Consider the following 56,881-nt stretch of genomic DNA (forward strand, 5'->3'; position numbering starts at 1 on the left):
TGAAGCCGGGTGAACGCCCAAGCCGGCGGGGCCACCAGCTCCGACCTGCGGATTCCGGTGCCTTGATCCCCTACACCACCTGGCGGGACGCCACCGCCCGAGACCGGGGTCGGCATAGCGGACGGCGTTGCTGAGCACTGGCCGAACACGCTGCTCGGCGGCGAAGCCGACGGTACGGGCCGCCAGCCGAAGGGATCCGGGACCGGTGCCCTCCCGACCGTGCCAGACGGCTTCCAGCCGCAGGGCGTCACCGTAGATCTCCCGCCAGGGAGCGAGCAGCTTCGCGGCCCGGTCCGGACGCCCCGCAACAAGAGCCCGACCCACGTCGGAGGCGGGACCGAGCAGGACAGTCAAGCCGTCGGCGTGGTTGTCGGGCCAGGACAGAAGAGGAAGGGCTTCGGCCGTGTGGGCCGCGGTGACCAGCCGGCACAGATCACCCCACCCCCGAGCTCCGTCACGGGCCAGAAAGGTGACACGCGGTGTCGACTCATCGATGAAGGAACCCCCACGCACCGGAGTACGCCGCCGATCCCGCCGTACGGGATCACCCTCCCGCACCTGCCGGCGACTCCACCGCCAGCTCGGCACCGAACAACGGCCGCACCCCCACCCTCGCGCAGGCCTTGGCGAAACGCACCGCCCCCGCCAGAGTGTCGCGATCGGTGAGAGCGAGAGCGTCCATCCCCCGCTCGGAGGCGCGCTCGGCCAGCGACTCCGGATGCGAGGCCCCGTACCGAAGCGAGAACCCGGAAACGGTGTGCAGATGAGTGAAGCCGGCCATCCGCACACACCTCCCACGCACTCTCGAATCACCTCCACCATAACCAAAAACCGAACTAGTGTGCGACAACCGTTCGACCCTCCCCTACCTGCGGAAATGCGCTGTGACCGTCACCCGCCCGCGGCGAGAAGCCGGGACGGCCGGGTGCAGCCGCGTACGGCGGGAAGGGGCCGGGGCGGGGGGTGTCCGCCCGCAGCGGCGGGCGTCCATCACCGCGCACCCCCCTCAAACAGCAGCACCGCCCGACCGAGGACGGACACCCCCCGCCCCGGCCCCGACCCACCACAAACCGCAGGCGCTACGCGCACCCCCACCCACCCCGCACAGGCGCCGCAGGCATACGAAAGTCCCGCCCCCCACACACGGGGCGGGACTCCGCGCAACCTCAAGCGTGAACCGTCAGCCGATCTCGGTCCCCGTGGCCGACAGCGCCTCCGTCACCGGCTGGAAGAACGTCTCCCCACCGGAGGTGCAGTCCCCGCTACCACCGGACGTCAGCCCGATCGCCGCGTCACCGTCGAACAGCGAACCCCCGCTGTCACCGGGCTCGGCGCAGACGTCGGTCTGGATGAGCCCACTGACCGTGCCCTCGGAGTAGTTCACGGTGGCGTTCAGACCGGTGACCGTCCCGGTGTGCACCTGCGTGGTCGAGCCACTCCGTGTCACCTTCTCGCCCACCGTGGCCTCGGCGGCATGCGTGATGGCCTGCGTGGACCCGTCGTAGAGGTCGACCGCACTCGGATGGTCCACCCCGGCGGTGTACTTCACCAGCCCGAAGTCATTGCCCGGGAACTGCGAGTCGGCATTGGTGCCGATCTCCTCGCCGCTGGAGTCCGACCACGTCGAGATCGCATCGGTGCAGTGCCCGGCGGTGAGGAAGTACGGCTCACCACCCTTGGTCACGTTGAACCCGAGCGAGCACCGCCCACCGGACCCGGAAATGGCGTCACCACCAGCGATGAAGGGCTTGAACTCCCCCTTCGAACGCCGGAGTTCAGCCGTCGAGCCCAGCCCGTCCACGACCTTGCCCAACGTGGCCCACTCGGCCGCCGAAACCGTCTTGTCGGCGGTGACGACCACCTTGTTGCTCACCGGATCCGTCGACCACGACGTACCGGGAATGGTGGCATCCTTCGCCAGCGTCGTCCGGGCACCGTCGAGTTCGGCCAGCGAGTTCGAGACGACTCTGGCCTTGGCCCCGGCCGCTTCGACAGCCTTGGCCGCGGCACCGTCAAGGACGTTCACGACAAGGCTCTTGGCCTTCGCGTCGTAATACGTTCCCGCCGTCGCGGTGCCGAGGTCCTCGCCGAGCGCAGAGGCAAGCTTTCCGGCCGCCGCGACGGACAACGTCCGCGGCGCCGAACTCTTCGCAGGCTCACTGGCGTTCGCAGTCTGGAAGGTGACTCCAGCCGCCACGAGCGCGGCGACACCCGCACCCGCCAGGGCCGCACGCCGCTTGGGTATGCGTCGATGCTTCAACTCAGGTCCTCCTGTGGGGGGTCGGTCCGGAAGAGGTTGTGGGGACCTCGCCGGTCCGGAAGGCGTTGAACGGCGCCCACTATTCCGAGCCCAACAGGAAGCACACAAGGGCGTGTTCCGGACGCGCGTAGAACGCGCTTCGCACGCCCCCATCTCTTTGACAGTCCACGGTCACCTCGCATCTTCGCAGTGCAAACACTACGAGCGAGTAGCCTGTGCGCAGCCTGTGAGGTCTAGTCCTGTCTTGAACTCGACCCTTCCGGGTCCGGATCCATCCGAGGCCCAGCAGCAGGAAGTTGCTGCTGCATCGGTTGCTGCGGAGCCGTCGGCACCGCCTGCTGCGCCCTCTCCAGGAACCGCAACAACTCCACCGGGAACGGCAGAACAAGCGTGGAGTTCTTCTCGGCGGCGACCGCCGTCACCGTCTGCAGCAGCCGCAGCTGCAACGCGGCAGGCGTGTCCGCCATCTGCTGCGCCGCCTCGGCAAGCTTCTTCGACGCCTGCAACTCCGCGTCGGCGTTGATGACCCGCGCCCGCCGCTCCCGATCGGCCTCGGCCTGCCGGGCCATGGACCGCTTCATGGTCTCGGGCAACGAGACGTCCTTGATCTCCACCCGATCGATCGTGACGCCCCACTCCACCGCGGGACTGTCGATCATCAACTCCAGCCCCTGGTTGAGCTTCTCCCGATTGGACAGCAGATCATCGAGCTCGCTCTTCCCGATGATGGACCGCAACGACGTCTGAGCCATCTGCGCGACGGCGAACCGATAGTCCTCGACCCGCACAACAGCCTCGGCCGGCCCGGTCACCTTGAAGTACACGACGGCGTCCACCCGCACCGTGACGTTGTCCCGCGTGATCCCCTCCTGCGCGGGCACGGGCATCGTCACGACCTGCATGTTGACCTTCTGAAGCTTGTCCACGAACGGCACGATCATCGTGAACCCGGGCTCCCGCACCTCGGGCCTGAGCCGCCCGAGCCGGAACACCACACCCCGTTCGTACTGCTTGACGACCCGTGCGGCCGCCATCGCGTACACCACACCGGCGGACGCGAGGGTCACTCCCGCCGCCACCAGCTCCTCGACCATGCCGGCCCCCCAGGGGACTGAGCCACTGAGCCCTGCTTGCCCTTCGACGGTAACCCCGTTGCCCGGACAAGAGGGAGCCCCCGCACGCCACTTGCATGCGGGGGCCACCAACACAGAGCGTCAGCCGAAGCTCACACCGTACGAACCGTCAGCCGACGCTCACACCGTAGTAGCTCAGCGCCTCGGTGACCGGCTGGAAGAACGTCGTACCGCCGGAGGTGCAGTCGCCGCTGCCACCGGACGTGAGCCCGTACGCCACACTGCCGCCGTACAGCGGACCACCGCTGTCGCCGCCCTCGGCGCAGACCGTGGTCTGGATCATGCCGTAGACGACATCGCCACTGCCGTAGTTGACGGTGGCGTTCAGCGCGGTGACCCGGCCGCTGTGCGTGCCGGTGGTGGAGCCGCGGCGGTAGACCGTCGTACCGACACTCGGCGTGGCCGCGCTGGAGATGGTCTGGCTGCCGACCGTGCTCGGGTGCGCGATCGAGGAGTTGGTGTAGCGCACCAGCGCGAAGTCGTTGGTCGGGAAGCTGTAGCCCACGTTGGTACCCAGCGTCGTGGAGTGGCTGGAGTTGGAGTACCAGGTCGAGGCGACCTCACCGCAGTGGCCGGCGGTCAGGAAGTAGTAGGTGCTTCCGCTGTGCACGTTGAAGCCGAGCGAGCAGCGGTAGGAGCCGCCGTAGATCGCGTCGCCGCCGCTGATCAGCGGCTTGAACCGGCCGGCCGTGTGCTTGATGGTGAGGGCACCGGAGTTGGTGCCGGCCTGCCGCTTGATCTTCGCGATCTCGGCCTTGGAGACCGTGCTGTCGACGGTGACGACCACACGGTTGGTCTTGCTGTCGACGGCCCAGGCGGTGCCCGGGACGTTCGCCTTGAGCACGGAAGCGTTGGCGCTCTTCAGCTGGGCCGTGCTGAAGGGTGTGGCGGTGGACGCGTTCGCGCTGGGGACCGCGATCGCTGCGGCGGCCACGAGACCGGTGGTGACGGCGATCAGCCGGGTCCGTCTCGAAATACCGCTGCGGGGGGTGGTGCGCTTGATCCTCACGTTCGTTCCTCCCAAGGGGAAGTCGGTGGGCCCGCGTGGGGTCGGGGCCCGTGAGGCGCAGCCAGAGGCCTGATCGTCCGGATTCCGGACACGCCGTGCCCCTGACAAGCGCTTGCGGGGAGTATTCGGCCGAACGACCGGTAGACGCAAGGGCGCCTTTCGGCCGTCGGCCTGTGAACGAACCATGCGTTCTGGCCAACTGCGCCACCTGCGCCCTGTGGTCGGCGAAGGCGCAGGGCGGCGGTTGGGCGCGGTCGAAGTCCACGGTCGTACGCCCCTCGGCGTCCGGGGCAGCCGGACACAGGAACCGGAAGCGATAACTGAGCGGCGCCGGATCGAAGTCCCGTACGTCCCCCACGCCTTCACGCACCAGCACGACCAGCCGCTTGCTCGCCGTACGCCACCCCGGGCCGCGTCCACCCACGGCGGTCGGCGCCATGCCGTCGCTCTCGGACGCCCGGATCCCCGGGATGTCCGGAAGCCACCCGTCCGGATAGTCCTCGAACCTGGGGGGCGCCCCCAGGCCGTTCAGGCCCTGGGGAAGGGTGCCGGTCAGCGCGAGCGGCCCGTAGGGCGCGGAGACGGACTCCACGCGCTGCTCGTGCCACTGCTGTGATCAACCCTTCTCCACCGGGTCGGGCAACCCGAGGTGTGAGCGCAGAGTGGTGCCCTGGTACTCCGTGCGGAACGCGCCGCGCTCCTGCAACAGCGGCACCACCCGGTCCACGAACTCGTCGAGCCCGCGCGGGGTGATCACCGGCTGGAGGATGAACCCGTCGACGGCGTCCTTCCGCACGAACTCCTCGAGCTCGGTGGCCACGGCCTCCGGTGTCCCGATGAAGGACTGCCTGCCGCTCGCCTCGATCACCGTCTGCCGGATGGACAGTCCCTTCTCCTTCGACAGGGCCCGCCACTTCTCGGCGATCACGAGGGTGTCGCGGCGCCGGGTGCGCCCCTGGGCGATCCCGGACTCGGCCACCGGGTCGATCTCGGGAAGCGGCCCGTCGGGGTCGCACGACGACAGGTCGACGCCCCAGATCCGCTCCAGGACGAGGATCGCGTTCTGCGGGGAGACCTGCTGCCGGCGGATCTCGGCGGCCTTCTCCTGCGCTTCCGCCGCCGTGTCGCCGAGGACGACGGTGACGCCCGACAGGATCTTCAAGTCGCCTGGTTCACGGCCGTACTTGGCGAGCCTGCGCTTCACGTCGGCGTAGAAGGAGCGCCCCGCCTCCAGCGAGCCATGCCGAGTGAAGGCGACGTCGGCCGCGGCGGCGGCGAAATCGCGGCCCTGGTCCGAGTCGTCGGCCTGGATGACGACCGGGTGCCCCTGGGGTGAGCGCGGCACGGTGAACTCGCCCGCGATGTCGAAGTGCCGGCCGCGGTGGGCGAAGGGCCGGGAGATGCCGTCGGGGGTCCAGGAGTCCCACAACTTCCGTGCCACCTCGACGAATTCGGCGGCCCGCGGGTACCGGTCGGCCCGGTCGAGGTAGCCGCCGCGGCGGAAGTTCTCACCGGTGAAGGCGTCGGAGGAGGTCACCACGTTCCAGGCCGCCCGGCCGCCGCTGAGATGGTCCAACGTGGCCAGTCTGCGGGCGAGTTCGTAGGGCTCGTTGAAGGTGGCGTTGACGGTGGCGGCGAGGCCGAGGTGCTCGGTGACGCCTGCGAGGGCGCCCAGCACGGTGAGCGACTCCGGCCGCCCCACCACGTCCAAGTCGTGGATACGGCCCTTGTGTTCGCGCAGCCGCAGCTCCTCGGCGAGGAAGAAGAAGTCGAAGAGGCCGCGCTCGGCGGTGCGGGCGAGGTGCTCGAAGGACGAGAACTCGATCTGCGACCGGGAGCGCGGGTCGGCCCATACGGTGGTGTTGTCGACGCCGGGGAAGTGCGCGGCCAGGTGGCAGTGCTTTGTGAGCGGCTCCTGGCCGCGGGGCTTGCGCGCGGTCCGTCGTACGGTCATGACGCTCCCCCTGTCACAGCCGGCACGGCGTACTGGTTGGCGGGCCTGGCGAGGCCCAGATGCTCCCGGAGCGTGCTGCCCGGGTAGAAGGTGCGGAACAGACCGCGGTGCTGGAGCAGCGCGACCGTGCCGTTGACGAGCCGCTCCAGGTCCCGGCGCGGTTCGACGGGCGTGAGGTGGAAGCCGTCGACGATGCCGTCGGCGTGCCAGGAGGCGATGAGTTCGGCGAGGTCCACCGGGCCGCCCCGGTACAACGGGCCCTGTGCGGTCTGCCGGGGGCCACCCCCGCCGTGGCCCGGTTCGGCCGCGTGCTCGCCGTCACCGAGGTCGACGAGGAGGCCAGCGAGGACCCGCAGGGTGTCCGGGGCACGGCCGAACTTCGCTGCACCGGCCCGGAGTTGGTCGCGCACCGCGGCCGCCTGCGCGGGGCTCACCGCCCGCACCAGGGCCACGTCGGCGTGCCGGGCGGCGGTGCGCCGGGCATGTCCGTCGGTGGCGTCGACCACACGGACCGGGTGGCCCTGCGGTGGGCGGGGCACGATCGAGGGGCCCTTCACCGAGAAGCCGGTGCCCTCGAAGTCGACGTGGTGCAGCTTGTCCCGGTCGACGAAGCGGCCGGTGGCCACGTCCCGTATCTCGGCGTCGTCCTCCCAGCTGTCCCACAACCGCGCGGCGGCGTCGGCGACTTCACCGGCCTCCTGCCACAGGTCGTCGGCGGGCGCCGCGTGCCGGCGGCCGAAGAGGCGGGCCTCGCCCTCGCTGGTCGACACGTCGATCCGCCAGCCGGCCCGGCCGCGGCTGGCCCAGTCGAGGGTGGCGACGGCGGCCTGCACATGGAAGGGCTCGGTGTGTGTGGTGGTGACGGTGGGCACCAGGCCGATACGGCTGGTGGCGGGCGCGACACGGGACACCACGGCGAGCGCGTCGAGGCCGGGGCGGGCGAAGGTGTCGCCGAGGGTCACGAAGTCGAGTCCGCCGCGCTCGGCGAGCCGCGCCAGCTCGACGTAGGAGCCGGCGTCGTAGACGGCCTCCTGATCGATGGCGGCGGCCAGGTGCAGCAGCCCCCGGCCGGGGGATGAGGTCATGTGGGGGAACCCTTTCTTTCCACTGGTCAGAGGACTTGGGAGAGAAACGCCCGGGTGCGCTCCTGCTGCGGCCGGTCCAGTACGTCCGCCGGTGTGCCCTGCTCGACGATCCGTCCGTCGGCCATGAAGACGACCCGGTCGGCGACCTCGCGGGCGAAGCGGGGTCCAGGAGGTCGGGTTCATGCGGCCGGGATGTCATGCGGCGCCCGGGAGGCGAGTTCGGCCAGGAACCGCAGCACGGCCCGCGCCGCCGCGTCGTTCTGCCGGAACGCGGGACCGCCGGTGCGCGGCCGGGTGAAGGCGCCGGGCGTACGCCCGTCGGTGAACGGGCCGAGCGCGAAGCGCCGGGGATGCGGCCGTCCGGCCCGGTCGAGGACCCGCCCGTCACCCGGCTCCACCCGCAGCAGCCCTTCCGGTGTCTCGGTGGCGCCGTCGGCACGCAGCTCCCGGAGCAGCCCGTCCCGCGCCCGCTCGACCGTCGGCTCGGGCAACCGCGCCTCCACCAGCGCCCGCGCCTCGACGAAGGCACCCGGCACGGTCGCGCTCGACGCCCGGAACACCCCGTCCTCGGCGGTGACGGCCACGTCGGCACCCAGGAACTTCAGCACCCCGGCCCGGGACAAGGCGAGCATCTGCCGCAGCCGGGGCCCTGGCGGCCCGGACGCCAGATAGCTGAAGAACCCGTGCCACCAGGGCCCGATGTCCCCGAGCCTGATGAGCTGCCCGTACACGGAGAGCAACCCGAGGAAGACCGCCAGGTCCGGGCTGTACTCGGGATCATGACGTCGGCTCAGGTCCTGCTCGACATACGTGCGCAACCCGTCCTGGAACTCGTCGAACGACCCGTACCGCACCCCGTCCAGGGGATGGTCGAGCGCGACGAGGTCCAGCCGGTCGGCCGGGTCGGGCACGGCGGACGCCACGAGCGCCCGGATCTCGGCCGCGCTCCCGGCGGCGTACTTCTCCTCGAAGTCGCCCCAGGACATGCTCGTCCGCTCCGGATGCACGGTGAACAGCCGGTGGTAGTGGGCGAACCCCAACTCCTTCTCCACCAGCGGCCACACGTCCCGCCGGAACTCGAACCCTCCCTCCCGACCGAGCAGTTCGTCGATCTGGGTCGGCCCGAAGAACCGTGGCAGCGGCGGCCGTTCACCGCTCCAGTCGTATCCGATCTTCGAGTGGTACGGCACTCCGCGCCGCGACCCCACGTACAGCACCGGCTCCCGCCCGGACGGCACATAGGTGTCGCCCTCGTACCGTCCGCCACGCCCCTCGGTGAGCAGCACCATCAGGTCGACGAAGGCGAGCCCGAACCCCCGCACCAGAACCGGCTCACCGGCCGTCAGCGCGGACAGGTCGCTGTCGGCGGTGAAGTCGGGCGGCAGATAGACGAGCCCATGGGCCTCGGCATACGCCGCCAACTCCCCCTGCCGCTCGTCGGGTTCGGCGTCGAGATGACCGATCGCGAGCACGACGAGGTCGGCGAGCAGCGGCTGTGGCCGACCCTCGAGCCACACCTGCTGCCGCCCCTCGCGCGGCCCGCTGACCCGCAGGGCGCGACGAGGATGGTGATGAACGGTGACGGACGGGGGAAGTGCCGCCACGGCCTCCTCGTGCACCCATCTCAGATACGCGCCCTGCAGCTGCCGGTCCGCGAAGACACGGCCGTCGATGCCGGCCCATTCGTGCAGGGTGGGCCCCTCTCGCACCGGGCCCTCCATGACCACCGTCTCGTCGGTGAACATGGTGGCGTCCTCGGCGTGGGTGTTCATCCACAGCAGCGGCGACTGCGCGGCGCGCCAGATCCGCCCGGCGCCCGGTTGGTACGGGTCGACGAGATGGATGTCGAGGCCCGAACCGTCGTACAGCTCAGGGGCGTTGGCGGCGATCCGTTCGATGAGACCGGTCCCCCGCGGCCCGGCCCCGACGATCACCAGGGATGCTCTCGACGCGCTCATCGCGCACGCTCCGAACCGCGCGCGTAGTACTTCTGCACGTAGTACTGCCCGACACCGAGCACCGAGGTCACGACGGTGTACCAGACGGTCGCCACCATCAGCAGTGGAATCACCCGGTAGGTCCGGTGGTGGATCAGCTGCACCGAGAAGAGCAGGTCGCTGACCGCGATGACGCTGACGATGGAGGTGCCCTTGAGGGCGCCGATCAGGATGTTCCCGGCGGGCGGCACGATGGAGCGCATGGCCTGCGGCAGCACGATCCGCCGCCGGCGCCGCCACCGGCTCAGCCCGAGGGCCTGCGCGGCCTCGATCTGTCCCCGGGCGGCGGCGAGGACCGTCCCGAGGGCAAAACCGAGCACCATCACCACAGTGGTCAGCCACAGGGTGAGCCACAGCCCCCGCACCACGGAGTCGGAGGTGAAGTAGTCGGTGACCGCGCCCCACTGGAACGCCCGGTTGCGCAGAACGGAGTTGACGGCGAGCCCCAGAAGCGCAAACACGATCACGGCGGCGGTCCACTGGCCGTACCGCCGCAGCGGCACGATCCGCAGGGCATCGGCCTGCTCGGGTATGTCCGGGGCGGCCGGGACTTCGGCAAGGGTGTTGGAAGACATGCGAAGGCTCCGTGACGTTCAGTTCGAACACGGGTGGGTGCCTTCACACGGGCGCGCCGCGCGGCGCGATACGGCCGAGCCCCTCAGCAGGGCCGCCCGTCGACTGTACGGCGCCGTTTCCCCTCACTGTCAAGGCTGTCCATCATGTGAGCCGCACGTCTCAGGTCAGTTGACGCGGAACCGGATGCCTGTTCCACTTGGCCCATGCATCCACAGCAGTGGCTGGTCACGCGCTCCCACATCGACTTCGGTCGAGTGTGGTCCTGTTCCTGTTGAGCCGACTCCACTGCGCGCCCGCGCTCTGACCCCTTGATCCCGCGGGGCGCTTTCCGCGTTCTCCTTGCCCCACGCCTTCACACGCGCACCCCTCCCCTCGCGCTCCTTCACGCCTCCTGCTGTCAGGAGACCGCACGCCATGCGTCGTACGTCCACGCGTACGGCACCCCGCCCGGCACCACCTACCTGGACGACGGCAGGACCTGACCGGCCAGGACGTCGACTTCGCGGACGCGGTGGCCAAGGTGCTGGGCATCAAGCTCAACACCCGGGAGGCCGGCTTCGAGGCGATCCTCCCGGCCCTCGACAGCGGCAAATACGACGTGGGCGCGAGCAACTTCGGCGTCACCGACGAACGCCGCCGGCCGAGGTGCTGACCGCCAGGGTCAGAGCGGTGATGGTCTGCACGGACGCCGGCAAGAAGGCGTACAAGGTGCAGACCACGGCGAGCAGGGCGCCATCTGGTCCTCGCTCCAACAGGGCCGCAGCGACGTGGTGATGTCCACCATCAACGGCCTCCGCTACGCCGTGGCCCAACGCACCCGCTACCGCACCATGGCCACCCGCTTCTTGGGCGCAGCCCGAACCCCGATCACCCGATCCATCAAGGCCCCCAACACATCCCTCACAGACGCCCGCTCCCGAGCATCACACTCCAGCACAGGCACATCCGCACTCAACCCCAAGGCCTCCCGCACCTCCTCCAGCTCGAACCGCTCGGCGCCATCGAAGCGGTTCACAGCCAGAACGAACGGCGCACCCTGAGACTCGAAGTAGTCGACGGCAGGAAAACACTCCTCGATCCGCCGCGTGTCCGCGAGGACCACCGTCCCCAACGCCCCTTCCACCAGGTCGTCCCACAGGAACGAGAACCGATCCTGCCCGGGCGTCCCGAACAGATACAGCGCGATGGCCGGATCAAGCGTGATACGCCCGAAATCCAACGCCACCGTGGTCGTCGTCTTCGACTCGATCCCGTCCAACGAGTCGACCCCCACGGAAACCTGCGTGATCGCGGCCTCCGTGTCCAACGGCTCGATCTCCGAGATCGCCCCGATGAACGTGGTCTTGCCGACCCCCAGCCCCCCGCTCACCACGATCTTCACGGCGAGCGGCACGATCCTGTCAGAGCGCCCGGACATGATCCCTGATCCTTTCGAGCATCTGGAGCGGCAGCTCCGCGGGTTGCCGGCAGTCCAGCCGGCCGGCCACGACGAGGTCGGAGACCAGCACCTTGGCGACTCCGAGCGGCACACCGACCCGTGACGCCACCTCGGCCACCGTCATCGGCTCCTCGCACACCGCGACAATGTGCCGCCGTTCGAACGTCAGCGTCTCGTCGGCCGCACCGACGGCGACGACCAGCGTCTCCAGCCGCAGATCCGCCTGGAGCGGCTCGGCCCGGCCGCCGGTGATGATGAACGGCCGGACGAACGTCGCGTCCTCAACCGGTTCTACGTTCCTGGGCTGTTCGCCGTTCACCGCGGCAACGCCTGCCGCAGATCGGCGATGAGCGTGGGCGTGAGCAGATCACCCGCCCGCTCGGCGAGCACGGCCATCTCGTAGCCGACGAGCCCCAGCTCACCGCTGCTGTCGGCGAGCACCCCGAGACAACTGCCGTCCCGGATCGCGGAGACGAGCAGAAAACCCCGTCCCATCTCGATCATGATGAGCTTGACCCCGTCGAAGCCGTACCGCTTGGACGCACTGCGCGCCAGGCTGGACAGCCCGGACACGATCGCGGCGAGATGGTCGGCCTCGGTTCGCCCGAGCCCGTCCGACACGGCGATCAGCAGCCCGTCGGAGGAGACGGCGACCGCGTCCCGTACCCCGTCGGTGCTCCGGACGAAGTTGGCGAGCAGCCAGTTGAAGGTCTGCGAGTCGTTGTGGGCGTCGACGGCGGTCACCGGGCGTCACTCCCGTTCTTGTCGTCGGCCTTGTGCTGCTTCTCCTTCTCCACGCTGATCGCACCTCGCATATGCGCACTGCGAAGGGTGGAGAGCATCCCGGAGACCTCTTCGGGGCTGCGGTCGGGCGTGCGCTCGACGGGAGCGGAACGCTCCTGCCGGTCGGTCTCGCTCATGGCGTCCGAAATGGCGCTGCGCTGCGGCCGTTTGACGAGCCCGTTGCGGGTACGGGCGGCTGATGTGCCTTTCCCACCGGCACTCTTGCTGTCGCTCACCTTGGTGCTCCCCTTCGCCTCGGCCGCGACCGCGACGAGTTCCTCGGCGGGCGCCGCCTCCTCCTTGCGCGGCGCGGGAAGCACCGGCTTGCCGTCGGCCTTGTTCCCGCCCTCGCCCACACTCTTCTGCTGCAGAGCCTCCGTCAGCAGCGACACGGGAATCAGCACACGTGCCACCACCCCGGCCGCCGGCGCCTCCCCGAGCCGTACCTCGATGCCGCACTTGCGGGCGAGGGCGCCGACCACGAAGTGGCCGAGGAACCGGGTGGGTTCGGCCATGAAGCCGGCCGTGCCGGACAGTCGTACGTTGGCCTCGGCGAGTGCCTGGGTGTCCATGCCGAGCCCGTGGTCGACGATCGCGACCAGATACCCGGCGCTGGTCCGCCGCCCCTCGATCTCCACGTCGGAGTCCGGCGGTGAGAAGCTCAGCGCGTTCTCGATCAACTCGGCGAGCAGATGGGCGATTTCCGCGACGACCGACCCGCTGATGTGCGCGGGCTCGATCCGCCGCAGGTTGACCCGGCGGTACTCCTCGACCTCGGACAGCGCGGCGCGCAGTACGTCGGTGAGGGCCAGCGGGGTGGCCCAGGGCCGTGGGCTGGACTCACCGGCGAGCACCAGCAGGCTCTCGGCGTTGCGGCGCATACGCGTGGCGAGGTGGTCCAGTTCGAAGAGGTTGGCGAGGGTGGCCGGGTCGGCGTCCTCGTGCTCCAGCTTGTTGATGAAGCTGATCTGACGGCGTACCAGGTTCTGGTTGCGGCGGCCGAGGCTGACCAGCGAGTCGGTGGCGTTGCGGCGCAGCACCGCCTGCTCGGTGGCGAGGTCGAAGGCGGCCCGCTGCACGCGGTCGAACGCCTCGGCGACGTCCCGCACTTCGGCGCCCGCCCTGCTCGACAGGACGAGCGGAGCGGGCGCCTCGGGGCTCGCGCCGGAGTCCGCGTCCTGCACGGCGGCCACGGCACGCGGCAGCCGCTCCCCGGCCACCTCGCGGGCCTGCTGGGCGAGTGCGGCAAGCGGAGTGGAGACGGACCGCACACAGTCGAGGGCGAGGGCGCCGAGCGCGCCGACCGTCACAAGGGCGAGCAGCAGGAAAAGGAGCAGGTCACGCTGGGCGTTGCTCTCCAGCGCGGCGGCCCGGTTCTCGACATCGGCGCCGAGCTGGATCTGCACGTCCCGCAGCCCGTTGATGGTCGAGGTCGTCGCGTCCCACCAGGCCATCGGCCCGATGGCCCGCGAGCTCAGCTTCCCGCCGCCGTGCACCGCGACGCCCTCGTACGCGAGCATGCGCTCCGCGTCCGGCATGGTCATGGCCGCGTTCAGACGGCGTTCCTGGACGCCGGTGGCCGAGCGCGGGAAGGCGGCGAGCGCGGCCTGGCGGGAGGCCCTGATCTGCAGGAAACGGCTGTAGTCGTCGCCGCGGAAGTGCCCGCCGGAGGCCCGCACCGAGCCGAGCACGATGGCCCGCTCCTCGCCGGTGAACTCCTTCGCGTTGCCCAGGATCTGCAGGGCCTGGTAGGCGCCTCGCAGAGTGCCGTCGTGCACCTCGTCGAGGCCGAGGTCGAGCCGGTCGAGGACGGTGATGGTGGTGGTGAAGTAGTCGAAGGTGTCCTTCACGACGCCGGTGTGGTCGTCGGCGTGCCGGCGGATGCCGTCGAGCCCGTCCAGCCGTCCGAGCGACTCGCGCACGGAGCCGGCTGCGCTGTCGTCGCGGCCCCGGAGCGCCGTGTCGAGCGCGGTCCGCGCGGCGTCGGTGGCCTTGCGCTGCGCGGGCAGCTTGGTCCTGAACTGCCAGACGCCGCCCACGTATCCGGTGGTGAGCCCGCGTTCCTTCTGCAGCTCGTGGACGAGTCTCTGGAGGGTGATCTCCAGTCGTGCGTTGTCCTCGGTGTCGGCGGCGTTGCGATACGCGGAGATCTGCTCGGCGGCCGCGAGACCGAGCAGGGCCAGCAGGACCGCCAGGGCGAGGATCAGGATCCTCAGCAGCCTGGCGCGGATACTGGTGGTCGCTTTTGCTGTGTCGTCCACTGAAGTGCCTTATATGAGGGGCGATTTGGGACAGAGTCAGAAATGGTTCTGCTGCCCGGCCAACGACCTTCACGAGGCACCGGTCACCGGATCATGTTTTTGTTTTGCATTACGGAAACAGGATCTCCGCGAATCACCAGGTGGCCGCGGCACCCGGCATCTGCCGCGCGTACTCCGTATACGACACCCTCAGTAACAGCCACCGCGGCGGACGCCCCAGCCGACGCGGCGTCAGCTCCCCTGCGCATCACGGCCCTCGATTCACCCGTACGTCCCACACGTCACCCATACGCCGCGAAGAATCATATTTCACTCACAGTCAGCAGCCGTGTACGGCAGGACCCTTGGGGCACCCGGCCTCTCGACGTATTCGCTGTGCACCAGTACCGTCACAAACCCCCCGCGCGGCGTCTATCCACTTGGCGCGCCGTCCGCATCATGGATGACCATAGGGATGCGTAAGCAAGAAAGACCGCTGTGAGAGGAGGCGTCCATGGGATCGGTACGCAAGGCGAGCGCCTGGCTTGGCCTCGTTGACGACAACGATGACGAGCGTTACTACGACGACGACTACTCCGAAGGGACCGAGCAGCCCGGGGATGCCTGGGTCACCGACCCCAGGGTCAAGGTGGCCTCGGACGTCGCCGAGGAGAAAGGCCGCCGCATCGGTACGGTGACGCCGGACAGCTTCCGGGACGCGCGCGCCATCGGCGAGCTGTTCCGCGAGGGCGTTCCGGTCATCGTGAACCTCACGGCCATGGAGGCGTCGGACGCCAAGCGCGTCATCGACTTCGCGGCCGGCCTGACCTTCGGCCTGCGCGGCACCATCGAGCGGGTCGCGAACCGTGTCTTCGTGCTGACCCCGGCCAACACCGAGATCGTCAGCGGCGAGCCGGCCGCGCGCCGGGAGGACGGTTTCTTCAACCAGAGCTGAGGCAGGGCCGCTCACCGGCCCTGCCCCCGCGCAGGGTTGACCGGCTGCATCAGGACCGGCTTCTACCGGAACGCGTCGAGTCCGGTGAGCGCCTTGCCGAGCACCAGCTGGTGCATCTCGACGGTGCCTTCGTACGTCAGCACCGATTCGAGGTTGGTCGCGTGCCGCATGACGGGGTATTCGAGGGAGATCCCGTTGGCACCGAGGATCGTGCGTGCCGTACGGCAGATCTCGATGGCCTCTCGCACGTTGTTGAGCTTGCCGAAGCTGACCTGCTCGGGACGCAGGCGGCCGGCGTCCATACGGCGCCCCAGGTGATGGGCGAGCAGAATCCCCTTGTGCAGTTCGACCGCCATGTCGGCGAGTTTGGCCTGGGTGAGCTGGAAGCCCCCGATGGGCCGCCCGAACTGCTCCCGCGTCTTCGCGTACTCGACCGCGACCTCGAAACAGCTGCGCGCCGCCCCCATCGCACCCCACACGATCCCGTAACGGGCATGGGAGAGACAGCTCAGCGGCCCCTTGAGCCCGACGACCTCCGGCAGCACGGCATCCGCGGGCAACCGCACGTCATCGAGCACGAGCTCACTCGTGACACTCGCCCGCAGTGACCACTTGTGCTTGATCTCGGGAGCGGCGAACCCGGAACTGTCCGTCGGCACCACAAACCCGCGAATCCCGTCATCGGTCTGCGCCCACACCACCGCGACCCCGGCGACGGACCCGTTGGTGATCCACATCTTGCGCCCGTTGAGCACCCAGTCGCCACCGTCACGCTTGGCGTACGTCCTCATGGCTCCGGGGTCGGACCCATGATCGGGCTCGGTCAGACCGAAGCACCCGATGACCTCACCGCTCGCCATCCGGGGCAGCCATGCCTGCTTCTGCTCCTCGCTCCCGAACCGGTGGACGGCGTACATGGCGAGGGAGCCCTGCACGGACACGAGCGACCGAATCCCGGAGTCGGCGGCCTCCAGCTCCAGACAGGCGAGCCCGTACTGCACGGCACTGGCCCCCGCACACCCGTATCCCTCAAGGGACATCCCGAGCGCCCCGATCCCCCCGAGCTCACGCGCGAGCTCCCGGATCCCGGGCAACTCCCCCTTCTCGTACCACTCACCGACATACGGCACCACCCGCTTCGCGGCCCAGTTCCGCACGGTGTCCCTGATGGCCAGGTCCTCCGGCTCAAGGAGATCGTCGATGCCGAGAGGGTCGGCGGGGTCGAACGGGGGCAGTTTCGAAGACGCAGCCATACCCTAAAACTAGCACCGCTAGTTACAACTGAGAACCCAACGCCCCCGTCGGCAGCCGCCCTCGCCCCGCCTTCTTTCCGCCGCGACGGCGCTCACCCCGACGGCGCATCCCAGCGGCGCATCCCGGCGGTGCCGAACCCACCGCACCGCACGAAACACCATCACCCACCGCACCGCACGAAACACCATCACCCACCGCACCCAGCGACACACCGCCCCCACCCGCACCCCGCGACACCCTCCACCACAAGCCGCCGACAGCGGGCACCCCCACAGGAGACGCCCACGCACCGGCCGACCCGCACGGATGGGCGGGTGGGCGGAGGTCAGGCGGAGACGCGGGACTCGGCGACTTCCCGAGGCGCGGGCAACTCCACCGGCCCGACAACCTCGCCGCACTGCATGACCCGCGGCAACCGCAACGCCATCACGGCCCCCAGCACCAGCAACCCCGCACTCACCAGCAACGTCACATGCAGCCCGTGCACGAAGGAGTCCCGGGCGGCTCGACGCAGGGCCACCCCGACGGGCCCGCCCAGACGCCCGGCAACGTCATACGCCTCCCCGAGCGAATGCCCCGCCGCGGCCGACGCCGACGCGGGTACACCGGGAACGGACGACAGACCCGGCGCGTACGCCGCGTTCATCACGCTCCCCAGGAGCGCGATCCCGATCCCCGCCCCCAGCTGGTACGACGTCTCCCCGATCGCCGCCGCCCCACCCGCCTGCGCCGGCGGAGCCTCGCTCAGCATCGACTCGTACGCCCCGAAGAGCGTCGTCTCCAGCCCGAACCCGAGCAGCAGGAACCCGAACACCAACAGCGCCGGGTTGTCCGTCCCGCCCATCGCGGTCAGCATCAGCACCGCTCCGGCCGTCAGACAGAACCCGAAGCACACCATCAGACGCGGCCCGAAACGCCGCAGCATGCGCGCCCCGGCCAACCCCGCGGCCATCGCGGCGAACGTCAGCGGCAGCAGCCGTAGACCCGTCTCCAGCGGCGACAGCTCCAGCACCAGCTGCAGATACTGCGCCGCGATCAGCTCCAGGCCCACCAGCGCGAGCATCGCCAGCACGATGCAGCCCACCGACGTGCTGAACGCCGGTCGCGCGAACATCCCCAGGTCCACCAGCGGATGCGCCCGCCGTCGTTGACGCCGTACGAAGAGAACCATCAGCACCACGCCCACCACCAGCGGTGCCAGCGTGAACACACCGGCCGGCGGCTCCCCGCCACCGAGCCGCTTCACGCCCAGGACGACACCGAACAGCCCGGCGGCCGCCATCAACGCGCCCACGACATCCCAGGGACCGTCGGCCGCGCCCTTCGACTCGGGCAGCAGCAGCCGCCCCACCGGCAGGCTCACCAGCATCAGCGGGATGTTGACCAGGAAGACCGAACCCCACCAGAAGTGCTCCAGCAGGAAGCCGCCCAGCAGCGGTCCGACCGCCGCGCCGACCGCGGCCACCGCGCTCCACACACCGATCGCGAGCGCCCGCTCACGCCGGTCGGGAAAGACCTGGCGGAGGATCGACAGCGTGGCCGGCATGATCATCGCGCCGCCGACGCCGAGCAGCGCCCGCGCGAGGATCAGGACCTGGGGGTCGTGGGCGAGCGCCGCGACTCCGGAGGCGACGCCGAAGAGGCCGTAGCCGAGCAACAGAATCCGTCTGCGGCCGACCCGGTCGCCCAGCGTGCCGAAGAGGATCAGCAGCGAGGCGCAGACCAGCGGATAGACATCGACGATCCAGAGCAGCTCTATCGCGCCGGGCTTCAGGTCCTCGGTGACCGCGGGGACCGCGACGTGCAGCACGGTCGCGTCGACCGCGACCAGCAGCAGGCTCACACAGAGGACGACGAGGACGACCCAGCGGTTGGCACCGGCCCCGGCCGCCCGACGGCGCAGCGCAGCGGCGGCCGTGGTCGTCCCGGACATGTACGTACCTCCCAGATGCTTCCTCGCGTTCGGCGGGCACATGGGGTGGGGACTCCCCATGATCTCGGCCGGAGAGGAGCGGTGGTCTCCGGCCCGCGCAGCGAAGGCGAGTGACACGTCAGCGTACGCGAGTTCGCGCCACGGTCACGTGGCGGACCTCTCAGACTCCGTACGGAACTCGTGTGGCGTACGCCACTCCCCCTCACCTGGGACCACGCACCGCCCGGCCACCCGGTTCCGCCGCCGGTCGATAATCGAGCCCGTGACCGATCTTGCGACGCGCGTCGATCCACCCCGCGCTCCCGCCCCGCGCCGCGCGGCCCCGGCCCTCCTCGGGTACGCGGCCGTGCGCGCCCTGGGGCTGGTCGTGCTGGCCGTGTGGAGCGCCGCGCGCGACAAGAGCGCGTACACACTGCTGACGGCCCGCTGGGACTCCCTGTGGTACACGAGGGTCGCGGACCTGGGATACGGCTACGAGGTGCGGCTCCCGAACGGCGACGTGCACTCGAATCTCGCCTTCTTCCCGCTCCTCCCCTGGCTGGAACGCCTGCTGCACGCGATCACGCCCCTCTCCTACGCCGACTCCGGCTTCGTCGTCAGCCTGCTCTTCTCGCTCGCGGCGGCCTGGGGGATCTTCGCGGTCGCGGAGCATGTGTACGGCCGCAGAGCCGGGGTGTGCGCGGTGCTGCTGTGGGCCGTGCTGCCCGTCGCGATCGTGCAGTCGATGGCGTACAGCGAGTCGCTGTTCACCGCGCTCGCCGCCTGGGCGCTGTACGCGGTGCTGACCGGCCGCTGGCTGACGGCGGGCGCGCTGGCCGCGTCGGCGGGGCTTACCCGGCCGGTCGGGCTCGCCGTCGTCGCCGCCGTGTGGACGGCCGGCATCGTCTCTTTCGTGCGGGACCGAGGTGCGGCGGACGCGCACGGCGCCCACACGCGCGTGCACGCCCCCGTGGCGTCCACAGAGGGCCCTGTGAGGCGCGTTCCGGCATCCGACGGCGCACCGGCCACCTCACGCGCCCCCGGCGCCGTACGACGCGCCCTGGCCCTCCTCCTCGCCCCGCTGGGCGCCGCCGGCTACGTCCTCTGGGTCGGCCACCGCACCGGCAAGGGCCCCCTCGGCTATCTCGACGTCCAGGCAGGTTGGCGCAACGGCTTCGACGGCGGCGCCGCCTTCGTCCGCTTCGTCGCCGGCAAGTTCACGTCGGTCCCGGGCGCCCTGGCCGGTATCGGGATCGTCGTCGGGGTCGGACTGGTGATCTGGCTGTACGTCGTCTGTGTACGGCAGCGCCAGCCGCTTCCGCTGCTGGTGTACGCGGGTGTGGTCACCGCCCTCGCGCTGTGCGCGTCGAGCTACTTCGGCTCGAAACCGCGCCTCCTGCTGCCCGCGTTCCCGCTGCTGCTGCCGCTCGCCCTGGCGCTGGCCCGGCTGCGCACGTCCAGGTCGACGCTGGTGGTGGGCGGTGTCGCGGCGCTGTCGGCCGTGTACGGGGCGTTCTGGCTGAACGGCTCCGGGCCACCGTGATCGACTTGCGGAACGCATGAGCGTCCGGAGAAATCCGCCCCAGCATTCGGTGAACGAATTCAAAAGTCCAACAAAACTGAATCGGGGAATGATCAAAGGAATTGAAGGAGGCGGCCGCCCGACATTGCGGATTCCTTGGAAATAAAGCCCCTCCTGAGAGCAATCCCACATCACATCGTCATCACAAAGCCGCTGTATCGACGGAGAACTGAGCTCACTCGCTGTAACGTCGATTGGGTGCGTACCGAACGAAAGCTCACCCGTCTGGACCGGGTGTTCGCCAGACTCGACAGGGAGCCGGAACGAGCGGCCCACATCGATGTGCCGAAGATGAGCAGGCACCGGGTGGCGCTGCTGGTCGGCACCCTGGCGTTCTATCTGGCGATCGTGTGGGCCGTGGTCACGACCTCCTGGCTGGTCCGCCTGGACTGGCAGGTCATGTTCTTCCGGCCGTACCAGCAGTGGGCGGGCATCCACTGGTTCGTCGACTACTACGTGGTCCTCGGCCAGCGCGGCCCGACCGCGGTGATGGTCGCCGCCTGGCTGGGCTGGCGCTCCTGGCGGCAGCACACGCTGCGCCCGCTGCTGACCCTCGGCGCCTCGCTGCTGCTGCTGAACATCACCGTGGGCGCCGCCAAGTACGGCATGGGCCGTCTCGGCCCGCACTACGCGACCGCCATCGGCTCGAACGAGATGGGTATGGGCGGCGATATATTCCCCAGCGGCCACACCGCCAACGCCGTGGTGACCTGGGGCATCCTGGCCTACCTCGCCTCCACCCCGAGAGCCCGCCGCTGGCTGTCGGCCCTGTCCGCGGTGACCGCGCTGGGCGTCGGCATGGCCACCGTCTACCTCGGTACGCACTGGCTGAGCGACGTGCTGCTCGGCTGGGCCGCCGGTCTGCTGGTCCTGCTCGCCCTGCCCTGGTGCGAGCCGCTGATCGCCCGCGCCGAGGTCGGGCTCTTCGACCTGCGCGACCGCTGGCGCGCCCGTGGCGGCGCCACCGCGCCCGCGCCCGCACGTTCTCCCGCCGGTGCGACGCCGGTGCTGCTCAAGCCCCGCGCCGGCGCCCAGGACGAGACGCACGAGCCGGCCGCCCGCTCGCCCAGAGCGGCGCCCGCCTATCTCGCCCCGGGCCCCCACATGGCCCGCTCCGAGCGCACGCCGGTCACCCCGGTCGGCAGCCGTCGCCCTCCGCACGCGGACCGCGTCCCGCGCGGCACCCCGACCCCGGCCCGCCCCCTGACGGGCGGCTGACTGGCCACGGACAAGCGGGGTCCGGTACGCACAACCAAGCCCCGCACGGCGAAGGCCCGGTTCCCCTCACAGGAACCGGGCCTTCGTCGCGTATCAGCCCTTCCAGGCCCGCTGCACTCGGCCGTCCTTCACCTCGAAGTTCAGCCGACCGCTCCGGTACTCCATGGTGATGATCGCCCCCGGCGGCAGCGAGCGCACGGTCGACCATCCCCGCTCGCGCGCACGCCGCTCGGCGCTCGCGGCATCGAGGCCGACGTACCCGTCCGGACTGTCCTGGGGCTCCGCTGCGGGAGTGGGAATCGGTGCCATGCCGCCACGCTAGGCCCTGCCCGGCGAGCAGGGAAGCCGGGCCCGTCCCAGGGGCCACGCATCCCTCTCCGGTCACACTTCTGTCACAGGATCACGACATGCGTTTCGACCTCGGTGCGTCACACGTACGAGCGGTTCCGTACGCCTTACGCAGGCAATCGGCCGTAATTCCCGCGTGTCGTGATGGCTTGTCGAATACCCCGTCGGAAAGTGCCGTGAGAACTGCCGCCGGACGCCCCCGGATTCGAATCCGGCCCGATTCCGAGCCCGGGTCACGGGGGCTGACACCGCATAGGAAATGCACGGATCCAGCACAGAACCCCCGCACGCCCCCTGTCGGAACGCGTGACGGCGCGAGCATCATGACGTGAGCTCGCGGGCACGCGCGCGTGGGCTCGGGCGGACCCGGTACGCGACGAGCGAAGGGGCGAGCGAGCGATGGGGACCCAGACCGTGCAGGCGGCGACGCGACCCGTACGGGGCAAGGAACAAGGCCGGGTGATCGTCGACTGGCTGACCACCACCGACCACAAGAAGATCGGGCATCTCTACCTCATCACCTCGTTCGCCTTCTTCCTGATCGGCGGGGTGATGGCGCTGCTGATGCGGGCCGAACTCGCCCGTCCCGGACTCCAGATCATGGACAACAACCAGTTCAACCAGCTGTTCACGATGCACGGCACGATCATGCTGCTGCTGTTCGCGACCCCGATGTTCGCGGGCTTCGCCAACGAGCTGATGCCCCTGCAGATCGGCTCCCCCGACGTCGCCTTCCCCCGCCTGAACATGCTGTCGTACTGGTTCTTCCTGCTCGGCGGTCTGATCGTGCTGGGCTCGCTGATCGTGCCCGGCGGTCCGGCGGCCTTCGGCTGGTTCGCCTACGCGCCGCTCAACAGCGCGGTGCGCTCGCCCGGGGTCGGACCCGACCTGTGGATCATGGGGCTGGCGCTGGCCGGCTTCGGGACGATCCTCGGCGCGGTCAACTTCATCACCACCATCATCGGGATGCGCTGCCCCGGCATGACGATGTTCCGGATGCCGATCTTCACCTGGAACACGCTGTTCACGTCGATCCTGATCCTGATGGCGTTCCCGGTGCTCGCGGCCGCGCTGCTGTGTCTGGAGGCGGACCGGCGGTTCGGCGCGCAGGTCTTCGACTCGGCCAACGGCGGGGCACTGCTGTGGCAGCACCTGTTCTGGTTCTTCGGCCATCCCGAGGTGTACATCATCGCGCTGCCGTTCTTCGGCATCATCACGGAGATCCTCCCGGTCTTCAGCCGCAAGCCGCTCTTCGGCTATCTGACGCTGATCGGCGCGACGATGGCGATCACCGGTCTGTCGGTGGTGGTGTGGGCGCACCACATGTTCGTCACCGGTTCGGTGCTGCTGCCGTTCTTCTCCTTCATGACCTTCCTCATCGCCGTGCCGACCGGCGTGAAGTTCTTCAACTGGATCGGCACGATGATCAAGGGCTCGCTGTCTTTCGAGACGCCGATGCTGTGGGCGTGCGGCTTCCTGGTGACGTTCCTGTTCGGCGGTTTGACCGGGGTGATCCTGGCGTCGCCGCCGTTGGACTTCCACGTCTCGGACAGCTACTTCGTCGTGGCGCACTTCCACTACGTCGTGTTCGGCACGGTCGTGTTCGCGATCTTCGGCGGCTTCTACTTCTGGTGGCCGAAGTTCACCGGCAAGATGCTCGACGAGCGGCTGGGAAAGATCCAGTTCTGGACGCTCTTCGTCGGCTTCCACACCACGTTCCTGGTGCAGCACTGGCTGGGCGCCGAGGGCATGCCCCGCCGGTATGCCGACTACCTGGCCGCGGACGGCTTCACGGCCCTCAACACGGTCTCGACGATCGGCGCGTTCCTGCTCGGCATGTCGACGCTGCCGTTCCTCTACAACGTCTGGAAGACGGCCAAGTACGGCAAGAAGGTCGAGGTCGACGACCCCTGGGGCTACGGACGCTCCCTGGAGTGGGCCACCTCCTGTCCGCCCCCGCGGCACAACTTCAGGACCCTGCCCCGGATCCGTTCCGAGTCCCCGGCGTTCGACCTGCACCATCCCGAGTTCGCGGCGGCACCGGCGGAGCCTCTCGGAGAAGGGCCCGCGACAGCCGGTCCCGAGCCGTCCTGATCGCCTCGGTCAGCTCGACGGGCTCCAGCACCTCGAACTCGAAGTCCATCAGCATCACGTGGATCACCATCACGTCGAGGCCGTTGGCCCCGGCACGCATGACGCAGGCGTCGGGCCCGTCCGGCTCCAGCTGCCCCGCACTCGGTGAGATCCGCCCGGCGGCCTGCTCGGGCCGACGGCCACGGCGACCGCCTCGTCGTCGTCCAGGAGCAGCGGGGGCAGCTCGGCTCCCGCGCCCAGCTGGTAACCGCCGCCGGGGCCGGCGTTGACGGGGTAGCCCAGCTCACGCAGCCGGTCCACGTCCCGGCGCACGGTGCGCGGGGTGACGCCGAGGCGTTCGGCGAAGCGAGAGCAGGCGCAGGAGTCGTGCCGAGGTCTCCCACATGATGCCGCGTCTGCCAGCCGTTGCGGACAGTTGCTGTCCGCAACTGTCGCTGCGCCGACACCGGAGCTCAGGGCTCGTAGGACAGCTGCGGTACGTCGAAGCAGTTGCCGTTCATGTCTCCCTGCGAGACCCAGCCCTTGCCGTCCTGCCAACGGGCCACCGACAGACACGTCCTGCGGGTCTTCGGCGGATCGGCCAGGCGCTCGAAGGAGACGGGAACCAGGAGGCCGTCGGCGGTGTAGTTCTCGCTGCGGTTCATGAAGGCGTCCACGCACGCGCGCGTGATGCCCGTGCTCGCACAGGACCTGGCGGCGTCCGTGAACCACATGGCGGCCGCCCAGCCCTCCAACTGCCACTGGGAATGGGTCCTCAGGCCCTTGGTGGCGTCCCGGAACTCCCGTACGGCCGCGTTGCCCGTGTCCGCGTAGTTGCGGCTGGAGCCGGTCGCCCAGAGGGCGTTGCGGCAGCGTGGGGAGTCCTTGTAGTCGTCCGGGACGGTGGACGTCCAGTTCTGTACGTTCGTCACCTTGGCGATGACCTTCGCGCCGACCTCGTCCATCGCCTTGCACAGCTGGGCGTTGCCGTGCGTGTCGAGGGCGTCGAAGACGAGGTCGGCGCCCTGCTCCTTCAGATCGGCGGCGGCGGCGCGGAAGTTGGGCAGCGCGAAGTCGACCTGCTCGGTGACCACCTTGTATCCCTCGGCCTCCAGTCCCCGCTGCACGAGCCGGGCGTAGGCGGCGGAGGCGGCCTGGTTGTACGAGACGACGGCGGCCGTGCGGGCGCCCTTCTCGCGCTTGAAGTACCGGTAGACCTCCGTGCCGCCGTACAGCTTGCCGTCCCAGCCCGCGGTGCCGTTCCTGGGCGCGAGGCTGCCGTAGATGCCGTAGAGGTGCGGCCAGGTGTCGTAGGCGGCGCCGATGGGCTGGCCGCCGATGTCGGGCACGCGCGCGTGCGAGACACGGGAGGCGCCCGCGTACTCCAGCGCGGTCGTGGCCACCAGGGCCACGACCCCGTCCTCGTCGACCAGCTTGTGCACGCACGCGTTGTCGCCGACGCCGCTGCCGCCGTCGTCGCACTCGTGCACCTCGACGGGCTGGCCGTCGATGCCGCCGCGCGCGTCGAGGCGGTCGAAGTACGCCTTGGCGCCGTCACGCGGGCCGGTGAAGGTGTTGCCGCCGACCGGGCTGGTGGCGCTGGTGATGATGCCGACGGGGATGGGCGTGCCGCTGCTCCGCACGGGCGCGGGTGAGCGCGTGTCGTGCTCGAAGTCGCTCTCCGGCAGCCGGCTGCCGCAGGCCGTGCCCAGCGCGAGCAGCAGCACCGCGGCAACGGCCTCAGCAGCCCGGTGCCGGCGAACCCGACGCATCGCCGCTCAGCTGGACCAGCGCGCACAGCGTGTTGACGGACACCTTCCAGGTGCCGCCCTGTTCGACGGAGGTCCCGGAGGCGTTCGGCAGGGCGGTGGCGCCGTTCAGGGTCAGCGCGTACGTCACGGTCGCCTGGGTCGGCGAGGTGAACTCGATCTTCTGGACCTGCGCCTGCACCTGGCCACCCCGCTTGTCGCCGCTGAAGGCCTTCAGGACCGGCGTCATCTTCTCGCCGTTCTCCAGGACCTTCTGCTTCTCGGCCAGGGAGGTCTTCGGGTCGAAGAACTTCTGCCAGTTCTTGGTGACCTCCTGCTTGGCCGCCGCCGGGTCGGCGGGCGCGGTGGCCGGCGCGCTGGTCGTCGTCTTCGCCACCGACGGGGTGGGAGGCGCGCTCTCACTCCCGCCACCGCTCTTGTCACTGCACGCCGCGAGGACCGGGGCGATGATGAGGACGAGAGCGGCGAGCGCCGCCGTACCCCGTCCCGCAGCCCTCGGGCCGCGCCCCCTTCGTGCCTTCCCCCGCCTGAGGTCGCTCCCGAGAACCATCTGGCTCACCACCGGGTGTCGGTCCGGGCAAGGTGCGCCCGGTGCTTTCAGGGTCAGCTTCCAGAAGGCATAGTGCAAGTCCATCGGCGGACTTGGAAGACAGCCAGACACACGACGTGTGTGAACGGACGAGGAGCCAAGGATGCGGACAGCACGACTGCGGACCGTCCACCCCGTGCTGTGGGCGGGCTGGGCCGCGCTCGCCGCGGGCGCGGTGCTCTGCGTCATCGGCTGGTACGGCATCTCGGGCGAGCGCTACGCCGAGCGCCAGCTGCCCTATCTGGCCTCCTGCACGATCCCCGGCGCGGCGCTGATCATCGCCGGCGCGGTGCTGCTCACCCACGGACGCAACGCGCTCGCCGCCGCGCGCGTCGAGGAGCTCTACGGCCTCCTGGTCGCCGCCGGGCCCGCCGACGCCGAGGAGTCCGCGCAGGCGGCCACCGTGCCCCTCGCGGTCAGCGGGGACCTGCTCATGGTGCCGGGCGGCACGCTGTGGCACCGCGCGGACTGTCCGCTGGTCTCCGGGAAGGTGGAGGCGGTCCCGGTGGACGCCAAGCTCCTGACGAGCGGCGAGCTGGGCCCCTGCCCCATCTGTGAGCCGTCCGAAGAAACCGACTGATGTCGTCGCTGACGTACGACCTCACCCTCGCCGGTCTCTCGGTCGGCAGCGCGGCCGCGCTCACCGGAATCGGCCTGATCGTGACGTACCGCGCGACCGGCGTGCTGAACTTCGCGCACGGGGCGATCGCGATGGTGTGCGCGTACGTGCTGCGGCAGTGCGTGGTGGAGTGGGGCTGGCCGCTGTGGCTCGGCGCCACGGTCACCCTCCTCTTCCTCGCTCCGGCGATCGGGGTGGTGCTGGAACGGTTCGTCTTCCGCCCCCTCGCCGTCCTGGGCAGCGACCCGGCACAGACGCTCGTGGCCTCCATCGGGGTGTTCGTGCTGCTGGTCGGCGGGGCGGCGCTGCTGTGGGGGCAGGGAGCTCGGGACGACGCGCCGGAGCTGGTGTCGGAGGACCCGTGGGGCCAGCTGGCCGTTGTCCTGGTCCTCACCGTCGGGGTCGTTGCGGTCATCCGCTGGACACGGCTCGGACGTGAGCTGCGGGCGGTGGTGGACGACCGGCAACTCGCCGTACTCGGCGGGATCGACGCGGACCGGGTGGCGGCGGCGGGCTGGGCGTTCGGGGCGTTCACGGCGGGGCTGACGGGCGCGCTGCTGGCGCCGTACGTACGCCTGGACCCGTACGGCCTGCCGCTGCTGGTCATGGAGGTCGTGGCGGTGGCGGTGGCGGCACGGATGCGGAGCCTGCCGGTGGCCGTGCTGGTGGCACTGGGCATCGGCGTGGCACAGAGCCAACTGACGAGACTGCACCCGACCGGCTGGGGCGAGCCCCTGTTGCAGGCGGTCGGCGCGAACCTGTTCGTCGTGGCCCTGCTGGTCGCGGCCCTCGTCCTCCCCCGCATCGGCACCCGTGACGCCCTCCCGCGCACGGCCACCGCGCGCGTGCCGACACCGCCGGGCGCGTGGATCGTGGCGGTGGTCCTGTTTCTGCTCCCCCTGGGCTTCGCGGGCTCGGACCTGCACACATCGGTCCAGGTACCGGCGCTGGGAGTGGTCCTGCTCTCCCTGGTGGTGGTGACGGGCCGAGGCGGCCAGATCTCCCTCGGCCAGTCGGCGTACGCGGGCCTGGGCGCCCTCTTCACGGCCCTGCTGGCATCGGGCCGCTTCCCCGGTCTCCCCCGCCTCCCCGAACTGGCCGCACTGGCCGTGTCGGTGGCCCTGGTGGCCCCCCTGGGCCTCCTGACGGGCTGGCCGGCGATCACCCGCCGGGGCCTGGCACTGGCGCTGGCGACGTTCGCGGTGGGCGTCGGAGTGAGCCGCTTCGTCTTCGCCCAGCCGTACGCCACCTCGGGCCTCACCCTGGACCGCCCCTCCGGCTTCGACGGCGACCGCGCGTACTACGTCCTGGAACTGGCCCTTCTGTTCGCCGCCCTTCTGCTGACCCGCGCCCTGCGCAGAGGCCGCACGGGCCGCGCCCTGGCCGCCATGCGGGACCACGAGGCGGGGGCGTCGGCGGCAGGCGTCCAGGTCCCGTCCCTGAAACTCCTGGCCTTCGTCGCGGGCGCCGCCCTGGCCTCCCTCGGCGGCGGCATGCTCGGCATGGGCGTACGGGGCTTCGACCCCACGGCCTACGACCCCGTGCGGGGCCTGCTCTGGTTCGCCGCCGTCGTGGTCCTGGGCGCCGACAGCACCCTGGGCGCACTGGCCGCGGCGGCCCTGCTGGTGGGCTTGGACGCGGGCGCACGGGGCGGGGTGGCGGCGGCACTGATCGGGGTCCTGGCAGTGCTGGTGGGGCGGTTCCCCGGGGGCCCGTACGAGGCGCTGCGAACGGCGGCGGGACGACTGCGACTGCGGCGGCGGGCGCGACTCACACCGCTGGGCGAGCAGGTGCGGGCACGACTGCGGCAAGGACTGTCACCCCCGCCCCACCACAGGCCCGCACAACCCGCGGCCGCCGACGGCGCTCAGCCCCCACAAGGGCCACCCGCACGCGACGACGAGAGCCGCACCGGTGGTGCGGGTGGGAAACAGATCGCGCACCCCCACCCACCCGCACCCGCACCCGTCCTCAAGGCCCACCACCTCCACGCCCGCTACGGCAACTTCACCGCCCTGGACGGAGTCGACCTCACCGTCCTCCCCGGTCGTATCACCGCAGTCGTCGGCCCCAACGGCGCGGGCAAGAGCACCCTGTTCCACTGCCTCGCCGGGACCCTCCGCCCCACACACGGCCACATCCACCTCGGCACACGAGACATCACGCACCTGCCCGCCCACACCCGCACCCGCCTCGGCATCGCCCGCACCTTCCAGCAGCTGGCCGTCTTCCCCACTCTGACCGTGGCCGAAAACGTCCAAGTCGGCGCCGAACAGGGCCACATCAAAGACCCCGCCGCAGTGGAACGAGCCCTCGGACTCCTGGCTCTGCACGGCCCGCTCCCCGCCGCAGCCCTCCCCACCGGCACCCTCCGCCGCGTGGAACTGGCCCGAGCCCTCGCCGGCACCCCTCGCGTCCTGCTCCTCGACGAACCCGCGGCCGGCCTCGACAGCACCGAGGTCGACGCCATGGCCCGCGTCCTGAAGGCCCTGGCAGCCGACGGCACCGCCCTCCTCGTCGTCGAGCACGACCTCGACCTGGTCGCCGACCTCGCGGACGTCGTGCACGTCATGGCGGCCGGCCGCATCATCGCCTCCGGACCACCGGCCCACGTATTGGACGAGGTCGCCACATGAGCGGCATCTCCCTCCGCCACGCCCGCGTGCGCTACGGCCCGTTGGAGGCCCTGCACGGCATCACGCTCGCCGCCCCCTCCCCCGCCCTCACCGTCCTCCTCGGCCGCAACGGCTCCGGCCGTACGACCGCCCTGCGCGCCCTGGCCGGAACGGTCCCCCTGTCGGGCGGAGCGGTCGTCTGGGACGGCACGGACGTGACCCGGATGCCGGCGTACGAGCGTGCCCGCCACGGCCTCTGCCTGGTCCCCGAGCGGCAGGCCGTCTTCGGCTCCCTGACCGTCCACGAGAACCTCGAACTGACGGCAGAGGACTACGACTTCGCCCTCACCGCATACCCCCAGCTGCGGCCCCTCCTCGCCCGCCGCGCCGGCACCCTCTCGGGCGGCGAACAGCGCATGCTCGCCCTCTCCCGCGCCCTGCTGGCACGCGCGCGCGTGGTGCTTGTCGACGAACCCGCGCAGGGCATGTCACCGAAGGTCGCGGCCCGCACGTACGACCTGCTGAGCGCCCTCGACGCCTGCGTCGTCGTAGCCGAACAGCGCCTGCCCCCCGGCCTGCGCGACCGCCCCGACGTCCTCGTCCACGAACTGCGCCGCGGCACCGTCGTGTTCAGCGGACAGGCCGGGGAACTCGCACGCCGGGGGCCGAGCCCTTCGGAATGAGCAGCAGCGTCCCCACGTTCAGCCGGTTCGGACGCGCCCCCACCATGTCCTTGTTGGCCAGGTACAGCGCCCGCCAGCCGCCCTGGACGCGGTACCTGCCGGCGATCGAGGTCAAGGTGTCGCCGGGCCGCACGGTGTACATACGGCCCGCGAGCCGGTAGCGCTCGGCGCAGGCGTGCCAGGCATCCCAGCCCTGCACGGCCAGCACCTCCCGGGCGACGGCGATCTGCTGCTCGCGGGCGGCGAGGTCCGCGCGCGGGGCGTACCGCAGTCCGCCGAACTCCTCCCAGGTGGGCTGCCGGAACTGGAGCCCGCCGTAGAAGCCGTCGCCGGTGTTCGCGGCCCAGCGCCCGTTGCTCTCGCACTCGGCGATACAGCCCCAGGGCCATTCGTCCGCGGCACAGGCGTAGGAGACGGGCGTCGACGGCGGCGCCGCGGTGGCGGTGGCGGTGGCGGTGGCGGTGGCGGTGGCGGTGGCGGTGGCGAGGAAGGAGAGCAGGGTGGTGGCGAGGACGAGCGGCGTGCGGAACATCGGCCCACGCTATGCGGCGCACGGCTGAGGACCCCTCCGGCGCGTCCGGAGCGCCGGGAGGCCCCACCCGGTCGGACGACCGGACGGGGCCCCATGCCCGGATCAGGGGGGAGCGACTCAGACGACGAGCTGCTGTCCGGGCACGATCAGGTCGGGATCACCGCCGATGACGGCCTTGTTGGCGGCGTAGAGCCGCTGCCAGGTGGTCCCGTGCCGGGCGGCGATCTTGCTCAGGGTGTCGCCCTTGCGGACGGTGTAGTCGCCGCGCGAGGCGCTGCGGGAGGTGCGCTCCGTCGACCGTGCCGGCGCCTTCTTCGACGGCTTCTTCGACGGGGTTGCCTTGGTGGTCTTCACGGAGTCGGTGGTCACCGAACCGGAGGAGGCGGGCGCGCTGCCGTACGCTCCGGCGCGTGCCGAACAGACCGGCCACGCACCCCACCCCTGGGCGTGCTGGACCTTGGTGGCGACGGCGATCTGCGCCTGCTTGGAGGCCTTGTCGGCGGTCGAGGCGTAGGCCGAGCCGCCGTACGCGCGCCAGGTGCCGGCGGAGAACTGGAGCCCGCCGTAGTAGCCGTTGCCGGTGTTGATGTGCCAGTTGCCGCCGCTCTCGCACTGGGCGATGCGGTCCCACACCCCACCGTCCGCCGCGGCGGCGTTGCCGGTGGCGGCCAGCAGTCCGAGGGGGGCGAGCAGTGCCGCCCCGGCGAGGACCACCGTCGTACGGGTCTGGGTCTTACGAGCGGTGTCGCGGTTGGTATCGGCACATTCGGACATGAAGTTCCCTCTCCAACAACCCGGGGTCCCCCAAGGCAGGGCGCGCTTCCCACGTGTCGACGCGGTCCTCGCGCTCCGCCCCGTCCACCGGCGATGGTGCTGAGAGCCGGCTTGGTGCGGCCGGCGGACGATCCCGAGCGGTGCTCGTTGCACACGGCCGAGGAATCTAAGGAGCCTGTCGAGGCGTCAGCAACCAACTGCTTGTCATTCCAGGCCAGTTCGCCGTTACCGCGGGTATCGGTGATTTCCGGCCACCCACTTCATTCGCTGATTTCCTGATTTGTCGACCAGCGACCCTGCCGGTCTGTGACTCACTTCACGCAACCAACTTCCTTGGATTTCCTAGGAATTGACGGTGAGTGACCAATTCCGCACCTGTCGCAACCATCCGCGTCGGATGGATGGATTCCGTTCGCCCTGGAGCGTGACTCCCGCCACAGATCGCCCGTTGTCTTCTTCATGAGCCCGGGACCCACCCGGGCACCGCTTCCCGAGGGAGTCACCCGTGCCGCGCATGCTCGACGTCAGCAACGAGGTACGCGCCGAGATCGGCGACGAAGAAGCCGACCGGCTGCTCGCCGGAGAGAACGCCCCCGGCAGTTACGACTGCACGTCCTGCCGCACCCAGGGCGACTCCGAACTGGAGCGCACCAGCACCGTCCTGTTCATCGGCGACGAGACCGCCGTCCTGGCCTTCGCCCACGCCACCTGCCTGCCCTCGCAGGTCGTCCAGGTCACCGAGGAACAGCTCCAGGGGGCCGTGAAGTCCATCTCCGGCGACACGGTCGACCTGGACCCCGGCAAGGTCGTGCCCCAGCAGGCCGTGCTCGGGGTGACCAGCGGACTCGTCCTGATCGCCGGGGAGTTGCACCCGGCGCTGGTGGTCGAGCCGACCGGTCCGATCGTCCGCCCCGGCACCACGGGGCTCGGCGACGACTTCCTGCCGCTGCTCATCGAGCAGGGCTTCATGCCGCTGACGGAGATCACCGAGGTGCCGCCGGTGCTGCACGGCTGGTCGGTGCTGCTCGCCGTCGGCCAGCTGCACGCGGTGCTGCAGCCGAGCAGCACCGGCGGACAGCCGGTCGCCTGGTGGCAGGCACACCAGCCGCTCCAGGTCACCGAGAGCTGGCGGGCCGCCGCGAACAAGCACCAGCAGGTGCTGATGTTCGCCGCACCGGTGGGATCGATCGGCCGTCAGCCGCGTGAGGACCTGCTGCGGGACGCGCTCGACAAGGCCGCCGCCAATGGGAAGTTGGTCGCTGCGGCGATGCCTCTTGCCGGGATCTGAGATCGCCCCACGGGCGGGGACTCGCGCCCCCAAAGCATCCTGGACAACCGCATCCCAAGAGGATCGATGTCGTTTGGACATACGTGCACACCTACGACGTTCCCCCCCGCCCGTCCTTCCAGTCGATCCCGTCCTCGCGGCCGGCTCCGGACTATCAGGGCGGCCCATCGGCCACGCCGATCTATGACGCGCTCTCTGCCGAGTGGGTCAAGTCCTTCCGTACGCTGCCGGGCGACCGGAGCGGCGAGGAGGAGCTGGGGTTCACCGCCTTCGGGAGCATCTCGTACAGCACGGGGACGTACCCCGTCCATCGGCCGGGGTCGTTCAGCAGCTCGTACGGTGCGTACAGCGCGGGTGCGCAGAGTGCCCGGCAGCAGTCGCAGTGGCAGCGCGTCGGGCACATCGGGCAGCAGGGCACGGGCATGCACCATGTGCCCGCGGCGCTGCCGCCCGGCTCGCTCAGAGGTGTGTGAGAGACAGCACAGGAGAGGAGGGCGGTCCCGACCGGGGCCGCCCTCCTCTCCGTTCACGACTACTTCTTCTTGTTGCCGCGCTTCTCGCGCACCCGCACGGAGATGTGGATCGGGGTGCCCTCGAAGCCGAACTCCTCGCGCAGGCGGCGCTCGATGAAGCGCCGGTAGCCCGCCTCGATGAAGCCGGACGCGAAGAGCACGAAGCGGGGGGGCTTGGTGCCGGCCTGGGTGCCGAAGAGGATGCGGGGCTGCTTGCCGCCGCGGATCGGGTGCGGGTGGGCGGCCACCAGCTCACCGAGGAAGGCGTTGAGGCGACCGGTGGGGACCCGCGTCTCCCAGCCCGCCAGGGCCGTCTCGATGGCCGGGACCAGCTTCTCCATGTGCCGCCCGGTGCGCGCCGAGACATTGACCCGGGGCGCCCACGCCACCTGGCCGAACTCGGTCTCGATCTCCCGCTCCAGGTAGTAGCGGCGCTCCTCGTCGAGGGTGTCCCACTTGTTGTAGGCGATGACCATCGCACGCCCGGCCTCGACGGCCATCGTCACGATCCGCTGGTCCTGCACCGAGATGGACTCGGAGGCGTCGATGAGGATGACCGCGACCTCGGCCTTCTCGACGGCGGCCGCGGTGCGCAGCGAGGCGTAGTAGTCGGCGCCCTGCTGGAGGTGGACGCGTTTGCGGATGCCCGCAGTGTCGACGAACTTCCAGGTGACGCCGCCGAGTTCGATCAGCTCGTCGACCGGGTCGCGGGTGGTGCCGGCGATCTCGTTGACGACGACGCGCTCCTCGCCCGCCACCTTGTTGAGGAGGGAGGACTTGCCGACGTTCGGGCGGCCGATCAGGGCGATACGGCGCGGGCCGCCGACCCCGGCGCCGCCGAAGGTCTGCTCGGGCGCTTCGGGCAGCGCCTCCAGGACGGCGTCCAGCATGTCGCCGGTGCCACGGCCGTGCAGGGCGGAGACGGGGTGCGGCTCGCCGAGACCGAGCGACCACAGATACGCGGCATCGGCCTCGCCGCTGGGCCCGTCCACCTTGTTGGCGGCCAGCACGACCGGCTTCCCGGCCTTGCGCAGCAGTCGTACGACCGCCTCGTCGGTGTCGGTCGCGCCCACCTTGGCGTCCACGACGAACACGACGGCGTCGGCCGCCTCGATCGCGTACTCGGCCTGCGCGGCCACGGAGGCGTCGATGCCGAGGACGTCCTGCTCCCAGCCACCGGTGTCGACGACCTTGAAGCGACGCCCCGCCCACTCGGCCTCGTAGGTCACCCGGTCACGGGTGACACCGGGCTTGTCCTCCACGACGGCCTCGCGCCGCCCGATGATGCGGTTGACGAGAGTCGACTTGCCGACGTTGGGCCGCCCGACCACCGCCAGGACCGGCAACGGCCCGTGCCCGGCCGCCTCGATGGCACCCTCGACGTCCTCGAGGTCGAAGCCCTCTTCCGCGGCGAGCTCCATGAACTCCGCGTACTCGGCGTCGCCAAGCGCCCCGTGGTCGTGCTCCTCGCCCGAGCCCTCGGAGTGGATGTGGTCGTTCATGAAGTCCGTACCTCGTAGTTCTTCGTGGTGATCGGTGGACCGGTCGGTTTCTCCGGACTGATCCACTACTCAGTGTCGCCTAGCGGCCGGTCAGCCGCCTGGCGTTTTCCAGGTGCGCGGTGAGCTGCTTCTGGATGCGCTCGGTCGCCTCGTCGAGCGCCTTGCGCGTACGCCGTCCGCTTCCGTCGCCCGCCTCGAAGGGGTCGCCGAAGACGACGTCGATACGGCTGCGCAGCGGAGGCAGCCCCTTTATCAACCGTCCCCGCCGCTCGGAACTTCCCAGCACGGCGACCGGCACGACCGGCGCCCCGCTGCGCACGGCGAAGTACGCGAGCCCGGCGCGCAGCGCGGCGAAGTCGCCCTCACCGCGGGTGCCCTCCGGGAAGATGCCGAGGACGCCGCCGGCGGACAGGACGTCCAGCGCCTGTGTGATCGCCCCGCGGTCGGCGCCGGACCGGTCGACCTTGACCTGCCCGATACCGAGCAGGAACGGGTCGAGCGGGCCGATGAACGCCTCCTTCTTGATGAGGAAGTGCGTCGGCCGGGGCGCCACGCCCATGACCATCGGGCCGTCGATGTTGTGGGAGTGGTTGACGGCGAGGATGGCGGGACCCGTCGCCGGCATCTTCCAGGCGCCGAGCACCCGGGGCCGCCACAGCCCGTACATCAGGCCCACGCCGATACGCCGCCCGACCTCGGCGCCCCGCTCCGAAGGCTGAGTCACTTCCCGGCCCGCTTCTCCTCGACGAGGGTGACGACGCACTCTATGACCTGCTGGAGCGTGAGCTCGGTGGTGTCCACCTCGACCGCGTCGTCCGCCTTGGCGAGCGGCGAGGTCTTGCGGGAGGAGTCGGCCGCGTCCCGCTTGATCAGGGCCTCACGGGTGGCGTTGACGTCGGCGCCCTTCAGCTCGCCGCTGCGGCGGGCCGCACGGGCCTCGGCCGAGGCGGTGAGGAAGATCTTCAGATCGGCGTCGGGCAGGACGGTCGTACCGATGTCCCGCCCCTCGACGACGATCCCCTTCTCCGCGCCGGCCGCGACGGACCGCTGCAGTTCGGTGATCCGCGCCCGCACCTCGGGCACCGCACTGACCGCACTGACCTTGGAGGTGACCTCCTGGGTCCGGATCGGCCCGGCCACGTCGGTCCCGTCCACGGTGATCGTCGGGTCGTTCGGGTCCGTACCGGAGACGATCTCCGCCTTCCCCGCCACGGCGGCGATCGCGGACGGGTCCTCGATGTCGATCCCGTTGGTCACCATCCACCAGGTGATCGCCCGATACTGGGCACCGGTGTCCAGGTAGCTCAGGCCGAGCTGCGCGGCAACGGCCTTCGACGTGCTCGACTTGCCGGTGCCGGAAGGACCGTCGATGGCGACGATCACGGGCTGGGCGGCGCCGTTTTCCACGGGAGGACACCTTCCTGGTGCGGTGCGGTGGGTGTGTGGGGCGCGAAGGTGCCCTGCACAAGGTTACTGGGTGCGCGTCACTCGTACGGACGCGCACTGAGCGACGCCGGGCGGTGAAAGTCGGCACACCGGGTGCCTACTGCCGGATCGCCCAGCCCCGCTCCCGCAGCGCCGCCGACAACACGGGTGCCGCCTGCGGCTCCACCATCAGCTGCACCAGACCCGCCTGCTGCCCGGTCGCATGCTCGATCCGCACATCCTCGATGTTGACCCCGGCCCGCCCGGCATCCGCGAAGATCCGCGCCAGCTGCCCGGGCTGGTCGTCGATCAGCACCGCCACGATCTCGTACGCCCGCGGAGCCGACCCGTGCTTGCCCGGCACCCGCACCTGCCCGGCGTTCCCGCGCCGCAGCACGTCCTCGATACCGGACGTGCCCTCGCGCCGCTTGGCCTCGTCCGAGGACTGGAGGGACCGCAGCGCCTGCACCGTCTCGTCCAGATCCGCGGCGACGTCCGACAGCAGGTCCGCCACCGGCCCGGGATTGGCCGACAGGATGTCGATCCACATCCGGGGGTCGGAGGCGGCGATCCGGGTCACGTCCCGGATGCCCTGCCCGCACAGCCGTACGGCCGCCTCCTCCGCGTTCTCCAGCCGCGCGGCGACCATGCTGGACACCAGGTGGGGCATGTGCGACACCAGCGCCACCGCACGGTCATGGGCGTCCGCGTCCATCACCACCGGAACCGCCCGGCAGTGCGAGACCAGCTCCAGGGCGAGGTTCAGCACCTCGGTGTCGGTGTCCCGGGTCGGCGTCAGCACCCACGGCCGGCCCTCGAAGAGGTCGGCGGTCGCGGCCAGCGGACCGGACCTCTCACGGCCGGACATGGGGTGGGTGCCGATGTAGGACGACAGCTCCAGGCCCAGCGCCTCCAGCTCCCGCCGCGGGCCCCCCTTGACGCTGGCCACGTCGATGTAGCCACGGGCCACACCCCGCCGCATGGCGTCGGCCAGCACCCCCGCCACATGCGCGGGCGGCGCGGCGACGATCGCGAGGTCGACCGGCCCGTCGGGCGCCTCGTCCGTGCCGGCGCCGAGAGCGGCCGCCGTACGGGCCTGCTCGGGGTCGTGGTCGGTGAGGTGGACGACGACGCCCCGCTTGGCCAGGGCGAGCGCGGCGGACGTACCGATGAGGCCGGTGCCGATGACGAGTGCGGTTCTCACTGGGCGATGTCCTTGCGCAGAGCGGCCGCGGCACCGAGGTAGACATGCGCTATGTCGGCCCGCGGCTTGTCGGACTCGATGTGCGCGAGGACACGGACGACCCGGGGCATGGCGCCCGCGATGTCCAGCTCCTGGGCGCAGATCAGCGGCACGTCGACGATGCCGAGCTTGCGCGCGGCGGCCGCCGGGAAGTCGCTGTGCAGGTCCGGCGTGGCCGTGAACCAGATGCTGATGAGGTCGTCGGCGGTCAGCTCGTTCCGCTCCAGGACGGCGGTGAGCAGGGCCCCGACCTGCTCGTCCATGTGCCCGGCCTCGTCCCGCTCCAGTTGGACGGCTCCCCGGACCGCTCGTACCGCCACGGCTCGACTCCTTGCTGCTGTACATCCCGGCTCGTTGCACATCCAGCCTAGTCAGCCCGGATCGCACGGGCCCTCGCCGCCCGCCCGCTGAGACGACCCGACGATCTACGACAATGTCACCCGAATGTCTCTATTCCGCTACTTGGTGCGAGTGCACCCCGTGCGCCTCTTTACGCCGGACCCGCCGGTCCGCTCTCATGGCAGGAAACTCGCCTCGGGGGAGGCCCGTAATGAAGCGTCCTGGACCGCTGCTGACTCTGCTCGCGGGACTGCTGTTCGGCCTGTTCATGCTCACACTCAACGCGACCACGGGGACGAAGACCGTCTCGTCCCCGTACAAGGAGAAGTCACCGGCCGTCTCGGCGTCACCGACTCCCTCCACCACGAGCCGGTCACCCAGCCCCTCGCCGTCCCGGACGGCGGCACCCAGCGGTGTCTACACGGGCCGTACGGACGACGACTCCTCCGCGGTGGCCGTCTCGCTGCGCGGCGGCAAGGCGATCGCGTACTTCTGCGACGGCCACAACATCGAGTCGTGGCTGCAGGGTGACGTGAAGGACGACGGCAGCCTGAGCCTGACCGGTGACCACGGCGCGAAGCTGAACGCCACGCCGAAGGGGAACAAGCAGCTCCGCGGCACCGCGGAGCTCGCCGGCGGGCACTACACGTTCACCATCGACAAGGCGAAGAAGCCGTCCGGGCTCTACCGGGCGAACAGCCAGGTGGCCGGCGCGAAGATCGTCGGCGGCTGGATCGTCCTGCCCGGCGGCAAGCAGGTCGGCATCGTCACCCGCGACGGAGCGCCCTCGGCCGCGCCCACCATCGACCCGGAGACGGGCGTGACCACGGTCGACGGCCAGCAGCTCACGGCACATCCCGTAACGCCCTGACCTTCTCCTCCTGCCCAGGGAGCCGACATGAGCGCCGACCCGAACGCCGCCACCCAGAGTTTTCCGCCCCCACCACCGGCCCACCGCGCGCCGAGCCCGGCCCGCTATCTGGTCCCGGCCCTGGTCGCCGCCGCGGTGGCGGTCGGGCTCGGGGTGTACGGCAAGACCCACGACCCGGCCGGCACCGCCTTCAACCTCGCCGGTTTCAGCAGCACGGGCGCGGTGAAGTCGTGGCTGGCCTCGATCGCCTTCTTCTTCGCACTGATCCAGCTGGTCAGCGCCTTCATGGTCTACGGCAGGCTGCCGGGCCCGCGCTGGTCGGCGAAGCTGCACCGCTGGTCGGGCCGCATCGCGTTCCTCGTGGCCGTCCCGGTCGCCGTGCACTGTCTCTACGCGCTGGGCTACCAGACCTACTCGACACGCGTGATGTGGCACTCCGTCCTGGGTTGCTTCTTCTTCGGTGCCTTCAGCGCCAAGATGCTGCTGCTCCGCGCGGAGCGGCTCCCCGGTTGGCTGCTGCCGTTCGTCGGCGGGCTGGTCTTCTCGGTCCTCACCCTCATCTGGCTGACCTCCGCCCTCTGGTTCTTCCGCACGTTCGGAGTGACGACATGACCCACCGCGAGACGCGGCGCACGGTTCTCCTCGCGACGGGCGCGGCCGCGCTCGCCGCGGGCTGCAGCAAGTACGGCGACAGCAACAGCGGCTCGGGCTCGTCCTCGGCGAACGCCTCCGGCGGCCAGGAACTGGCGAAGACCACCGACATCCCGGTCGGCGGCGGCAAGATCTTCAAGGACGAGAAGGTCGTCGTCACCCAGCCCAAGAAGGACGAGTTCAAGGCCTTCTCGGCGATCTGCACCCACCTGGGCTGCACGGTGTCCGCGGTCAAGGGCGGCACCATCAACTGCCCCTGCCACGGCAGCAAGTACCGCATCGCCGACGGCTCGGTGGCCGGCGGCCCGGCACCGAAGCCGCTGCCCGCGGAGCAGATCCAGGTGACCGGAGACTCGATCCGCCTCGCGTGACGGGCGTGACCGCTCAGGCGTCCCAGAGCGCCCCGAGGGTCATCAGGTCGCCCCGGTACTCGATGCGGTCGGCCCAGTCCGTCGGCCAGGCGTCGGCGCCGAGCCAGGCGCCGGCGAAGGCACCGGTGAGGCAGGCGATGGAGTCCGAGTCGCCGGAGGTGCACGCGGCCCGTCGGATGGCCGTCACGGGCTCGTCGGTGAAGAGCAGGAAGCACAACAGGCCGGTGGCGAAGGCCTCTTCGGCGATCCACCCGGCACCGGTGGCCAGGCACGGATCGACCTCCGGGTCGGCCGTCCGCACGGCGTCCTCGAGTCGGTCCAGGATCGCCAGGCACTCGTCCCAGCCCCGCGCGATGAAGGTCTCGGCGGTGGGGTCCTGACCACGGGTCCACAGATCGCCGAGCCAGCGGTGGTTGTAGTGCGAGCGGTTCTCCTCGGCGTACGACCGCAGCAGGCCGAGGAGTTCGGCCGGCTCGGTGCCGTGCGCGAGCAGTCGTACGGCACGGGCGGTGAGGTCGGACGCGGCGAGCGCCGTCGGATGGCCGTGCGTCAGCCCGGACTGCAACTGAGCGGCACCCGCCCGCTGTTCGTCGCTCAGTCCGGGAACCAGCCCGATGGGCGCGACCCGCATATTGGCCCCGCACCCCTTGGAGCCGACCTGACTGGCGTCCTGCCACAGCCGGCTCTCGTCCTTGAGCAGGTCGCAGGCCCGCAGACAGGTGTTCCCCGGCGCCCGGTTGTTCTCCGGCGACCGGTACCAGTCCACGAACTCCGCTCTCAGCGGCCGTTCCAGCAGCGTCGGCGCGAGTACCCCGCGGTTCATGGCCGTCCGCAGCCCGTGCCCGAGCGCCAGCGTCATCTGCGTGTCGTCGGTCACGATCGCCGGGGTCGGCAGCCGCATCTCCCGCCACGGCCCGCACTTGGCGAGGATCGACGGCACATCGTTGAACTCCGTCGGGAAACCGAGCGCGTCGCCGAGGGCGAGCCCGACGAGCGCGCCGGTGGCGGCTCGTTTGGCGACGGTCGTGGTGGTGGTCATGCGGGGCGTCCTTCCCGGGGTGGTCGGAGGAGGGGCGGCGAGAGGCTTGCGGCCGGTCCCGCGCGATACAGGGCGGCGGGTTTGCCGCGCCCGCGGGTCAACCGGGCCGCACCCGGCACCGGTTCGACGAACCCGGGCGTGGCGAGCACCTTGCGGCGGAAGTTGGGCCGGTCCAGGTCGGTCCCCCAGACCGTCTCGTACACCTGCCGCAGCTCGCCGAGGGTGAACTCGGGCGGGCAGAACGCGGTGGCGAGGCAGGTGTACTCGAGCTTGGCGCCGACGCGTTCATGGGCATCGGCCAGGATCCGGTCGTGGTCGAAGGCGAGCGGCCGCGCCGAGTCGTACGGCAGCCACTCGGCCCGTGCCGCGTCACTTCCGGCGTGCGGCTCGGGGGCGTCGGGCAGCAGGGCGGTGAAGGCCACGGACACGACCCGCATACGGGGATCACGGTCGGGCTCGCTGTAGGTCCGCAACTGCTCCAGATGCAGCCCGGTCACATCCGACAGCCCGGTCTCCTCGGCGAGTTCGCGCCGGGCGGCGGTCTCGGCGGACTCCTCCGGCTCCACGAACCCGCCGGGCAACGCCCAGTGCCCGGCGTACGGCTCCTGCCCCCGCTCCACGAGCAGTACCTGCAGCACACCCTCGCGGACGGTGAGGACGGCGAGGTCGACGGTGACGGCGAAGGGTTCGTAGGCGTACTTGTCGTAGTCCAAGCCGCCCACCCCCTTTTATAGTCACTACGACTATAAATACCCGGGCGGCGCTTCTACAACCCTCCCGTGCCGCGCTTCTACAACCCTCCCGTCACGACGGCGCCGCACCGACCCCCCTACCGGCTACAGATCGACTTCCTTCATCAGCATCCCGACCTCCGTGTTCGACAGCCGCCGCAGCCACCCCGACTTCTGGTCGCCCAACGTGATCGGTCCGAACGACGTCCGCACCAGCTTCTCGACCGGGAACCCCGCCTCCGCCAGCATGCGCCGCACGATGTGCTTGCGCCCCTCGTGCAGGGTCACCTCGACCAGGTAGTTCTTGCCGGTCTGCTCGACGACCCGGAAGTGGTCGGCACGCGCGTACCCGTCGTCCAGCTGGATGCCGTCCTTGAGCTTCTTGCCCAGGTCGCGCGGGATCGGCCCCACGATCGCGGCGAGGTAGGTCTTCTTCACGCCGTACTTGGGGTGGGTCAGCCGGTGCGCCAGCTCACCGTGGTTGGTGAGCAGGATGACGCCCTCGGTCTCGGTGTCGAGACGGCCGACGTGGAACAGCCGGGTCTCGCGGTTGGTGACGTAGTCGCCGAGGCACTGCCGCCCCTCGGGGTCCTCCATGGTGGAGACCACGCCCGCCGGCTTGTTCAGCGAGAAGAACTGGTACGACTGCGTGGCGACGGTCAGCCCGTCGACCTTCACCTCGTCGTTCTCCGGGTCGACCCGCTTGCCCTGCTCCAGGACGATCTCGCCGTTCACCTCGACCCGCGCCTGCTCGATCAGCTCCTCGCAGGCACGCCGGGAGCCGTACCCCGCACGCGCGAGCACCTTCTGCAGCCGCTCGCCCTCCTGCTCGGCGCCCGGGAAGGTCTTGGGCAGCTTGACGTCCTTCTTGCCCGCGTACCGCTCCCTGTTCCGCTCCTCCGCCCGAGCCTCGTACTCGCGCGAGGTGCCGGGCGCGGTACGGCCGCGCCCGCCCTGCTGGGACTGCTTCGGGCCGCCCTTGGCGCCCCCGCGCGCGGAGCCGCCGCGCCCGGACTTGGGCCCGTCCTGCGTGGCGCCGGGGCCCACGTCGTAGCGGCGCTCCTCGGGGCGGGGCTTGCGCGGACGGCCGCCCTGACCGCCCTGCTTCTGGTCCCTGCCGTTGCCGGCCCCGCGGTAGTTACCGCGTCCGCCCTGCCCACCACTCTTGCCGCTGCCGCTGCTTCGCATCAAAGTTCCGTCGTCGTCGTGTCAGTCATGGTCGACGGGGGCCCGTCGTCCGGGTCCGGAGCATCCGGATCGAACGACGGCACCCCTTCCTGGGTCTCGGCCTCGATCGCCTCCGCCTCCGGGAGGAAGGGCGCGAGCTCCGGGAGCTCGTCCAGACCGCGCAGGCCCATCCGCTCCAGGAAGTAGTTCGTCGTCCTGTACAGGATCGCACCTGTTTCGGGTTCCGTGCCCGCCTCCTCGACCAGACCCCGCTGCAGGAGGGTCCGCATGACCCCGTCGCAGTTGACTCCTCGTACGGCCGAGACGCGGCTGCGGCTCACCGGCTGGCGGTACGCGACGACGGCGAGGGTCTCCAGGGCGGCCTGGGTGAGACGGGCGGTCTGGCCGTCCAGCACCAGCCTTTCCACGGCCGGCGCGTACTCGGCCCGGCTGTAGAACCGCCATCCACCCGCGACGAACCGCAGCTCGAAGCCGCGCCGCTGCACCGCGTACTCGTCGGACAGCTCCCGCAACGCGTCGGCGATCCGCCGCTTGGGCCGCTCCAGGATCTTCGCGAGGTGCTCCTCGGTCGCGGGCTCGTCCACGACCATGAGGACCGCCTCCAGGGCGGGCTTGAGGTCGAGATCGGCTGCGCTACGGAGCCCCGCCGGAAGCTCGGTCGTCTCCTCGCTCACGCCTTCTCCTTCTTGCCTTCGTCCTTGGGCACCTCGGGCGGCCGGTCGAACTCGTCGGTCACCGTCGGCGTCTCGTCCCCCGCGCCACCGGTCCACCGCACGATCAGCTCCCCGAGGGCCGCCTCCTGCTCCAGCGCGACGGCCTTCTCCCGGTACAGCTCCAGCAGAGCCAGGAATCGCGCTACGACGGTCAGCGTGTCGTCGGTGTCCTCGACCAGGGCCCGGAAGCTGGCCTCGCCGAGTTCCCGCAGCCGCGCGACCACGATGCCGGCCTGCTCCTGCACGCTGACCAGCGGCGCGTGGATGTGGTCGACGTACACCTGCGGCTTCGGCTTGGGCTGCATCGCCTTGACCGCGAGCCTGGCGAACCCCTCCGGCCCGATGCTGATGACGACCTCGGGCAGCAGCTCGGCGTGGTGCGGCTCGAGTCCGACGGTACGGGGGTAGCGCCGGGCCTCCTCGTCGAGGCGGGCGTTGAAGATGTCGGCGATCTGCTTGTAGGCGCGGTACTGGAGCAGCCGGGCGAACAGCAGGTCCCGGGCCTCCAGCAGCGCGAGATCGCCCTCGTCCTCGACCTCGGCGGAGGGCAGCAGCCGTGCGGCCTTGAGGTCGAGCAGCGTGGCGGCGACGACCAGGAACTCGGTCGTCTCGTCCAGGTCCCAGTCCGACCCCATGGCCCGGATGTGGGCCATGAACTCGTCGGTCACCTTCGACAGGGCGACCTCGGTGACGTCGAGCTTGTGCTTGGAGATCAGCTGGAGCAGCAGATCGAAGGGGCCCTCGAAGTTGGAGAGGCGCACCTTGAAGACGCCGTCGGACGACTCCTGGGGCTCTTCCGACTCCTGGGGCTCTTCGGGCTCCGGCGCGGCGACCGGAGGCTCCTCGGCGGGAGGTTCCTCGACAGGAAGCTCCTCGGCAACCGGAGGCTCCTGCACCGGGAGCTCCTCGACGGGAGCCACCGGTTCGACCTGGGGAGCGGCCGCCCCCCGCCCCAGCGCACGCCGACGCCCGGCGGAGCCGCCGGTGCCGGGGACGGGAACGTCGTTCGAGGTCATGGCCCCCGCAGGCTACCGCCTACCGCCCCCGCAGCCGACGTACGAGAATGCTCGCGTCCCCGCGGGACTCCAGATCCGCCAGCACCACGGCCACCGCCTCCCGGACGATCCGCCCGCGGTCGACCGCGAGCCCGTGCTCGCCCCGCAGCACCAGGCGCGCGTGCTCCAGGTCCATCAGCTCCTCGGCGGACACGTACACGGTGATCTTCTCGTCGTGCCGCTCACGTCCGCTCGGGCGGCGCGAGGGCGACGACCGACCGCGCTTGCGCGGCTGGGCGCCGGCGGCGGGGACAGAACCTTCCTGCGCCGTCTGACCTCGCCCGGAGCGCTCCGCGGCCCGGGCGCGGGACTGCCCGGCGTCGATCGGTTCCGGCTCCGCCGCCACATGCTCCGCGCCCTCGCCGTCGCCGCCCTGGGCGGGCACCGACTGCGGTGCGTCCTCGGGCGATCCGGCCGCGGCCGGATCGCTCTCCCCCGCGGGCGCGGGCACACGGGCTTCGCCGTTGGCCCCCCGCCGCGGAGTGGACGGCTGGAGCGCCATTCCCCCTGTCGTACGGAAGAGTTCGTCGGCCCCCGGCAGACTCACTCGGCGTGACACCGGGCGAGCACCTCCCTGGCGAGCTGGCGGTAGGCGGCGGCGCCGACGGAGTTGGAGGCGTACGTGGTGATCGGTTCACCGGCGACCGTGGTCTCCGGGAAGCGGACCGTGCGCCCGATGACCGTGTGGTAGACGTGGTCGTCGAACGCCTCGACGACACGCGCGAGCACCTCACGGCTGTGCACGGTGCGCGAGTCGTACATCGTGGCGAGGATCCCGTCGAGCTCCAGCTCCGGGTTGAGCCGCTCCTGGACCTTCTCGATGGTCTCCGTCAGCAGCGCGACACCACGAAGAGCGAAGAACTCGCACTCCAGAGGAACTATCACCTTGTGCGCGGCCGTCAGGGCGTTGACGGTGAGCAGGCCGAGCGAGGGCTGACAGTCGATCACGATGTAGTCGTAGTCGGACATCAGCGGCTTCAGGGCCCGCTGCAGCGTCGACTCGCGCGCGACCTCGGAGACCAGCTGGACCTCGGCGGCGGACAGGTCGATGTTGCTGGGCAGCAGGTCCATGTTCGGGACCGCCGTCTTCAGGAGCACCTCGTCGGCCGCCATGCCCCGCTCCATGAGCAGGTTGTAGACGGTGAGGTCCAGCTCCATCGGGTTGACGCCGAGACCCACCGACAGCGCGCCCTGCGGGTCGAAGTCCACGAGCAGCACGCGTCGGCCGTACTCCGCGAGCGCGGCACCCAGGTTGATGGTCGACGTGGTCTTGCCGACGCCGCCCTTCTGGTTGCACATCGCGATGATCGTCGCGGGACCGTGGCTGGTCAGTGGACCCGGGATCGGGAAGTACGGCAGCGGACGCCCGGTCGGGCCGACGCGCTCACGGCGCTGCCGGGCAGCGTCGGGCGCGAGCGTGGCCGCGTACTCGGGGTCGGGCTCGTACTCCGCGTCGGGATCGTAGAAGTGCCCCTCGGGCAGTTCGTCGTAGTCGGCGAAGTGGTTGTGGGGCGCGCCACTTCCGTCGCCGGCCATGGCGTTCACGTGATGGCCATCCATGCTCTGGTGTGCAGTCCGGATCAGCTGCGGACCCGGGCTCTGACGGGCTGCGAAGGTGCGCACAGCGACGGAGCCGACAGCCTCGAACCCCTCGGGGTCCTGGCCCCGTACCGGCGTTCCTGGTTGACCACCCCCGGGAGAAAATGTCGACTCATTCACAAGTCGTCTTACCTCCTTGGTGACCAGGAAATTTCTAGACAGGTCAGCGTGGCACCATGCCGACGGTTGGCGACTCTATGGCGTGTCGGGCGTCCGCAGCAACACAATCCGCCGGACCCGGCAGGATGTGTCGGCAATGAAACATCCCTCTGTCAAGGGCGTACGGCCGTCGCACGGCAGGTTTCGCCGGTGTACGAATCGGTCCAAGGGTTACGTTCGAGGCGAGTTGACCTAGAGCCGCAAAGTGACCATACACACACTCGGCCGGACCTTGTGGGACAAGATCCGGCCGAGCGTGCGGTGTTGACGACCTGTGTTGACGTATCGACCTTTACCAAAAGGAGACTTAACGTCGCACGTCAGCCGAGCAGCGTCTCCAGCTCCACGTGCTCCAACCCGTGCGCCTCCGCGACCTCGCGGTAAACGACCTTGCCGTCATGGGTGTTGAGGCCCTTGGCGAGCGCGGGGTCGCGGCGCAGCGCCTCCACCCAGCCGTGGTCGGCGAGTTCGACGATGTACGGCAGCGTGGCGTTGGTGAGCGCGTAGGTCGAGGTGTTGGGCACCGCGCCGGGCATGTTGGCGACGCAGTAGAAGACCGAGTCGTGGACCCGGAAGGTCGGCTCGGCGTGCGTCGTGGGGCGGGAGTCCTCGAAGCAGCCGCCCTGGTCGATCGCGATGTCGACAAGAACACTTCCCGGCTTCATCCGGGCGACGAGCTCGTTGGTGACCAGCTTCGGGGCCTTGGCGCCCGGGATGAGGACCGCGCCGATGACGAGGTCGGCGTCGAGGACGGCCTTCTCCAGCTCGAAGGAGTTGGACATGATCGCCCGGACCTGGGTGCCGAAGACCTTGTCGGCCTCGCGCAGCTTGTTGATGTCGCGGTCGAGCAGCGTGACGTGGAAGCCCATGCCGACGGCGATCTGCGTGGCGTTCCAGCCGGAGACACCGCCGCCGATGACGACGGCCCGCGCGGGCTGGGTGCCGGGGACACCGCCGGGGAGCACACCGCGGCCGCCGACCGAGCGCATCAGGTGGTAGGCACCGACCTGCGGGGCGAGCCGGCCCGCGACCTCGGACATCGGGGCGAGCAGCGGGAGGGCACGGGAGGGCAGCTCGACGGTCTCGTACGCGATCGCGGTGGTGCCGGACTCGATGAGCGCGTCGGTGCACTCCTTGGAGGCGGCGAGGTGCAGGTACGTGAAGAGCGTCTGGTCCTTGCGGAGGCGGTCGTACTCCTCCGCGATGGGCTCCTTGACCTTGAGCAGCAGGTCGGCGGTGGCCCACACCTCGTCGGCGCCGGCGAGGATCTTGGCGCCCGCGGCGACGTACTCCTCGTCCGGGATCGACGACCCGAGGCCGGCGCCCCGCTCGATGACGACCTGGTGGCCGTGGCGCACCAGCTCGTGCACACCGGCGGGGGTGATGGCCACCCGGAACTCGTTGTTCTTGACCTCGCGGGGGATGCCGACCTTCACGTCGATCACGGTCCTTGGCTCAGTGGATGTGGGGCAATACAACACATACCCAGGCATGCGTGAGCACACCGGGAGACACCGCAGGAGAAGGTGCGGCAGAGCCAGTCTAATGAAGGCGTTCCCGCTGTCTAGCCTTTCATTGCATCAATCTTCGATGGATGTACTACGGATTTCGCAGGCGTCAGCGACTTGTTTCGGCACTTCGATCTCTTCGGGCTGCTCGGATGCCTCGCATTCCTGGGCCTCGGGGTCCTCCCCCAGCAGCCGCTCGGCCGTGCCCCGGTGCAGCCGGGCGGCGGCGGGATCGCCGCGGCGCTCCAGCGTGTCGGCGAGCCGCAGCTGGAGCGCCGCCTGCAGCCGTACGTCCTCGGCGCGGCGCGCGAGGTCCAGCGCCTCGTGGCAGGTGTGCAGCGACTCCTCTGGGCGTCCGGCGTACTCCTGGACCCGTGCGAGCTCGCTCAACGCCCTTGCGTGGGCGGCCACATCACCGTCCTTGCGGTACCCGGCGACCGCGGCCCGCCAGTTCCGCAGGGCCTCGCCGTAGCGGCCCGCGTAGGTGTGCGCGGCGGCGATACGGCCGTACAGCCGGGCGGCGTCCGTGCGCTCGTCCCGGGCCAGCCGCTGGGCGAGGGCGCGGCCGAACCAGTCGGCGGCCCGGTCGTAGTCTCCGAGCTCCAGATGCGCACCACCTACGGATTCCATTGCGCGACCGGTCGCATACGGGTCATTCGCCTGGCGTCCGGCATCCAGAGCGGACCGATATCGCGCCAGCGCGTCCGCCGTACGCCCGGTCTGGGCATCGAGATCGCCCAGGTTCAGCAGCGCCGCCGCCTTCTCCCGGGGCAGCTTCCGGCGCTCGGCGACATCGAGGACGAGCCCGTGAATGCCGTACAGGTCGGGCGCGGCCGCCTGCATGCCGAAGTGCGCGACCATCGCCCTGACCAGCTGGGACATCAGCCTTCGGGCCAGGGTGTCCAGCTCACCGTCGGCCACCGCGGCCCGGGCGGCGGCCAGCAGCGCGGGACGGCGGAGGCGCAGCCAGTCCTCGGCGGCCCGGGGGCTCGGGAAGCGCAGGGAGCGCGGCATGCCCTGGAGCTTCTCGCGGGCCTCGGGGTTGTCGGTCTCGGTGATCGCCCGGGAGGACTGCAGCAGCCGTACCGTGCGCTCCAGCATCCGGGCCCGGGCCAGTTGCAGCTCACCGGGGCGGTCCTGGGTCTCGGCGAGGGCCTTGAGCAGGGGGTGCAGACAGGCCGGGACCTGGTACTGCGGGAGCGGTGACTCCACGGCGTGCAGGAAGCCGAGGGCGACGAAGTCGTCCAGGGTGGTGCGGGCGCCGTTCACCGAGCAGCCGGCCAGCGCGGAGGCGGTGTGCGGGTCGACCAGGCCGGCCGGGGCGAGGGAGAGCAGTCGCAGTATCCGGGCGGCCGTCGGGGGCAGCGAGCCGTAGGCGAGCTTGAAGACCCGGCTGAGCGGGGTGCCCTCGTCGCCCTCGGTGTGCAGATGCTTGGCGAGGTCGGCGACGGCGGCCTTGGGCCGGGCGGCGAGCCAGCCGCCCGCGAGCTCCAGCGCGGCGGGCTGCCCCTGACACTCCTCGACCAGGCCCTCGGCGGCCCGCGGGTCCACGGTGATGCGGACCGAGCCGGTGTGCCGGGTGAGCAGCTCCAGGGCGGACTTGGTGTCGAGACCGCCCAGCGTGCAGGGGCGGACGTCGGAGATGCCGGTGAGGGGGCCGTGGGAGACGGCGACGACCAGGGAGTCGGGCGTGTCCGGGAGGAGGGCGTCGACCTGCTCGGCGTCGGCCGCGTCGTCGAGCAGGATCAGCGTCCGGCGGTCGGCGAGGGCCTCGCGGAGCGCCTCGCTGAGGTCGTCGGCGGCGGCTCCGGCGGGGGTCGGCCGCTGCAGGGCGGCGAGCAGCTCACGGGCGGTGTGCTCGACCGGGACGGGGGTGCCGTCGGGCTCGCTGAGCCGGGCGCGCAGCACCCCGTCGTCGTAACGGTCCGCAACCTGTCGTACGAGTTCCTCGGCGAGCGCCGTCCGTCCCGAGCCGGGACGGCCGGCGATGAGCAGCACGCGCGCGCGTGGCGGCTTCTTGCCCGACAGGGTGTCGAGTCCCGCGCGCTCGATGTCGGCGCGCAGCTCCTTCAACTCCCTTGTCCGGCCCAGGAACTGACTCTCCGCAGCAGCGTCCCCGGACAGCCGTACGCCGCCTGTCTCCACCGCCTGATCCGCCACGGGCCACACTCCCGTCCCACGCACGCGCAAGCCCGCCGGGACCCCGGTCCGGGCATGCCCAGAGCCTAGTTCACGCTCTGCAACGGTCCTGGTGGAGCGCGGCGGCGACATCGCCCGATCGGATCAGCAGATGGTCACACCGTTGGTGGTCTGTCGGGTTCAGGACTCGAACGGACGGGCCGGCCACTCGACTTCCGCCGACCGCAATGCGTCCAGCCCGTCCCCCCTCTGCGCGGCGACAAGCGAAAGCACCCCCACCACAAGGCAGTTGTTGTGCAACTCCCCCGCCAGCACACCCCGCACGAGCTCCTCGACCGGCACGCGCGCGTACTCCAGGTCCATCTCCTCGTGCTCGACCTCGAAGCGCTCCCCCTCCGCCTCCGACAGATCGCGGGCGAGGAAGATCCGCACGGCCTCGTCGCAGCCGCCCGGCGTGGTGTACACGTCGGTCAGCACCCGCCAGTCCTCCGCCTTGACGTGCGCCTCTTCGTACAGCTCACGCTGGGCGGCGTGCAGCGGGTTCTCGCCGGGGACGTCCAGCAGCCCGGCCGGGATCTCCCACAGCTTCTGCCGTACGGGGTGCCGGTACTGGCGGATGACCAGGACACGCCCGGCGTCGTCGAGGGCGAGGACGGCGACCGAGCCGGGGTGGACCTGGTAGTCGCGGTGGACGACCGAGCCGTCGGGCATGACCACGTCGTCCGTGCGGACAGAGGTCTTGTTGCCCCGGAAGGGGGTCTCCGTCGCCCGGATCTCCCACTCCTCGGGAGTGTCCTTGATCGTCATGCCCTGTCCTTCCGCGCCCTTGAAACAAATGAAGCCGGTAAAACAAATGAAGCCGGGGTGCTCACCTTTGAATGCGAGCACCCCGGCCACCGTACAACTCTCGTGTTACTCGGAACTCTTCCGCTCGACCGCGGCCTTCACCAGGCCCGCGAAGAGGGGGTGCGGGCGCGTCGGGCGCGAGCGCAGCTCGGGGTGCGCCTGGGTGGCGACCAGGTAAGGGTGCGCCTCCCGCGGGTACTCCACGTACTCGACGAGCTTGCCGTCCGGCGAAGTGCCGGAAAACAGGATGCCCGCCTTCTTTTCCAGCTCCGCGCGGTAGGCGTTGTTGACCTCGTAGCGGTGACGGTGCCGCTCCTCGACGTACTCCTTGCCGTCGTACACCTCACGCACGATGGAGCCCTCGGCCAGCTTGGCCGGGTACATGCCCAGGCGCATCGTGCCGCCCATGTCGCCCTCGCCGGCGACGATGTCGAGCTGCTCGGCCATGGTGGAGATGACCGGGTGGCCGGTGGCGGCGTCGAACTCGGTGGAGTTGGCGTCCGGGATGTCGGCCAGGTTGCGGGCGGCCTCGATCACGATGCACTGCAGGCCCAGGCAGAGGCCGAGCAGCGGGATCCTGTTCTCGCGGGCGTACTTGATCGCGCCGACCTTGCCGAGCACACCGCGGTCGCCGAAGCCGCCGGGGATGCAGATGCCGTCCACGTCGGAAAGCTGGGCCGCCGCGCCGGCCGGAGTCCTGCAGTCGTCGGACGTGACCCACTTGATCTTGACGCGGGCCTTGTTGGCGAAGCCGCCGGCGCGCAGCGCCTCGGTCACCGACAGATACGCGTCGGGCAGGTCGATGTACTTGCCGACCAGGGCGAGGGTGATCTCGTGGTCGGGGTTGTGGACGCGGTCGAGCAGGTCGTCCCAGGTCGTCCAGTCCACGTCGCGGAACGGCAGGTCCAGCTTGCGGACCACGTAGGCGTCCAGGCCCTCGCCGTGCACGGTCTTGGGGATGTCGTAGATCGAGCGGGCGTCGGGGCAGGCGACCACGGCGGCCTCGTCGACGTCGCACATCAGGGAGATCTTGCGCTTGATCGCGGTGGGGACCTCACGGTCGCAGCGCAGCACGATGGCGTCCGGCTGGATACCGATGTTCCTGAGGGCCGCAACCGAGTGCTGGGTCGGCTTCGTCTTCAGCTCTCCCGACGGGCCGATGTAGGGCAGGAGGGAGATGTGGACGACGAAGACGTTGTCCCGGCCGACCTCGTGGCGGACCTGGCGGACCGTCTCCAGGAACGGCAGGGACTCGATGTCGCCGACCGTGCCGCCGACCTCGGTGATGACGACGTCGACCTCGTCCGTGGCCATACGGCGGATGCGGTGCTTGATCTCGTTCGTGATGTGCGGGATGACCTGCACGGTGTCGCCCAGGTACTCGCCGCGCCGCTCCTTGGCGATCACCGTCGAGTAGACCTGGCCGGTGGTGACGTTGGCGCTGCCGTCCAAGTCGCGATCGAGGAACCGCTCGTAGTGTCCGATGTCCAGATCGGTCTCGGCGCCGTCGTTGGTGACGAAGACCTCACCGTGCTGGAAGGGGTTCATCGTGCCCGGGTCGACGTTCAGATACGGGTCGAGCTTCTGCATGACCACCCTGAGGCCGCGGGCCTTGAGCAGCATGCCCAGGCTGGAGGCCGTCAGGCCCTTGCCGAGCGAGGAGGCGACACCCCCGGTGACGAAGATGTGCTTGGTCGTCGTAGCTTTCGGCGGCATGGCCAAGAGGGGGCTCCCGTGGTCGCGATCTGGAGGGCGGTACGGCTGCCGTGCCGGAATCCCGGTGGTCGCCGTCGCTGCGGTTCGGGGGTTTCGTGCCCACCGGTCCACGGGCTACCAGGGTATCAGCGCCTCGGCGAGATGGCTTCCGGCCACGCTCCGCACACGGGCCGCCACAGACCCGCACTCTCTCAGCTCTTTCCCCCCGTTGCTCACCTGTTCGGCCGATCCGGGTTGCCCGGAGGGGCACACAGATCATCTACGTGCGTCGTATCCTGCTCGGACACTCGCTGCCGAGCCCGGCCGGGTACACGTCACCACCCCCGCACGTGATGACCGGAACAACGAGAGCTCGTCAGTTCGTTGAGCATCAATTGTCGTTTTGCCACACGGCAAGGACGACTGCTTTGCTTCACCGCTCAACGACGCATTACAACGACCCCTTGACCGCAATAAGCGACAGCCCCCATTCCCACGGGGGTGACGTGGCCGTTCGACTGGAGTTGCACGTGGCCGGGCGCATCGAAGATTACGCACTCATCGGAGACATGCAGACCGCCGCCTTGGTCTGCCGGGACGGCACAGTGGACTGGCTGTGCCTGCCCCGCTTCGACTCGCACGCCATCTTCGCCGGTCTGCTGGGCACCGAGGAACACGGATTCTGGCGCCTGGGCCCCGCCCACGCCTCCGACGCGCAGCCCCCGACGGCCGCCCGGCGCACCTACCGCGGCGACTCGCTGATCCTGGAATCCGAGTGGGACACCCCGCGCGGCACGGTGCGGGTGACCGATTTCATGCCCCCGCGTGACGGCGCCCCCCAGCTGATCCGCATCGTCGAGGGCATCTCGGGCCGCGTCCCGATGCGCTCGGCCCTCCGGATGCGTTTCTCCTACGGCCGTGTCGTGCCGTGGGTGCACAAGCACGACGGGCGCACGGTCGCCGTCGCGGGCCCCGACTCGGTCTGGTACGACACCGAGTGCGAGACCTACGGCAAGTCGCTGACCACGTACTCGGACTTCACGGTCGCCCCGGGTGACCGGATCGCGTTCACGATCTCGTGGGAGCCCTCGCACAAGCAGCCGCCGCCGCTGCCGGAGCCGGAGGCCTCGCTGGAGGCGACGGAGGAGTTCTGGCGGGAGTGGGTGGAGCACTGCACGTACCACGGCCCGTACCGCGAGGCGGTGATCCGCTCCCTGATCACGCTGAAGGCCCTGACGTACGCGCCGACGGGCGGCATCGTCGCCGCGCCGACGACCTCCCTCCCCGAGGACATCGGCGGCGTCCGCAACTGGGACTACCGCTACACCTGGCTGCGCGACGCGGCGATCACCCTCTCCTCCCTCCTGCGCACGGGCTACCGCGAGGAGGCCCGCGCCTGGCGCGAGTGGCTGCTGCGCGCGGTGGCCGGTGACCCCGAGAACCTGCAGATCATGTACGGCATCGCGGGCGAGCGCGAGCTCGGCGAGGCCGAACTGGACTGGCTGCCGGGCTACGAGAACTCGGCACCGGTCCGCGTCGGCAACGGCGCGGCCCACCAGCTCCAGCTCGACGTGTACGGCGAGGTCACCGAGGCCCTGCACCTGGGCCATATGACGGGCCTGGCCCGCAGCGACTACGCCTCCCTGCTCCAGCTCAAGCTGATCCGCTATCTGGAGCAGCACTGGGACGAGCCGGACGAGGGCATCTGGGAGGTGCGCGGCCCGCGCCGCCACTTCGTGCACTCCAAGGTCATGGCCTGGGTCGCCGTCGACCGCACCATCAAGCTCATCGAGTCCGGAGACGCGGACGGCCCGCTGGAGCGCTGGCGTGAGGTGCGCGACGACATCCACCGGGACGTGTGCGAGAAGGGCTACGACAAGGAGCGCAACACCTTCACGCAGTCGTACGGCTCGAAGGAGCTGGACGCCTCGCTGCTCCTCATCCCGCAGATGGGCTTTCTGCCGCCCGACGACAAGCGGGTCATCGGCACCATCGAAGCGATCCAGCGCGAGCTGTCCACGCCGGACGGCTTCATCCTGCGCTACCCGACCTCGGGCGGCGACGAAGGCGTCGACGGCCTCCCCGGTGACGAAGGGGCCTTCCTGGCCTGCTCGTTCTGGATGGCGGACGACCTCGCGATGATCGGCCGGGTGGACGAGGCGCGGAAGCTCTTCGAGAAGCTCCTCTCCCTCCGCAACGACCTCGGCCTGCTCGCCGAGGAGTGGGACCCGCGCCTGCAGCGCCAGGTCGGCAACTTCCCGCAGGCCTTCAGTCACGTTCCGCTCATCGACACGGCATTGCGGCTGACGGCTTCGGGGGCATACGGCGGCTGAGGCCGTGCGGCCGGGGCGGGCGTCCCGCTCCGGCCCGATCCGCTGCCCTCGGCCGGCTCGACGCGGACAGCAGGTCAGCCCACCGGCTCGCGCTCCTGTGCGGGTGACGGCGCGCCGGCCCATCGGCGCAGGGTCGCTTCGAGGCCGGTGACGGCGGAGCCGGCGGTGGCGTCGGAGGCCCAGGCGACCACCCCGTCCGGGCGGACCAGCACCCCGGTCGGCGTCGCGTGGGCGTCGGTCACGCTCCTCACCCGCCCGGCCCAGGCCGCCGCGGCGCGGGCAAGCGCCCCCTCCGGAGTGCGGTCGAGCAGCAGGAACCCGCCGCCGTGACCGTGGTCGGCCAGCCGGGAGCCGTCTGTCAGGCGCAGGTCGGGGGCGTACCGGCCGACCAGCGGATGGTCGCCGGCCAGGTCGATGCGCTGTGTCACGCCGGCGATCTTCTTGACGGCGTAGGTCGTGCCGTCCCGGGTGCTCAGCAGATCGCCCACGACCTCCCGCAGCGCGGCCGACCTCGGGTCCCCGCGCAGTACCGCGATCTGAGCCCGCGTCCAGTCCAGCACCCAGGCGCCGACGGGACGGCGCTCGGCGTCGTAGGTGTCGAGCAGCCCTTCGGGTGCCCACCCGCCGACCACGGCACCGAGCTTCCAACCGAGGTTCATCGCGTCGCCGACCCCGAGATTGAGCCCCTGCCCTCCGAACGGCGAGTGCACGTGCGCGGCGTCGCCGGCCAGCAGCACCCGCCCCGACCGGTAGGCCGCCGCCTGGCGGGCGTTGTCGCTCCAGCGGGTCGCGGCGCCGCGCAACGCGGTCAGCGTGACGTCGGTGCCCGAGACCCGGCGCAGGCTGGTCTGCAACTCGTCCAGGGTGACCGGCGCCGACCGGTCGGCGGGAGCACGGTCGAACTCCACCGTGACGACCCGCCCGGGCTGCGGCCCGTGGCGGTACGCGCCCCGCGTCGACCACGCCCATCCGCTCGCGAGCTTCTCGGGGTCGGCGATGTCGGCGACCGCCAGGTGTCCGGTGAGTTCGGGGTCGGTGCCGGGGAATTCGATGCCCGCGAGGCGGCGCACGGTACTGCGCCCGCCGTCGCACCCGACCAGCCACCCGGTGCGCACCGCACCGACGGTGGTGCCGACGAGCACGCCGTCGCCGGTGTCCTCGAGTGTGGTGACCTCCACCCCGCGACACACGGGTACGCCCAGTCGCGCGACATGGTCGGCCAGCAGTTCCTCCAGCTCACGCTGCGGGACCACCCTCGCTCCGTCGACCGAGGCGTGCGCGGCGAGGTCGGCATCCGACCAGTCCACCAGGCCGGCATCGAGGATCATCCCCGCGAAATGCCCGGTGAACCGCGACTCGGACGCTCCCCGGCCGGCATCGTTCGGCCCGCCGCCGGCCGCGCGGGCGACCGCGCCCGCCCGTTCGAGGAGCTCTCGTTGCACCTTCTCGGCGGCGGGCAGCTGGCCGCGGCGGTCCAGTGCCTCGGCCGTCGGCACATTGATCGACCCCGCCTTCATCGCCCCGCTCGGCTCGGCCAGTCGCTCGATCACCTGCACCGTCGCCCCGGAGAGCGCCAGTTCCGCGGCGAGCACGAGGCCCACCGGCCCGGCGCCGACCACGGTCACGTCCACATCCTGCTTCAGATTGACTGTCACGAACAGTGTTCTATATACGAACAGTGTTCGCGTCAAGCTATGATGGCCGGGTGAACCCGAGAGAGCGACGCGCGGCGCGCCACCAGCCGCCGAACCCCGAGGCCGGAGCCGACCCCAGGCCGCGACGCCGCAAGGCCCCGATCACCGTGGAACAGGTCGTCGACACCGCGCTGGACGTGGTCGCCACGGAGGGCTACGAGGCGCTGACCATGCGCCGGCTGGCCGGTGCGCTCGACACGGGACCCGCCTCGCTCTACGCCCATGTGGTCAACAAGGCCGACCTCGACGAGCTGCTCATCGGGCGCCTGTGTGCCGAGCTGGCGCTGCCCGGGCCCGACCCGGCGGACTGGCGGGAACAGATCCACGACGTGTGCGCCCAGCTGCGCGACCAATACCTGAAGTTCCCCGGGATCTCCCGCGCCGCGTTCGCCATGGCCCCCACCGACCTGGAGACCCTGCGCGTCAGCGAAGGACTGCTCGCGATCCTGCTCGCCGGCGGCGTCGCCCCGCAGGCCGCCGCCTGGGCCGTCGACGCCCTCCTGCTGTACGTGGCCGCCTACTGCCTCGAAACGTCGATCGCGCGCCGACGGTCGGCGCAGGACGACGCCGCCTGGGTCCTCG

The 56,881-nt window shown here is 70.5% G+C and carries 49 protein-coding genes and 6 pseudogenes (1 of these 55 cut by a window edge); 15 read left to right on the forward strand and 40 right to left on the reverse strand.

Annotated features, from left to right (window positions below; translation table 11 throughout):
- The 10 genes and pseudogenes from ACWC09_RS34175 to ACWC09_RS34220 form a co-directional block, all read right to left on the reverse strand.
- Positions 1–781 (reverse strand): annotated as a pseudogene (locus ACWC09_RS34175) (PHP domain-containing protein); the annotation flags it as partial.
- Positions 782–1,180: 399 nt separating this feature from the next.
- Complete coding sequence (locus ACWC09_RS34180) at positions 1,181–2,260, reverse strand: S1 family peptidase (protein WP_450854813.1); 1,080 nt, start codon at positions 2,258–2,260, stop codon at positions 1,181–1,183.
- 233 nt (positions 2,261–2,493) lie between these two features.
- Positions 2,494–3,354 (reverse strand): slipin family protein, encoded by an 861-nt coding sequence (locus tag ACWC09_RS34185; protein ID WP_450854814.1) that lies wholly within the window; start codon positions 3,352–3,354, stop codon positions 2,494–2,496.
- 148 nt (positions 3,355–3,502) lie between these two features.
- Positions 3,503–4,402: a S1 family peptidase gene (locus ACWC09_RS34190; protein ID WP_450854815.1), complete on the reverse strand. Its 900-nt coding sequence runs from the start codon at positions 4,400–4,402 to the stop codon at positions 3,503–3,505.
- A 217-nt stretch (positions 4,403–4,619) separates the two neighbouring features.
- A pseudogene (locus ACWC09_RS34195) lies at positions 4,620–4,994 on the reverse strand (hypothetical protein); the annotation flags it as partial.
- A gap of 24 nt (positions 4,995–5,018) precedes the next feature.
- Positions 5,019–6,356, reverse strand: a complete 1,338-nt coding sequence (locus ACWC09_RS34200; protein ID WP_450854816.1) for an NtaA/DmoA family FMN-dependent monooxygenase — start codon at positions 6,354–6,356, stop codon at positions 5,019–5,021.
- A complete protein-coding gene (locus ACWC09_RS34205; protein WP_450854817.1) occupies positions 6,353–7,441 on the reverse strand; it encodes an LLM class flavin-dependent oxidoreductase in 1,089 nt (362 codons plus the stop codon). The genes ACWC09_RS34200 and ACWC09_RS34205 overlap by 4 nt, the downstream gene beginning before the upstream one ends.
- A gap of 26 nt (positions 7,442–7,467) precedes the next feature.
- Positions 7,468–7,599, reverse strand: a pseudogene (locus ACWC09_RS34210) (ectoine/hydroxyectoine ABC transporter ATP-binding protein EhuA); the annotation flags it as partial.
- A 21-nt stretch (positions 7,600–7,620) separates the two neighbouring features.
- The gene (locus ACWC09_RS34215) at positions 7,621–9,399 is read right to left on the reverse strand and encodes an FAD/NAD(P)-binding protein (protein WP_450854818.1); all 1,779 of its coding nucleotides are present in this window, start codon (positions 9,397–9,399) and stop codon (positions 7,621–7,623) included.
- Positions 9,396–10,013 (reverse strand): ABC transporter permease subunit, encoded by a 618-nt coding sequence (locus tag ACWC09_RS34220; protein WP_450854819.1) that lies wholly within the window; start codon positions 10,011–10,013, stop codon positions 9,396–9,398. The genes ACWC09_RS34215 and ACWC09_RS34220 overlap by 4 nt, the downstream gene beginning before the upstream one ends.
- 438 nt (positions 10,014–10,451) lie before the next feature.
- On the opposite strand from ACWC09_RS34220, the pseudogene ACWC09_RS34225 reads away from it, so the two are divergent.
- A pseudogene (locus ACWC09_RS34225) lies at positions 10,452–10,829 on the forward strand (transporter substrate-binding domain-containing protein); the annotation flags it as partial.
- Positions 10,830–10,834: 5 nt separating this feature from the next.
- Here ACWC09_RS34225 and ACWC09_RS34230 read toward each other — a convergent pair.
- The 4 genes from ACWC09_RS34230 to ACWC09_RS34245 are packed head-to-tail and all read right to left on the reverse strand — an operon-like array spanning position 10,835 to position 14,496.
- Positions 10,835–11,431, reverse strand: coding sequence for a GTP-binding protein (locus ACWC09_RS34230; RefSeq protein WP_450854820.1), 597 nt, complete (start codon positions 11,429–11,431; stop codon positions 10,835–10,837).
- Positions 11,415–11,771, reverse strand: a complete 357-nt coding sequence (locus tag ACWC09_RS34235) for a DUF742 domain-containing protein (RefSeq protein ID WP_450854821.1) — start codon at positions 11,769–11,771, stop codon at positions 11,415–11,417. The genes ACWC09_RS34230 and ACWC09_RS34235 overlap by 17 nt, the downstream gene beginning before the upstream one ends.
- The gene (locus tag ACWC09_RS34240) at positions 11,768–12,196 is read right to left on the reverse strand and encodes a roadblock/LC7 domain-containing protein (RefSeq protein WP_450854822.1); all 429 of its coding nucleotides are present in this window, start codon (positions 12,194–12,196) and stop codon (positions 11,768–11,770) included. The genes ACWC09_RS34235 and ACWC09_RS34240 overlap by 4 nt, the downstream gene beginning before the upstream one ends.
- Complete coding sequence (locus tag ACWC09_RS34245) at positions 12,193–14,496, reverse strand: sensor histidine kinase (protein ID WP_450854823.1); 2,304 nt, start codon at positions 14,494–14,496, stop codon at positions 12,193–12,195. The genes ACWC09_RS34240 and ACWC09_RS34245 overlap by 4 nt, the downstream gene beginning before the upstream one ends.
- 493 nt (positions 14,497–14,989) lie before the next feature.
- Between ACWC09_RS34245 and ACWC09_RS34250 the strand changes: the two genes are divergently transcribed.
- Positions 14,990–15,430 carry a cell division protein SepF gene (locus ACWC09_RS34250; protein ID WP_450854824.1) on the forward strand — a complete coding sequence of 147 codons (441 nt, stop codon included), beginning with the start codon at positions 14,990–14,992 and terminating at the stop codon, positions 15,428–15,430.
- 62 nt (positions 15,431–15,492) lie between these two features.
- Here ACWC09_RS34250 and ACWC09_RS34255 read toward each other — a convergent pair whose 3' ends face one another.
- Positions 15,493–16,683, reverse strand: coding sequence for an acyl-CoA dehydrogenase family protein (locus ACWC09_RS34255; RefSeq protein ID WP_450854825.1), 1,191 nt, complete (start codon positions 16,681–16,683; stop codon positions 15,493–15,495).
- 326 nt (positions 16,684–17,009) lie between these two features.
- Positions 17,010–18,617 carry an MFS transporter gene (locus tag ACWC09_RS34260; RefSeq protein WP_450854826.1) on the reverse strand — a complete coding sequence of 536 codons (1,608 nt, stop codon included), beginning with the start codon at positions 18,615–18,617 and terminating at the stop codon, positions 17,010–17,012.
- Positions 18,618–18,879: 262 nt separating this feature from the next.
- On the opposite strand from ACWC09_RS34260, the gene ACWC09_RS34265 reads away from it, so the two are divergent.
- Together ACWC09_RS34265 and ACWC09_RS34270 are read left to right on the forward strand one after the other, a co-directional pair.
- Positions 18,880–20,139: a glycosyltransferase family 39 protein gene (locus ACWC09_RS34265; protein ID WP_450854827.1), complete on the forward strand. Its 1,260-nt coding sequence runs from the start codon at positions 18,880–18,882 to the stop codon at positions 20,137–20,139.
- Positions 20,140–20,376: 237 nt separating this feature from the next.
- Positions 20,377–21,396: a phosphatase PAP2 family protein gene (locus ACWC09_RS34270; protein ID WP_450854828.1), complete on the forward strand. Its 1,020-nt coding sequence runs from the start codon at positions 20,377–20,379 to the stop codon at positions 21,394–21,396.
- Positions 21,397–21,489: 93 nt separating this feature from the next.
- Here the strand turns inward: ACWC09_RS34270 and ACWC09_RS34275 are convergent, their stop codons facing one another.
- The gene (locus ACWC09_RS34275; protein ID WP_450854829.1) at positions 21,490–21,705 is read right to left on the reverse strand and encodes an I78 family peptidase inhibitor; all 216 of its coding nucleotides are present in this window, start codon (positions 21,703–21,705) and stop codon (positions 21,490–21,492) included.
- 438 nt (positions 21,706–22,143) lie between these two features.
- Here ACWC09_RS34275 and ctaD point away from each other — a divergent pair, with 438 nt between their 5' ends.
- Positions 22,144–23,838: an aa3-type cytochrome oxidase subunit I gene (ctaD, locus tag ACWC09_RS34280; RefSeq protein WP_450854830.1), complete on the forward strand. Its 1,695-nt coding sequence runs from the start codon at positions 22,144–22,146 to the stop codon at positions 23,836–23,838.
- Between the two features lie 52 nt (positions 23,839–23,890).
- On the opposite strand, the pseudogene ACWC09_RS34285 reads toward ctaD, so the two are convergent.
- The 4 genes and pseudogenes from ACWC09_RS34285 to ACWC09_RS34300 form a co-directional block, all read right to left on the reverse strand.
- Positions 23,891–23,989, reverse strand: a pseudogene (locus tag ACWC09_RS34285) (WYL domain-containing protein); the annotation flags it as partial.
- Positions 23,989–24,223 (reverse strand): annotated as a pseudogene (locus ACWC09_RS34290) (helix-turn-helix transcriptional regulator); the annotation flags it as partial. The pseudogenes ACWC09_RS34290 and ACWC09_RS34285, both read right to left, overlap by 1 nt.
- Before the next feature lie 67 nt (positions 24,224–24,290).
- Positions 24,291–25,589 (reverse strand): ABC transporter substrate-binding protein, encoded by a 1,299-nt coding sequence (locus tag ACWC09_RS34295; protein WP_450854831.1) that lies wholly within the window; start codon positions 25,587–25,589, stop codon positions 24,291–24,293.
- Positions 25,558–26,136, reverse strand: coding sequence for a hypothetical protein (locus tag ACWC09_RS34300; RefSeq protein ID WP_450854832.1), 579 nt, complete (start codon positions 26,134–26,136; stop codon positions 25,558–25,560). Before ACWC09_RS34300 ends, ACWC09_RS34295 begins: the two co-directional genes overlap by 32 nt.
- 142 nt (positions 26,137–26,278) lie before the next feature.
- Between ACWC09_RS34300 and ACWC09_RS34305 the strand changes: the two genes are divergently transcribed.
- From ACWC09_RS34305 to ACWC09_RS34315, 3 genes are read left to right on the forward strand one after another with little or no spacing between them, the layout of a single operon-like run.
- Entirely contained in the window at positions 26,279–26,755 is a 477-nt protein-coding gene (locus tag ACWC09_RS34305) for a hypothetical protein (RefSeq protein ID WP_450854833.1), read from the forward strand.
- Complete coding sequence (locus tag ACWC09_RS34310; RefSeq protein ID WP_450854834.1) at positions 26,755–29,430, forward strand: branched-chain amino acid ABC transporter permease/ATP-binding protein; 2,676 nt, start codon at positions 26,755–26,757, stop codon at positions 29,428–29,430. Before ACWC09_RS34305 ends, ACWC09_RS34310 begins: the two co-directional genes overlap by 1 nt.
- A complete protein-coding gene (locus tag ACWC09_RS34315) occupies positions 29,427–30,092 on the forward strand; it encodes an ABC transporter ATP-binding protein (protein WP_450854835.1) in 666 nt (221 codons plus the stop codon). Before ACWC09_RS34310 ends, ACWC09_RS34315 begins: the two co-directional genes overlap by 4 nt.
- Here the strand turns inward: ACWC09_RS34315 and ACWC09_RS34320 are convergent.
- Both ACWC09_RS34320 and ACWC09_RS34325 read right to left on the reverse strand, forming a co-directional pair.
- The gene (locus ACWC09_RS34320) at positions 30,040–30,624 is read right to left on the reverse strand and encodes a transglycosylase family protein (protein WP_450854836.1); all 585 of its coding nucleotides are present in this window, start codon (positions 30,622–30,624) and stop codon (positions 30,040–30,042) included. The two genes, ACWC09_RS34315 and ACWC09_RS34320, sit on opposite strands and share 53 nt — an antisense overlap.
- A 117-nt stretch (positions 30,625–30,741) precedes the next feature.
- Complete coding sequence (locus tag ACWC09_RS34325; protein WP_450854837.1) at positions 30,742–31,398, reverse strand: transglycosylase family protein; 657 nt, start codon at positions 31,396–31,398, stop codon at positions 30,742–30,744.
- A gap of 505 nt (positions 31,399–31,903) precedes the next feature.
- On the opposite strand from ACWC09_RS34325, the gene ACWC09_RS34330 reads away from it, so the two are divergent.
- Positions 31,904–32,686, forward strand: a complete 783-nt coding sequence (locus ACWC09_RS34330; RefSeq protein ID WP_450854838.1) for a hypothetical protein — start codon at positions 31,904–31,906, stop codon at positions 32,684–32,686.
- A gap of 83 nt (positions 32,687–32,769) precedes the next feature.
- A complete protein-coding gene (locus ACWC09_RS34335; RefSeq protein ID WP_450854839.1) occupies positions 32,770–33,159 on the forward strand; it encodes a hypothetical protein in 390 nt (129 codons plus the stop codon).
- Between the two features lie 59 nt (positions 33,160–33,218).
- On the opposite strand, the gene der is transcribed toward ACWC09_RS34335, so the two are convergent.
- From der to aroH, 5 genes are all read right to left on the reverse strand, one after another.
- Positions 33,219–34,700 carry a ribosome biogenesis GTPase Der gene (gene der, locus ACWC09_RS34340; RefSeq protein WP_450854840.1) on the reverse strand — a complete coding sequence of 494 codons (1,482 nt, stop codon included), beginning with the start codon at positions 34,698–34,700 and terminating at the stop codon, positions 33,219–33,221.
- 79 nt (positions 34,701–34,779) lie between these two features.
- Positions 34,780–35,367 carry a lysophospholipid acyltransferase family protein gene (locus ACWC09_RS34345; RefSeq protein WP_450854871.1) on the reverse strand — a complete coding sequence of 196 codons (588 nt, stop codon included), beginning with the start codon at positions 35,365–35,367 and terminating at the stop codon, positions 34,780–34,782.
- Positions 35,368–35,420: 53 nt separating this feature from the next.
- Positions 35,421–36,107: a (d)CMP kinase gene (gene cmk, locus ACWC09_RS34350; RefSeq protein WP_450854841.1), complete on the reverse strand. Its 687-nt coding sequence runs from the start codon at positions 36,105–36,107 to the stop codon at positions 35,421–35,423.
- 136 nt (positions 36,108–36,243) lie between these two features.
- Positions 36,244–37,329 (reverse strand): prephenate dehydrogenase, encoded by a 1,086-nt coding sequence (locus tag ACWC09_RS34355; protein ID WP_450854842.1) that lies wholly within the window; start codon positions 37,327–37,329, stop codon positions 36,244–36,246.
- Complete coding sequence (gene aroH, locus ACWC09_RS34360; RefSeq protein ID WP_450854843.1) at positions 37,326–37,688, reverse strand: chorismate mutase; 363 nt, start codon at positions 37,686–37,688, stop codon at positions 37,326–37,328. Before aroH ends, ACWC09_RS34355 begins: the two co-directional genes overlap by 4 nt.
- 230 nt (positions 37,689–37,918) lie before the next feature.
- On the opposite strand from aroH, the gene ACWC09_RS34365 reads away from it, so the two are divergent.
- Genes ACWC09_RS34365 through ACWC09_RS34375 form a run of 3 tightly spaced genes read left to right on the forward strand, consistent with a single transcriptional unit; the run spans position 37,919 to position 39,600 of the window.
- The gene (locus ACWC09_RS34365; protein ID WP_450854844.1) at positions 37,919–38,578 is read left to right on the forward strand and encodes a hypothetical protein; all 660 of its coding nucleotides are present in this window, start codon (positions 37,919–37,921) and stop codon (positions 38,576–38,578) included.
- Positions 38,579–38,605: 27 nt separating this feature from the next.
- A complete protein-coding gene (locus ACWC09_RS34370) occupies positions 38,606–39,190 on the forward strand; it encodes a DUF6529 family protein (protein WP_450854845.1) in 585 nt (194 codons plus the stop codon).
- Positions 39,187–39,600, forward strand: a complete 414-nt coding sequence (locus tag ACWC09_RS34375) for a Rieske (2Fe-2S) protein (protein ID WP_450854846.1) — start codon at positions 39,187–39,189, stop codon at positions 39,598–39,600. Before ACWC09_RS34370 ends, ACWC09_RS34375 begins: the two co-directional genes overlap by 4 nt.
- A 13-nt stretch (positions 39,601–39,613) precedes the next feature.
- Here the strand turns inward: ACWC09_RS34375 and ACWC09_RS34380 are convergent, their stop codons facing one another.
- The 11 genes from ACWC09_RS34380 to ACWC09_RS34430 form a co-directional block, all read right to left on the reverse strand.
- On the reverse strand, positions 39,614–40,639 hold the full coding sequence (locus tag ACWC09_RS34380) for an ADP-ribosylglycohydrolase family protein (protein ID WP_450854847.1): 1,026 nt from the start codon (positions 40,637–40,639) through the stop codon (positions 39,614–39,616).
- The gene (locus ACWC09_RS34385; protein ID WP_450854848.1) at positions 40,636–41,352 is read right to left on the reverse strand and encodes an NUDIX domain-containing protein; all 717 of its coding nucleotides are present in this window, start codon (positions 41,350–41,352) and stop codon (positions 40,636–40,638) included. The genes ACWC09_RS34380 and ACWC09_RS34385 overlap by 4 nt, the downstream gene beginning before the upstream one ends.
- A 123-nt stretch (positions 41,353–41,475) precedes the next feature.
- Positions 41,476–42,558 carry a pseudouridine synthase gene (locus ACWC09_RS34390; RefSeq protein ID WP_450854849.1) on the reverse strand — a complete coding sequence of 361 codons (1,083 nt, stop codon included), beginning with the start codon at positions 42,556–42,558 and terminating at the stop codon, positions 41,476–41,478.
- Positions 42,558–43,232 (reverse strand): SMC-Scp complex subunit ScpB, encoded by a 675-nt coding sequence (scpB, locus tag ACWC09_RS34395; protein WP_450854850.1) that lies wholly within the window; start codon positions 43,230–43,232, stop codon positions 42,558–42,560. Before scpB ends, ACWC09_RS34390 begins: the two co-directional genes overlap by 1 nt.
- Positions 43,229–44,287: a segregation and condensation protein A gene (locus ACWC09_RS34400; protein ID WP_450854851.1), complete on the reverse strand. Its 1,059-nt coding sequence runs from the start codon at positions 44,285–44,287 to the stop codon at positions 43,229–43,231. The genes scpB and ACWC09_RS34400 overlap by 4 nt, the downstream gene beginning before the upstream one ends.
- Before the next feature lie 19 nt (positions 44,288–44,306).
- Positions 44,307–44,885 (reverse strand): hypothetical protein, encoded by a 579-nt coding sequence (locus tag ACWC09_RS34405; RefSeq protein ID WP_450854852.1) that lies wholly within the window; start codon positions 44,883–44,885, stop codon positions 44,307–44,309.
- Entirely contained in the window at positions 44,870–46,045 is a 1,176-nt protein-coding gene (locus ACWC09_RS34410; protein ID WP_450854853.1) for a ParA family protein, read from the reverse strand. Before ACWC09_RS34410 ends, ACWC09_RS34405 begins: the two co-directional genes overlap by 16 nt.
- 359 nt (positions 46,046–46,404) lie before the next feature.
- Entirely contained in the window at positions 46,405–47,520 is a 1,116-nt protein-coding gene (gene ald, locus ACWC09_RS34415; RefSeq protein WP_450854872.1) for an alanine dehydrogenase, read from the reverse strand.
- Positions 47,521–47,664: 144 nt separating this feature from the next.
- Positions 47,665–49,752, reverse strand: a complete 2,088-nt coding sequence (locus tag ACWC09_RS34420) for a tetratricopeptide repeat protein (protein WP_450854854.1) — start codon at positions 49,750–49,752, stop codon at positions 47,665–47,667.
- A gap of 159 nt (positions 49,753–49,911) precedes the next feature.
- A complete protein-coding gene (locus ACWC09_RS34425) occupies positions 49,912–50,538 on the reverse strand; it encodes an NUDIX domain-containing protein (protein WP_450854855.1) in 627 nt (208 codons plus the stop codon).
- A gap of 105 nt (positions 50,539–50,643) precedes the next feature.
- Positions 50,644–52,293 (reverse strand): CTP synthase, encoded by a 1,650-nt coding sequence (locus tag ACWC09_RS34430; protein WP_450854856.1) that lies wholly within the window; start codon positions 52,291–52,293, stop codon positions 50,644–50,646.
- Positions 52,294–52,802: 509 nt separating this feature from the next.
- Here ACWC09_RS34430 and ACWC09_RS34435 point away from each other — a divergent pair.
- On the forward strand, positions 52,803–54,605 hold the full coding sequence (locus tag ACWC09_RS34435) for a glycoside hydrolase family 15 protein (protein ID WP_450854873.1): 1,803 nt from the start codon (positions 52,803–52,805) through the stop codon (positions 54,603–54,605).
- A gap of 74 nt (positions 54,606–54,679) precedes the next feature.
- On the opposite strand, the gene ACWC09_RS34440 is transcribed toward ACWC09_RS34435, so the two are convergent.
- Positions 54,680–56,260, reverse strand: a complete 1,581-nt coding sequence (locus tag ACWC09_RS34440) for an FAD-dependent monooxygenase (RefSeq protein ID WP_450854857.1) — start codon at positions 56,258–56,260, stop codon at positions 54,680–54,682.
- A 50-nt stretch (positions 56,261–56,310) separates the two neighbouring features.
- Between ACWC09_RS34440 and ACWC09_RS34445 the strand changes: the two genes are divergently transcribed.
- Positions 56,311–56,881, forward strand: the 5' portion of a protein-coding gene (locus ACWC09_RS34445; RefSeq protein WP_450854858.1) for a TetR/AcrR family transcriptional regulator. 146 nt of this gene lie beyond the right edge of the window; only the first 571 of its 717 coding nucleotides appear in the window; its start codon is at positions 56,311–56,313; its stop codon lies off the right edge, out of view.

The organism is Streptomyces sp. NPDC001617 (assembly GCF_053596855.1).

What these genes read in the sequence shown, in the direction of transcription:
- ACWC09_RS34295 (WP_450854831.1), bottom strand. Translation starts at nt 25,589, where the DNA reads ATGCGTCGGGTTCGCCGGCACCGGGCTGCTGAGGCCGTTGCCGCGGTG.
- ACWC09_RS34185 (WP_450854814.1), bottom strand. Translation starts at nt 3,354, where the DNA reads ATGGTCGAGGAGCTGGTGGCGGCGGGAGTGACCCTCGCGTCCGCCGGT.
- ACWC09_RS34315 (WP_450854835.1), top strand. Translation starts at nt 29,427, where the DNA reads ATGAGCGGCATCTCCCTCCGCCACGCCCGCGTGCGCTACGGCCCGTTG.
- ACWC09_RS34425 (WP_450854855.1), bottom strand. Translation starts at nt 50,538, where the DNA reads ATGACGATCAAGGACACTCCCGAGGAGTGGGAGATCCGGGCGACGGAG.
- ACWC09_RS34310 (WP_450854834.1), top strand. Translation starts at nt 26,755, where the DNA reads ATGTCGTCGCTGACGTACGACCTCACCCTCGCCGGTCTCTCGGTCGGC.
- ACWC09_RS34205 (WP_450854817.1), bottom strand. Translation starts at nt 7,441, where the DNA reads ATGACCTCATCCCCCGGCCGGGGGCTGCTGCACCTGGCCGCCGCCATC.
- ACWC09_RS34365 (WP_450854844.1), top strand. Translation starts at nt 37,919, where the DNA reads ATGAAGCGTCCTGGACCGCTGCTGACTCTGCTCGCGGGACTGCTGTTC.
- ACWC09_RS34220 (WP_450854819.1), bottom strand. Translation starts at nt 10,013, where the DNA reads ATGTCTTCCAACACCCTTGCCGAAGTCCCGGCCGCCCCGGACATACCC.
- ACWC09_RS34275 (WP_450854829.1), bottom strand. Translation starts at nt 21,705, where the DNA reads ATGGCACCGATTCCCACTCCCGCAGCGGAGCCCCAGGACAGTCCGGAC.
- ACWC09_RS34390 (WP_450854849.1), bottom strand. Translation starts at nt 42,558, where the DNA reads ATGCGAAGCAGCGGCAGCGGCAAGAGTGGTGGGCAGGGCGGACGCGGT.
- ACWC09_RS34430 (WP_450854856.1), bottom strand. Translation starts at nt 52,293, where the DNA reads ATGCCGCCGAAAGCTACGACGACCAAGCACATCTTCGTCACCGGGGGT.
- ACWC09_RS34400 (WP_450854851.1), bottom strand. Translation starts at nt 44,287, where the DNA reads ATGACCTCGAACGACGTTCCCGTCCCCGGCACCGGCGGCTCCGCCGGG.
- ACWC09_RS34260 (WP_450854826.1), bottom strand. Translation starts at nt 18,617, where the DNA reads ATGTCCGGGACGACCACGGCCGCCGCTGCGCTGCGCCGTCGGGCGGCC.
- ACWC09_RS34325 (WP_450854837.1), bottom strand. Translation starts at nt 31,398, where the DNA reads ATGTCCGAATGTGCCGATACCAACCGCGACACCGCTCGTAAGACCCAG.
- ACWC09_RS34230 (WP_450854820.1), bottom strand. Translation starts at nt 11,431, where the DNA reads ATGTCCGGGCGCTCTGACAGGATCGTGCCGCTCGCCGTGAAGATCGTG.
- ACWC09_RS34215 (WP_450854818.1), bottom strand. Translation starts at nt 9,399, where the DNA reads ATGAGCGCGTCGAGAGCATCCCTGGTGATCGTCGGGGCCGGGCCGCGG.
- ACWC09_RS34345 (WP_450854871.1), bottom strand. Translation starts at nt 35,367, where the DNA reads ATGTACGGGCTGTGGCGGCCCCGGGTGCTCGGCGCCTGGAAGATGCCG.
- ACWC09_RS34255 (WP_450854825.1), bottom strand. Translation starts at nt 16,683, where the DNA reads ATGGCTGCGTCTTCGAAACTGCCCCCGTTCGACCCCGCCGACCCTCTC.
- ACWC09_RS34380 (WP_450854847.1), bottom strand. Translation starts at nt 40,639, where the DNA reads ATGACCACCACCACGACCGTCGCCAAACGAGCCGCCACCGGCGCGCTC.
- ACWC09_RS34370 (WP_450854845.1), top strand. Translation starts at nt 38,606, where the DNA reads ATGAGCGCCGACCCGAACGCCGCCACCCAGAGTTTTCCGCCCCCACCA.
- ACWC09_RS34250 (WP_450854824.1), top strand. Translation starts at nt 14,990, where the DNA reads ATGGGATCGGTACGCAAGGCGAGCGCCTGGCTTGGCCTCGTTGACGAC.
- ACWC09_RS34300 (WP_450854832.1), bottom strand. Translation starts at nt 26,136, where the DNA reads ATGGTTCTCGGGAGCGACCTCAGGCGGGGGAAGGCACGAAGGGGGCGC.
- ACWC09_RS34375 (WP_450854846.1), top strand. Translation starts at nt 39,187, where the DNA reads ATGACCCACCGCGAGACGCGGCGCACGGTTCTCCTCGCGACGGGCGCG.
- der (WP_450854840.1), bottom strand. Translation starts at nt 34,700, where the DNA reads ATGAACGACCACATCCACTCCGAGGGCTCGGGCGAGGAGCACGACCAC.
- ACWC09_RS34320 (WP_450854836.1), bottom strand. Translation starts at nt 30,624, where the DNA reads ATGTTCCGCACGCCGCTCGTCCTCGCCACCACCCTGCTCTCCTTCCTC.
- ACWC09_RS34200 (WP_450854816.1), bottom strand. Translation starts at nt 6,356, where the DNA reads ATGACCGTACGACGGACCGCGCGCAAGCCCCGCGGCCAGGAGCCGCTC.
- ACWC09_RS34305 (WP_450854833.1), top strand. Translation starts at nt 26,279, where the DNA reads ATGCGGACAGCACGACTGCGGACCGTCCACCCCGTGCTGTGGGCGGGC.
- ctaD (WP_450854830.1), top strand. Translation starts at nt 22,144, where the DNA reads ATGGGGACCCAGACCGTGCAGGCGGCGACGCGACCCGTACGGGGCAAG.